This is a genomic window from Sporosarcina saromensis (assembly GCF_054901285.1).
Map to the genome: position 1 here is coordinate 288,357 of NZ_CM142738.1, position 57,671 is coordinate 346,027.

General features: G+C 43.2%; 51 protein-coding genes, 1 tRNA gene and 2 pseudogenes (2 of these 54 cut by a window edge). 13 read left to right on the forward strand and 41 right to left on the reverse strand.

Annotated elements, in window-relative coordinates; genetic code table 11:
* From ACVHUV_RS01255 to ACVHUV_RS01290, 8 genes and pseudogenes are all read right to left on the reverse strand, one after another.
* A protein-coding gene (locus ACVHUV_RS01255; RefSeq protein WP_462085852.1) for a M23 family metallopeptidase crosses the window boundary here: on the reverse strand, positions 1–176 show its 5' portion. Its footprint begins 400 nt before the window's first position; only the first 176 of its 576 coding nucleotides appear in the window; its start codon is at positions 174–176; its stop codon lies off the left edge, out of view.
* A 256-nt stretch (positions 177–432) separates the two neighbouring features.
* Positions 433–609 (reverse strand): annotated as a pseudogene (locus ACVHUV_RS01260) (class I SAM-dependent methyltransferase); the annotation flags it as partial.
* Positions 610–746: 137 nt separating this feature from the next.
* On the reverse strand, positions 747–1,223 hold the full coding sequence (locus ACVHUV_RS01265; RefSeq protein WP_462085853.1) for a DUF2691 family protein: 477 nt from the start codon (positions 1,221–1,223) through the stop codon (positions 747–749).
* 144 nt (positions 1,224–1,367) lie between these two features.
* Complete coding sequence (locus tag ACVHUV_RS01270; RefSeq protein WP_317944667.1) at positions 1,368–2,174, reverse strand: S-layer homology domain-containing protein; 807 nt, start codon at positions 2,172–2,174, stop codon at positions 1,368–1,370.
* A gap of 452 nt (positions 2,175–2,626) precedes the next feature.
* Entirely contained in the window at positions 2,627–3,352 is a 726-nt protein-coding gene (locus tag ACVHUV_RS01275; protein WP_462085854.1) for a hypothetical protein, read from the reverse strand.
* A gap of 3 nt (positions 3,353–3,355) precedes the next feature.
* Positions 3,356–3,814, reverse strand: coding sequence for a protein-export chaperone SecB (locus ACVHUV_RS01280; RefSeq protein WP_462085855.1), 459 nt, complete (start codon positions 3,812–3,814; stop codon positions 3,356–3,358).
* Entirely contained in the window at positions 3,783–4,394 is a 612-nt protein-coding gene (locus tag ACVHUV_RS01285; RefSeq protein WP_462085856.1) for a hypothetical protein, read from the reverse strand. Before ACVHUV_RS01285 ends, ACVHUV_RS01280 begins: the two co-directional genes overlap by 32 nt.
* Before the next feature lie 825 nt (positions 4,395–5,219).
* Positions 5,220–5,292 (reverse strand) — tRNA-Ala (locus ACVHUV_RS01290).
* A gap of 68 nt (positions 5,293–5,360) precedes the next feature.
* Here ACVHUV_RS01290 and ACVHUV_RS01295 point away from each other — a divergent pair.
* Together ACVHUV_RS01295 and ACVHUV_RS01300 are read left to right on the forward strand one after the other, a co-directional pair.
* Positions 5,361–6,380, forward strand: a complete 1,020-nt coding sequence (locus ACVHUV_RS01295) for a DUF2804 domain-containing protein (RefSeq protein WP_462085857.1) — start codon at positions 5,361–5,363, stop codon at positions 6,378–6,380.
* Between the two features lie 783 nt (positions 6,381–7,163).
* Positions 7,164–7,631: a YusW family protein gene (locus tag ACVHUV_RS01300; protein ID WP_317944675.1), complete on the forward strand. Its 468-nt coding sequence runs from the start codon at positions 7,164–7,166 to the stop codon at positions 7,629–7,631.
* 66 nt (positions 7,632–7,697) lie between these two features.
* Here ACVHUV_RS01300 and ACVHUV_RS01305 read toward each other — a convergent pair whose 3' ends face one another.
* The 3 genes from ACVHUV_RS01305 to ACVHUV_RS01315 form a co-directional block, all read right to left on the reverse strand.
* On the reverse strand, positions 7,698–9,527 hold the full coding sequence (locus tag ACVHUV_RS01305) for an ABC transporter ATP-binding protein (RefSeq protein ID WP_462085858.1): 1,830 nt from the start codon (positions 9,525–9,527) through the stop codon (positions 7,698–7,700).
* Positions 9,508–11,250, reverse strand: a complete 1,743-nt coding sequence (locus ACVHUV_RS01310; RefSeq protein WP_462085859.1) for an ABC transporter ATP-binding protein — start codon at positions 11,248–11,250, stop codon at positions 9,508–9,510. Before ACVHUV_RS01310 ends, ACVHUV_RS01305 begins: the two co-directional genes overlap by 20 nt.
* A 1,069-nt stretch (positions 11,251–12,319) precedes the next feature.
* Positions 12,320–13,222, reverse strand: a complete 903-nt coding sequence (locus ACVHUV_RS01315; RefSeq protein WP_371390892.1) for a DMT family transporter — start codon at positions 13,220–13,222, stop codon at positions 12,320–12,322.
* A 132-nt stretch (positions 13,223–13,354) separates the two neighbouring features.
* Between ACVHUV_RS01315 and ACVHUV_RS01320 the strand changes: the two genes are divergently transcribed.
* A complete protein-coding gene (locus ACVHUV_RS01320; RefSeq protein ID WP_462085860.1) occupies positions 13,355–15,001 on the forward strand; it encodes a sensor domain-containing protein in 1,647 nt (548 codons plus the stop codon).
* Positions 15,002–15,154: 153 nt separating this feature from the next.
* On the opposite strand, the gene ACVHUV_RS01325 is transcribed toward ACVHUV_RS01320, so the two are convergent.
* Both ACVHUV_RS01325 and ACVHUV_RS01330 read right to left on the reverse strand, forming a co-directional pair.
* A complete protein-coding gene (locus ACVHUV_RS01325) occupies positions 15,155–15,631 on the reverse strand; it encodes a threonine/serine exporter family protein (RefSeq protein WP_317944685.1) in 477 nt (158 codons plus the stop codon).
* A gap of 15 nt (positions 15,632–15,646) precedes the next feature.
* A complete protein-coding gene (locus tag ACVHUV_RS01330; protein WP_462085861.1) occupies positions 15,647–16,393 on the reverse strand; it encodes a threonine/serine exporter family protein in 747 nt (248 codons plus the stop codon).
* Positions 16,394–16,834: 441 nt separating this feature from the next.
* Here ACVHUV_RS01330 and ACVHUV_RS01335 point away from each other — a divergent pair, with 441 nt between their 5' ends.
* A complete protein-coding gene (locus ACVHUV_RS01335; RefSeq protein ID WP_462086838.1) occupies positions 16,835–17,194 on the forward strand; it encodes a RidA family protein in 360 nt (119 codons plus the stop codon).
* A 90-nt stretch (positions 17,195–17,284) separates the two neighbouring features.
* On the opposite strand, the gene ACVHUV_RS01340 is transcribed toward ACVHUV_RS01335, so the two are convergent.
* Positions 17,285–19,453: a beta-propeller domain-containing protein gene (locus ACVHUV_RS01340; protein ID WP_462085862.1), complete on the reverse strand. Its 2,169-nt coding sequence runs from the start codon at positions 19,451–19,453 to the stop codon at positions 17,285–17,287.
* Between the two features lie 145 nt (positions 19,454–19,598).
* Between ACVHUV_RS01340 and ACVHUV_RS01345 the strand changes: the two genes are divergently transcribed.
* Together ACVHUV_RS01345 and ACVHUV_RS01350 are read left to right on the forward strand one after the other, a co-directional pair.
* Positions 19,599–20,912 carry a short-chain fatty acid transporter gene (locus ACVHUV_RS01345; protein WP_462085863.1) on the forward strand — a complete coding sequence of 438 codons (1,314 nt, stop codon included), beginning with the start codon at positions 19,599–19,601 and terminating at the stop codon, positions 20,910–20,912.
* A gap of 134 nt (positions 20,913–21,046) precedes the next feature.
* Positions 21,047–21,472, forward strand: a complete 426-nt coding sequence (locus ACVHUV_RS01350) for a DUF3139 domain-containing protein (RefSeq protein ID WP_462085864.1) — start codon at positions 21,047–21,049, stop codon at positions 21,470–21,472.
* Positions 21,473–21,538: 66 nt separating this feature from the next.
* Here the strand turns inward: ACVHUV_RS01350 and ACVHUV_RS01355 are convergent, their stop codons facing one another.
* On the reverse strand, positions 21,539–22,144 hold the full coding sequence (locus ACVHUV_RS01355; RefSeq protein ID WP_317944695.1) for a pyroglutamyl-peptidase I: 606 nt from the start codon (positions 22,142–22,144) through the stop codon (positions 21,539–21,541).
* Between the two features lie 144 nt (positions 22,145–22,288).
* Between ACVHUV_RS01355 and ACVHUV_RS01360 the strand changes: the two genes are divergently transcribed.
* Positions 22,289–23,167: an SDR family oxidoreductase gene (locus ACVHUV_RS01360; RefSeq protein WP_317944697.1), complete on the forward strand. Its 879-nt coding sequence runs from the start codon at positions 22,289–22,291 to the stop codon at positions 23,165–23,167.
* Between the two features lie 208 nt (positions 23,168–23,375).
* Here the strand turns inward: ACVHUV_RS01360 and ACVHUV_RS01365 are convergent, their stop codons facing one another.
* The 5 genes from ACVHUV_RS01365 to ACVHUV_RS01385 all read right to left on the reverse strand — a co-directional run bounded on the left by ACVHUV_RS01365 (position 23,376) and on the right by ACVHUV_RS01385 (position 28,780).
* Entirely contained in the window at positions 23,376–25,577 is a 2,202-nt protein-coding gene (locus ACVHUV_RS01365; protein ID WP_462085865.1) for a YhgE/Pip family protein, read from the reverse strand.
* A 70-nt stretch (positions 25,578–25,647) separates the two neighbouring features.
* Positions 25,648–26,217, reverse strand: coding sequence for a TetR/AcrR family transcriptional regulator (locus tag ACVHUV_RS01370; RefSeq protein WP_462085866.1), 570 nt, complete (start codon positions 26,215–26,217; stop codon positions 25,648–25,650).
* A 135-nt stretch (positions 26,218–26,352) separates the two neighbouring features.
* The gene (locus tag ACVHUV_RS01375; protein WP_462085867.1) at positions 26,353–27,021 is read right to left on the reverse strand and encodes a PadR family transcriptional regulator; all 669 of its coding nucleotides are present in this window, start codon (positions 27,019–27,021) and stop codon (positions 26,353–26,355) included.
* Between the two features lie 16 nt (positions 27,022–27,037).
* Positions 27,038–28,249: an MFS transporter gene (locus ACVHUV_RS01380; RefSeq protein ID WP_462085868.1), complete on the reverse strand. Its 1,212-nt coding sequence runs from the start codon at positions 28,247–28,249 to the stop codon at positions 27,038–27,040.
* A 420-nt stretch (positions 28,250–28,669) separates the two neighbouring features.
* Positions 28,670–28,780, reverse strand: a complete 111-nt coding sequence (locus tag ACVHUV_RS01385; RefSeq protein WP_317944705.1) for a putative holin-like toxin — start codon at positions 28,778–28,780, stop codon at positions 28,670–28,672.
* Positions 28,781–28,987: 207 nt separating this feature from the next.
* Between ACVHUV_RS01385 and ACVHUV_RS01390 the strand changes: the two genes are divergently transcribed.
* Positions 28,988–29,509 carry a DUF5412 family protein gene (locus ACVHUV_RS01390; protein WP_317944707.1) on the forward strand — a complete coding sequence of 174 codons (522 nt, stop codon included), beginning with the start codon at positions 28,988–28,990 and terminating at the stop codon, positions 29,507–29,509.
* Positions 29,510–29,797: 288 nt separating this feature from the next.
* Here ACVHUV_RS01390 and ACVHUV_RS01395 read toward each other — a convergent pair whose 3' ends face one another.
* From ACVHUV_RS01395 to ACVHUV_RS01440, 10 genes are all read right to left on the reverse strand, one after another.
* Positions 29,798–30,082: a hypothetical protein gene (locus ACVHUV_RS01395; protein ID WP_462085869.1), complete on the reverse strand. Its 285-nt coding sequence runs from the start codon at positions 30,080–30,082 to the stop codon at positions 29,798–29,800.
* 1 nt (position 30,083) lies between these two features.
* Positions 30,084–30,470, reverse strand: a complete 387-nt coding sequence (locus ACVHUV_RS01400; protein WP_317944711.1) for an SHOCT-like domain-containing protein — start codon at positions 30,468–30,470, stop codon at positions 30,084–30,086.
* A 12-nt stretch (positions 30,471–30,482) separates the two neighbouring features.
* Entirely contained in the window at positions 30,483–30,848 is a 366-nt protein-coding gene (locus ACVHUV_RS01405; protein WP_317944729.1) for a DUF2089 domain-containing protein, read from the reverse strand.
* Positions 30,849–31,046: 198 nt separating this feature from the next.
* Positions 31,047–32,207 carry an aminotransferase class I/II-fold pyridoxal phosphate-dependent enzyme gene (locus ACVHUV_RS01410; protein WP_462085870.1) on the reverse strand — a complete coding sequence of 387 codons (1,161 nt, stop codon included), beginning with the start codon at positions 32,205–32,207 and terminating at the stop codon, positions 31,047–31,049.
* Positions 32,208–32,586: 379 nt separating this feature from the next.
* Positions 32,587–33,831 carry a serpin family protein gene (locus ACVHUV_RS01415; RefSeq protein ID WP_462085871.1) on the reverse strand — a complete coding sequence of 415 codons (1,245 nt, stop codon included), beginning with the start codon at positions 33,829–33,831 and terminating at the stop codon, positions 32,587–32,589.
* Positions 33,832–33,870: 39 nt separating this feature from the next.
* Positions 33,871–34,434 carry a lysophospholipid acyltransferase family protein gene (locus ACVHUV_RS01420; protein WP_317944714.1) on the reverse strand — a complete coding sequence of 188 codons (564 nt, stop codon included), beginning with the start codon at positions 34,432–34,434 and terminating at the stop codon, positions 33,871–33,873.
* 260 nt (positions 34,435–34,694) lie between these two features.
* The gene (locus ACVHUV_RS01425) at positions 34,695–35,885 is read right to left on the reverse strand and encodes an acyl-CoA dehydrogenase family protein (RefSeq protein WP_317944716.1); all 1,191 of its coding nucleotides are present in this window, start codon (positions 35,883–35,885) and stop codon (positions 34,695–34,697) included.
* A gap of 29 nt (positions 35,886–35,914) precedes the next feature.
* Positions 35,915–37,081, reverse strand: coding sequence for a saccharopine dehydrogenase family protein (locus ACVHUV_RS01430; protein ID WP_462085872.1), 1,167 nt, complete (start codon positions 37,079–37,081; stop codon positions 35,915–35,917).
* 136 nt (positions 37,082–37,217) lie between these two features.
* On the reverse strand, positions 37,218–38,696 hold the full coding sequence (locus ACVHUV_RS01435) for an aldehyde dehydrogenase family protein (RefSeq protein ID WP_462085873.1): 1,479 nt from the start codon (positions 38,694–38,696) through the stop codon (positions 37,218–37,220).
* A 150-nt stretch (positions 38,697–38,846) separates the two neighbouring features.
* On the reverse strand, positions 38,847–40,379 hold the full coding sequence (locus ACVHUV_RS01440) for a DHA2 family efflux MFS transporter permease subunit (protein WP_462085874.1): 1,533 nt from the start codon (positions 40,377–40,379) through the stop codon (positions 38,847–38,849).
* Between the two features lie 236 nt (positions 40,380–40,615).
* Here ACVHUV_RS01440 and ACVHUV_RS01445 point away from each other — a divergent pair, with 236 nt between their 5' ends.
* Positions 40,616–41,518, forward strand: a complete 903-nt coding sequence (locus tag ACVHUV_RS01445) for a TetR/AcrR family transcriptional regulator (protein WP_317944722.1) — start codon at positions 40,616–40,618, stop codon at positions 41,516–41,518.
* 169 nt (positions 41,519–41,687) lie between these two features.
* Complete coding sequence (locus ACVHUV_RS01450; protein WP_317944723.1) at positions 41,688–42,482, forward strand: TIGR00266 family protein; 795 nt, start codon at positions 41,688–41,690, stop codon at positions 42,480–42,482.
* 153 nt (positions 42,483–42,635) lie between these two features.
* Here the strand turns inward: ACVHUV_RS01450 and ACVHUV_RS01455 are convergent, their stop codons facing one another.
* The 3 genes and pseudogenes from ACVHUV_RS01455 to hutU all read right to left on the reverse strand — a co-directional run bounded on the left by ACVHUV_RS01455 (position 42,636) and on the right by hutU (position 46,965).
* Complete coding sequence (locus ACVHUV_RS01455; RefSeq protein WP_462085875.1) at positions 42,636–43,958, reverse strand: YjiH family protein; 1,323 nt, start codon at positions 43,956–43,958, stop codon at positions 42,636–42,638.
* Between the two features lie 84 nt (positions 43,959–44,042).
* A pseudogene (hutI, locus tag ACVHUV_RS01460) lies at positions 44,043–45,295 on the reverse strand (imidazolonepropionase).
* Positions 45,292–46,965: a urocanate hydratase gene (gene hutU, locus ACVHUV_RS01465; RefSeq protein ID WP_462085876.1), complete on the reverse strand. Its 1,674-nt coding sequence runs from the start codon at positions 46,963–46,965 to the stop codon at positions 45,292–45,294. Before hutU ends, hutI begins: the two are co-directional and overlap by 4 nt.
* Before the next feature lie 265 nt (positions 46,966–47,230).
* On the opposite strand from hutU, the gene ACVHUV_RS01470 reads away from it, so the two are divergent.
* Both ACVHUV_RS01470 and ACVHUV_RS01475 read left to right on the forward strand, forming a co-directional pair.
* Positions 47,231–47,536 (forward strand): hypothetical protein, encoded by a 306-nt coding sequence (locus tag ACVHUV_RS01470; RefSeq protein ID WP_462085877.1) that lies wholly within the window; start codon positions 47,231–47,233, stop codon positions 47,534–47,536.
* Between the two features lie 331 nt (positions 47,537–47,867).
* Positions 47,868–48,107, forward strand: coding sequence for a hypothetical protein (locus ACVHUV_RS01475; protein ID WP_462085878.1), 240 nt, complete (start codon positions 47,868–47,870; stop codon positions 48,105–48,107).
* Positions 48,108–48,283: 176 nt separating this feature from the next.
* Here ACVHUV_RS01475 and ACVHUV_RS01480 read toward each other — a convergent pair whose 3' ends face one another.
* Positions 48,284–49,705, reverse strand: a complete 1,422-nt coding sequence (locus tag ACVHUV_RS01480) for a helix-turn-helix transcriptional regulator (RefSeq protein ID WP_462085879.1) — start codon at positions 49,703–49,705, stop codon at positions 48,284–48,286.
* 88 nt (positions 49,706–49,793) lie between these two features.
* On the opposite strand from ACVHUV_RS01480, the gene hutG reads away from it, so the two are divergent.
* Positions 49,794–50,732 (forward strand): formimidoylglutamase, encoded by a 939-nt coding sequence (gene hutG / locus ACVHUV_RS01485; RefSeq protein WP_462086839.1) that lies wholly within the window; start codon positions 49,794–49,796, stop codon positions 50,730–50,732.
* An 80-nt stretch (positions 50,733–50,812) separates the two neighbouring features.
* On the opposite strand, the gene ACVHUV_RS01490 is transcribed toward hutG, so the two are convergent.
* The 7 genes from ACVHUV_RS01490 to ACVHUV_RS01520 form a co-directional block, all read right to left on the reverse strand.
* Positions 50,813–51,739 carry an ArsA family ATPase gene (locus ACVHUV_RS01490; protein WP_462085880.1) on the reverse strand — a complete coding sequence of 309 codons (927 nt, stop codon included), beginning with the start codon at positions 51,737–51,739 and terminating at the stop codon, positions 50,813–50,815.
* Between the two features lie 14 nt (positions 51,740–51,753).
* On the reverse strand, positions 51,754–52,011 hold the full coding sequence (locus ACVHUV_RS01495; protein ID WP_462085881.1) for a cory-CC-star protein: 258 nt from the start codon (positions 52,009–52,011) through the stop codon (positions 51,754–51,756).
* A gap of 13 nt (positions 52,012–52,024) precedes the next feature.
* Positions 52,025–53,758, reverse strand: coding sequence for a carbon starvation CstA family protein (locus tag ACVHUV_RS01500; protein WP_462085882.1), 1,734 nt, complete (start codon positions 53,756–53,758; stop codon positions 52,025–52,027).
* 228 nt (positions 53,759–53,986) lie between these two features.
* Positions 53,987–54,652 carry a DUF4085 family protein gene (locus ACVHUV_RS01505; RefSeq protein ID WP_462085883.1) on the reverse strand — a complete coding sequence of 222 codons (666 nt, stop codon included), beginning with the start codon at positions 54,650–54,652 and terminating at the stop codon, positions 53,987–53,989.
* A 317-nt stretch (positions 54,653–54,969) separates the two neighbouring features.
* On the reverse strand, positions 54,970–55,932 hold the full coding sequence (locus ACVHUV_RS01510) for a 2-hydroxyacid dehydrogenase (protein WP_462085884.1): 963 nt from the start codon (positions 55,930–55,932) through the stop codon (positions 54,970–54,972).
* 503 nt (positions 55,933–56,435) lie between these two features.
* The gene (gene moaA, locus ACVHUV_RS01515; RefSeq protein WP_462085885.1) at positions 56,436–57,446 is read right to left on the reverse strand and encodes a GTP 3',8-cyclase MoaA; all 1,011 of its coding nucleotides are present in this window, start codon (positions 57,444–57,446) and stop codon (positions 56,436–56,438) included.
* Positions 57,427–57,671, reverse strand: the 3' end of a protein-coding gene (locus tag ACVHUV_RS01520; protein ID WP_462085886.1) for a molybdenum cofactor guanylyltransferase. It continues 346 nt past the right edge of the window; only the last 245 of its 591 coding nucleotides appear in the window; the start codon falls outside the window, past its right edge; it ends in the stop codon at positions 57,427–57,429. The genes moaA and ACVHUV_RS01520 overlap by 20 nt, the downstream gene beginning before the upstream one ends.

The window sequence follows — 57,671 nt, forward strand, 5'->3', positions numbered from 1 at the left end:
TGTCCCCACCCAATATAGCGAACATAGCCACTAGCCGCTGCCCAGATTTTATTATTCGTCGCCGATCCGTAGTCAATTCCCCAATGCGGTCTCACACCTTTGTTCGTTACCGGATTCAAACGCGCACTACTATAAAGACTCGTAATATAGCCTTCACATGGCTTCACAAACTGCATTGCTTCAACTCCTTCCATCCTTTCGATTTACTAAATGAAAGACTGTAACCTTTCACTATACTGCTATAGTATTTATTCACTACTGAATCGTGCCGGCTTTGTGGAATCGGTGACACATTTGGCTGAAGTTTTTAGTAAATGAGCAAGTTTACCCTTGATGCAATGAATTACACGAAGAAGTTTTGCACAAAAAAGATCGCCAAAAGACGACCTTCTCTTGCTAAAAAATTGGGCACTATTCAAAGACAGCGCGCTCTTACTCCATATGCGAATAAGTAAGAATACTCACAATATCTCCAAAAGTAATCTTCATGTTTGGCGCACAAACCAACGCGGAATCTATGTTAAATACTTGAGAAAAAAGAAGCTCGGCTTCATATTGCTTCTGTGCTTCTTCTGATGTGACCCCTCGATTTATCAAGCCTCGAATAAAATTAAATTGAGTTGGAATTAATTTTATCACTCATAGCAAAAAGCAATTAGATAGTTCTCCGGTTAGCGGAGCATCCCATCCAGTAGATAACTAGCTAAATAAACGATCCATATGCTATTCACCATAATTTTTCTCGCTCAATCTTTCGGCAGCCATCCCCATACAGCGGCAATTAGATTTTCTCTCTCCATAAACTTAATGCCTTCATAGCCCACAGATTTTGCTCGGTCAACAATATTCAAAAGGAGTTGTTTATCCCGAGAGTAGACAATTACTTGTGCTGAATCACTGACGATTAACCCCAGTTTGCAGGTACTCTCCATGAACTCTTTTTCATCCGTAATTTCTACCACGCTTTCTAATGAAGGAAATGCTTTTATGTCGGCGAAAATTAACAGGTAGTCTTCACTAGAAATATGATTCATAAATGTCGATCCATCCATGATCGCATCTGTTTCTCCAAAAAAAGGAGCACCGAGTCCACTTACTGGATCAGAAAAATACGCTTCTTCCGGAGCAACTGACCAATACCAAGATGGGTCTACAATGCCCTCGAAAATCTCATACAATTGTTTACCGAATTCATTCCTTATATAAAACAATATCCCTTCCAATTTTCCATCCCCCCCTTTGGCTAAGTAAAGAGACTAAAAAGAACCTTACCAAACTTAACTTGAGAAGGTTCCTTCTAATGAAGCGTGCGGTTTGAACTGTTGGCTTTCACGTAGTTAGTGAATTTGTTTTTCTTCTACGATTTTTCACTTCTCACAAGCCCATCCGTCATTGTCCCGATCATGTTTCTCTGCATAAGCCGGGTGACCTAGACGAACACCATATGGATAATACACACGCATTGCTGTACAGTTAGCAAATGTTGTTGGGGCATCCGGGATGACATACGTACCCGAACTTAAATCCGGCTGTGGCTCTGGCTTAGGTATAGCAGGCGTTGTAGGTTGAGTTGGCTGTCCTCCTTGCATTGCACGCGCAAGAAAAGCTGATATTTGCCCTTTTGTTAGTTTTTCAGCAGGTCTGAATGTATGATCTGCGAAGCCTGTCGTGATTCTAGCTTGGATGATTTTTTTAACAGATGAATACGACGCAACGGAAGGTGACATATCTTTGAAACCGGTAGGAGATTCAACGCTTAGATTAAATGCTCGCGCTAAAAAAATTGCCATTTGACCACGGTCTACCAATTCGTCCGGTCGAAAAGTTCCATCTGAATAACCTGAAATGATTCCAGCTTTTACAGCCGAATTAATATAACCAGAAGCATTATGATCTGTTGGTACGTCTTTGAATTTTGTCGCTCGCTTAGTTCCATCCAACCCCACAGATTTGGAAACCATAACGGCTACTTCTGCCCGCGTTACCCGTTCGTTCACGCCATATATCTTACTTGCACTGACAACACCCTTGTCTAGCAAATATGAAATCTCTTGATAAAAACCATGTGATGTCGGCACATCAGAGAAGACTACGCTTGCCGCTTCTCCTTTAGAAAAATTCAGACCAGATAAAACCAAAATCAATAGTAAACTGGATAGTAAAAACTTTTTCACGCTGTTCCCCCTCCATTTATTTTGTTTATAGAAATTCTTGCTGTGTTCTTCCCTATTCTCCTCTATTCGCCATTTATATATATATAGTCCTTCTTACAAATTCAAATATTTTCCACGATGTGTGGATAACCATAAACAAACGAGTGGTTACAGTATGAAGCTATCTCACGAGCTGTCCAGTTACATTTTCATCATTCAGTCTGCTCTCGGCACACGACGAGTGTATACACAGGAAATAGTAAGTAAACGAAGAAAAGAACCGTGTCAAACATTCATTTGACGTGGTTCTTTGCAATGGAGCAAACCAAGTTCGAACCGGTGATCTCCACACTCTCAGTAAGGTGTCCGAATTAACACAGCATACAATAAATTTTATTATATCAACGATTATTATTATATCCGTCGAATCATTTACTATGATTTTATTCTTTTTATGTGATTTTACATCAGCGTTAACCAGCATTCATCATGTTAGTGAGTTCATGTATACCAATTGGTTTAAATAGAGGACCTAAGTCAAAACTATCTAGCTTTATTTTTATCTCATCACTATGTTCTGGACACACGAAAAAAACCTCATGACTAATACCTCGAGTATTTAATTTAGATTTCAAATACTCCATGTATTTTATTTCCTTACATCCAATACTAGCTGGTTGAACTTTACATTCGTAAAATTCACCGTGATAACCATTCCAATATCCAAAGTCTACCGTTGACCTATTAGCACAATTTTCATTCGTTGCATTAGTACATCTATAGATAACCTCTTCCACCTTAGCGCTAGGCAAATTGATATCAACCCTGGCGCCCCAGCCATAATTTTTCTTACCTATATTTGATGAGCCACCGAAACAACCAATTACCAATGCTTCAACCATTGCACCACGGAGATCGCTTATTTCTTCGTTGCTTTCGCAGCCTTCAAATGCTTTTTTAACAATAGCAACCAGTTTTGTAGTACCACTAATCCTCTCTATTCTATTAACCCATCTATCTAATTGGTCATTTATATTTTGCATATCCCATCTCTTCGAAGTTTTGATTAACGAACAATACTGTGTAACATAAGGTTTTCTGTTTTTAAAGAGATCCGCAAATTCCTTTGCAGATTCCACAACATGGCTAGAAATTGTGTAGTCCATTCTTTCAAATGTAATTAAATCTATGTTAGACAATTTTTATTCCTCTACTATTTCTTTAGTCTTCAAATTAGCTTCCATTGTATTAAGTACATCAATAGTAGGTAAAGTGAAGATAGGTAATCCCATTCTAGCCATTGTACTGCTTACACATTCTCTAACATAAGGAAGAAGTAAAGGAACAACTTGATTATATGCATACTCTTCAAAGGAAGATTCATCTATTTTCTCTCTAGTTAAACACAATCCTCTGTATGTAATTTCAAAATTAAAAGGACCATCTGTTATACCGACTTCAGAGTGTAAATAAATATATGCTTCTGAATCAGAAATAAGTTTAACTTCTCTATTTAGAGTAATCTTTACTTCAAGCTTTTCCCCTTCATTATGACCTTTCTTACCTAAACTTTCATTTTTACTGCAGTTCAATTTAATCAATTCAGCATCAAACAATTGGACACTATTCTTAATAGTTTTGTAATACTCCAAAATTCCCATAATTTACCCCCTGTAAAATAAAAAATGAAGAGTCTGCACTAAAAGTGGACTCTTCATACTTCGACATATACTCATAATTATCCTTTTTATTCGGATAACTATTTGAAATTACTCTTTTAGATGGTTCGTATATATAAAAATCCCACTTCCCATCTTGTGTTTCGCAATTTACAGTTACAGCTATTTCTGTAGCTGCTTTAATATATTCAGGCATGTCATTAACAATATTTATTAAAGTTGATCGCACATCATCAGGATATTGAAAATCCATCTCTTCTTCGAGAATATACATGTCGTACTCAATTTTAGAGATCAATTCTACGTTATCAGGGAGATGTAGTTCAGCTAAGCTTTTAAGAAAGGGTAATCCTTTAACTATAAACCACTCTAGAAACAACTGTTTATCTTTACTCAATTTGGTCTTATCTAAGGATTCTATCGATGAGTAATCAGAAGAATTGGTGACTGAGAAATATTTAGTGATAGCATCTGCATACATACTCAATAATTCACTAATTACTTCATATTGTTTAGTTGTATTGGATGTTTGACACTTTACACCATACCACTCTCTACTCATTTCGATTACCTCCAATTTTTAATTACTTATGTATACTACTTGATTTTTTTTTTGTACGCAAGCAATAATAGTTGTCTTGATACTTTATTTCCTCACAAAATATTTATGTACTTACATTTTACAGCTTAGCAAGATGTATTATGCACACTATACAAATAATTATTAAATCAGTGACCTTGTATAACAATAATATAATTTTCAAGCAATTATTTCAACCATTAATCTAATTTTTGTTATTATAATTTTCAAACATTTTAAACAAAAGGGAGTTTAATATATAAAAACACCTAAAAACATTTATTAATAAAACATAAATTCACAAAAAATATTATTTTAACACTTTTATATTAGTAATCGATTTTATAATTATAATGGTTAAGTACCTAGATGCTGAAAACATTAAATTTCAAAAAACATAAACAAATTGCTAGTTAAAAATTACTTATAGATGACCCTTAAGCAATTGAAAAATATCTGAATCATGAGTTATAAAATATAAATAAGAAGCATTACCCGGTGCGTACATCGTTCCAGGCAAGCAGACAATCTCTGCGCATACAGAAGAACGGAAAGGGAAATACGCCTACAAGGAAAAATGTGGAAGTAAATATACATTCAAGAGATTTTTCAAAAAATAAGGAAAACTAAATAATTTGTTAATTAGTATAATTCATTTTACTTTGCTTCCCATTTACAATTTTAAGTGTTTTTATTTTCTCCAGTTATACAATTTTACATCAACAGTCACTTTTACATCATGAATAAAGTTTTCTTCAAAAGAAAAGAACCCTTATTCATCAAGGGTTCTTTTCGTATTATTCATTATGGAGCATACCGGGTTCGAACCGGTGACCTTCACACTGCCAGCGTGACACTCTCCCAGCTGAGCTAATGCCCCGACTATCTGCTATACTATAAATTATAACAATGACAGTTGTAAAAGACAATAGATTGGGGGCTTTCTCCTTGCAACATGCTGAAAGGGAAATTACGGGTCCTGTTACACTCTGCGATAAGAAAGGAATGTTGAATCCTGAAGCAATCGGCTTCGCTCGACGTCCTTTTGTAGAGAGTAATTTGAAGGGACATTTCATGCGCAAAAAGAAGTGGAATTATTGGTGTGTGTTCGGTGAGGACCTTCTATTTTCTGCGTCCATCAGCCATTTTGATTATGCAGCAATCTGTTTAGTTTCTATTTTCGATTACGAGACACAACGTTCCTATGAAAAGCAGGTTGTGTTGCCCGTTGGCCGGAAAGTGAGAATGCCGGATGATGTGCTTGGCAGCGTGAAGTTCATCAACGAACGGATTTCTGTTCAACTTGTGCATATTCAAGGAGAAACGCACTTATCTGTAACCATTCAGGATTTTGATAATGAAGTGCTGCATGCCGATTTGCATATCGAACATCCCGAACAAGATGATTCCTTGAATGTTGTCATTCCTCGGAAGCGAGATCTGTTCCAATTCACAGCGAAAATGCATAGCATGCCGACTACCGGTTTTGTAAAAATCGGGTCCCGACGCTATGATTTTAATCCAGATTATAGTTTTGCCGTTTTGGATTACGGGCGCGGTATATGGCCACGGAAATCAGAACGATACTGGGCTTTGGCTTCTCAACGGTTAGGCGGACGTCGAATCGGATTGAATTTGGGTGCAAAGTGGACAGAAGGTACTGGCATGACGGAAAATGCAGTCTTTGTCGATGGAAGGATGACAAAAATTCATGAAGATGTGATTTTTACGACCGACCCTCTACATTTCATGACACCCTGGATCATTCGCACAAAATTTACTTCGCAAGTGGATCTTTCCTTTACACCATTCTTTGAGCAAACGTCCAACTTGAATGCCCAATACGTCAAAAGGATCGCGAATCAATTCGTGGGTTATTTTAACGGCACCGTACAGCTGCAAGATGGCTCTACGCTCCGCATCCGCCAAATGCTCGGATGTGTGGAAGACCATCGGGTAAAATGGTAAATGAACCAACTGGCTTCATGCTAGTTGGTTTTGTTTTGCCTTTTTTCTCCATGAATCAAGCACACTATTTTCTCAACTTCCAATGTGAGATTTGCTTTGAGAAGGCTAAGAGCATTTAGTTAGATTTGCATGGTTAGGGTGTTACTCATTACTACACTTACTCGTCGTAACACAACGGAAAACGCTCATAACAGAATGCTCGCCCCGTATCACAAGGTAAACCGCTCGTAACACAACGTTAGCGCGTCGCATCGCAACGTAAAGCCGGCGTATCACAATGCTCGCTTCGTATCACAACGTAAACCCCACGTATCACAACGTTAGCGAGTTGCATCGCAACGTAAAGCTGGCGTATCACAATGTTCGCTTCGTATCACAATGTAAACCGCTCATATCACAACGTTTACGTGTCGCATCGCAACGTAAAGCCGGCGTATCACAACGTTAGCGGGTCGCATCCCAACGTATAGCCGGCGTATCACAATGCTCGCTCCGTATCACAACGTAAACCGCTCGTATCACAACGTTAGTGAGTCACATCGCAACGTATAGCCGGCGTATCACAATGCTCGCTTCGTATCACAATACTAAACCGATTCCCTCATTAACAAAATTCATGAAGATGCATGCATTCTACTTCCATTGAACCCATACATGCGGATTCATATTAACTTTCCCGCCTTCTTTCATTCGCGATTCCCCAAAAAGGTCTTGAGGTGTTGGGTTTAATTTTCAAACGGGAAGGAAAATACTGAGGAGAGATTACTTTGGGAGGTTGCTTACATGAAGAACATAGTGAAGTATGGCGCAGTGTTGGTTTTTGCGTTGCTCGTGTTAGGGGCTTGTGGGTTTGGGAAGGATCCGGATGATCGGAACCGGGAGGATGCGACCGTTTTGCATGAGAATGAGAAGGAAGGCGGTTCGTTGGAGACGGGGAATGGGTATGGCTTTGATCAGTTTGAGCTCGAGATTGAGGTGGATGGGCATGATATGATTGAGGCGAAGTATAAGATGGATCGCAATATGGAGACCATTTATAAAAATCAATTGGCCGGTATTGACTTGAAAGATGATGAGGCGATGGTGAAGTTGGATGAGATGTTCATTGACATCCTCTTCACGAAAGATACTTCCAAGCAGGAAGCGATCGATAAGTTGTTGGAGTGGTTCGGCGTGGATACGTATACGGAGTTTGACTTAGAAGTGTATTTTGATGATGGAACGATTTTAGATGTAGAAGAGAAGCACTGACACGAAACCCGCTTGCCGATGCTGTTCGGTTTAAGCGGGTTTGGTATGTAGTCGATGCTTTACCTGTCAGGATGTTGCGTCCATGAGCATTGTGTAATATACACCTTTTCGCGCAATCAACTCTTCTTGTGACCCAGCTTCTATGAGCTTCCCTTGCCCCATGACGTAAACAGTGTCTGCTTTTCGGACGGTGTTCAATCGATGGGCGATGACAAAGCTTGTGCGACCTTCCATCAGACGATCGAGTGCTTCTTGAATTTGGAGTTCTGTCACGGTATCGATGCTACTTGTTGCTTCATCCAACAGCAGTAAGACCGGATCGGCAACGAGGGCCCTTGCGATGGAGAGCAATTGCTTTTGACCTTGTGAGATTTCCCCGCCATCCGCTGTGAGCACGGTATTGTAACCTGCCTCCAAGCGTGAAATGAAGCTATGGGCATTCGCTTTTTTCGCAGCTTCGATTACTTCCTCGTCTGTTGCGTCAAGTTTTCCGTAGCGAATATTTTCCATGACGGTCGCTTCAAAGAGGAAAGGATCTTGAAGGACGAAAGCGGTTTGGCTCCTCAATGTTTCACGCGGCAATTCATTGATAGGAATGCCATCAATGAGGATTTGCCCTTCATTCGCCTCGTAAAAACGTGCAAGCAATTGCATAATTGTCGTTTTCCCCGCACCTGTCGCCCCGACAAACGCTGCGGTCTCGCCCGGTTTGACGTGGAATGAAATGCCGTCGACCGTATAGCCATCCGTATCCACTGCATAGCCGAAAGACACATTTCTGAATTCGACATCACCTTTTAGAACTGTTTCTGCATGACCTGTCGCATCATCTTTCTCGACTGGTTCATCCATAATTTTGAATACCCGCTCGGCACCAGCAATTGCCGAAAGCACCGTGTTGAACTGGTTCGATAGGTCGTTAAGTGGACGCGTAAATTGACGGGCGTACTCGGAAAAAATGACGATAGTTCCGATCGTGACGAGCCCATCCCCTTTCAATGCCAATAAACCTCCAACCCCCGCTACAATTGCGAAACTCGCGTTGTTCAGCATGTTCATCACTTTTGGAATAAAACCTGAATAAGTGAGTGCCCAAAAACCGGTGCGGCGCAGTCGTTCACTTTTTTGTGCAAATTCCTCCATGACGCGTTCTTCTTGGGAAAATGCCTTGACGATTCGTTGTCCTGAAATCGTCTCTTCAATCATGCCATTTAGTTCACCAACCGCTCGCTGTTGCTCTTTAAACAGCAAGCCAGTCCGACGTGTTATCCACCGGATGGCGATGAACATGACGGGAACGATTGTCATCGTCAGCAAGGTCAAAATCGGGCTCAGATACAGCATGACGGCAAATGTTCCTGTCAGCGTCAATATACTTGAGAACACTTGGATGAAAGACGAATTTAACGTTTGACTGACGTTTTCAATATCATTTGTCACGCGACTCATAAGCTCACCGTGTTGCCGTTTGTCAAAGAACGTGACAGGCAGTTTTTGCAGGTGTGCGAACAAACTTGTGCGTAGACGGAAGACGGTTTGCTGTGCAATCCCGACCATCCAGAAACTTTGAAAATACAAGGCGAATGACAAAACGGCATAGATGGCAATGAGGAGAATGATTTTCCCTGCGAGTCCGTCGAATTGCATCGCGATAATATGGTTGTCGATGATTTTTCCAATCAAAAACGGTCCGAGTAATGATAGGACGGAGCTGACAAGAACAAGCGCAAGCACTGCGATGAGAAGTCCCCGTTGTTCATCGACAAGCTTCCAAATCCTCAACAATACAGACTTCCAATCATTGGCCCGTTCAGCTTTCTTTTTTCCTGGTCCCTTAATGTCTTCTTTCTTGATGATCGGGTCATATCCGAACGGTTTACGAATGCTCCTCACCATCGACGATCACCTCCTCTTCCGCTTGTGATTGTGCAATTTTTTGGTAGAGCTGTGACTGACGCATTAAGTCAGCGTGCGTTCCATAGCCGACAACTTTCCCTTCATCCAATAGAAGAATTCGATCGGCACCTTTAGCCGTTTGCACTTTTTGCGTAACAACTAGCATCGTAGCTGCCTCTTTCTCAAGCGCTTCCCAAAGAGCCATTTCCGTCTTCACGTCGAGCGCACTCGTACTATCATCAAGAATCAGGATGGAAGGTTTACGTACAAGCGCCCGCGCAATGGAAAGCCGCTGTTTTTGCCCACCTGACAAATTGACACCTTTTTGCCCGACACGTGTGCCATACTTTTGTGGGAATAAATCTATGGATTCATGGATTTGCGCCTTTTTCGCCGCTTCCTCCAATTCATCCGGCGCTGCCTCCGTATCTCCCCATGATAGATTGTCTAGTATGGAGCCCGTGAACAAAATGGATTGTTGAGGAACGAGCCCGATTGTATCGCGCAAATCCTTTAGCGACCACTCATTCACTTCAGTTCCACCGACAAAGATTTTCCCTTCCGTCGCTTCGAATATACGAGGAATCAAATTTAATAACGTGGACTTTCCGGAGCCGGTCGCTCCCATGATGGCGAGTTTTTCACCAGGTGCGACATGGAAAGAGATATCGTCTAAAATCGGTTCCGGTTTTCCTGGATACGTAAAGGAAACATGTTCAAAACGCAACTCGCCTTCAAGCTGGCTCAAGCCCGAGCTTTCAGACCGATTCACTTCCAAATCATCATTCGCCACAAGCACCTCTTCCATCCGCTCAGCAGAAGCTTTCGCACGTGAGAATGCAACGATGATGAACGCGAACATTGAAAAAGCACCTGTCATGCGCATCGCATAGTTGACGATGGCTACAAGTTCACCGACTTGTGCTTCATTATTTTGAATCTCAACAGCACCAAACCATAAAACCGCCATCAGACTGACATTCATGACGAATAAAAGCACAGGGAGAATAAGTTCCATCATCCGCATCGCTTTCACTGTGTCATGACGTAACTTATCCGCGACTCTTGAAAAGCGACTCGCTTCGTACATGCCTCTCAAATACGCTTTGATTAAACGAACGGCTTGCAAATTTTCTTGAATGACTCGGTTCACCCGGTCCAATCTGCGTTGGACATTCGAGAAATAACCGACCCCTTTACGCGCCATAATGAATAGAAAAATAAGTAATATAGGTGCACCAATTACTAAATAAAATGCTAATTTCACATTCACGACGAAAGCCATGACCAAACTGCCGAGGACAAGTAACGGCGCGCGCATCATGATCCGAAGTCCCATGAACAATACGTTTTGCACCATCGTTACGTCACTCGTCAACCGTGTAATCAATCCCGCTGTTGGAAAACGCAGAAACGTCGCCATCGAAAAAGCCTGAACTTGACGAAATAAGGCTTGACGAAGATCAAATGCAAAACTTTGTGCAGCATGTGCAGCAAAATAGGAGTTGATTACCCCTGAGAAAAACGCGACGAATGCAAGCCCCATCATGACACTGCCCCACGTCCAAATGACCGTAACGTCTTCCGCTAAAATCCCTTCATCAATGATTTTTGCGATTAATAAAGGTTGAATAAGCTCCACGGAAAGTTCTGTTAGCATAAGGAATAGCGCAATGAAGATTGGCCATTTATATGGCTTCGCATAGGAAAAGACTGTTTTCAAAATTCCAGACCCCCAACAACTACTTCGTATTACGAATTATTTTTCTTTTGTCACTATTATGCCACACATCAAAAATTATGTATAGGGAGTAGGTCTTCTTGAATGTTCGAGAAGTTTCCAAGAAGTAGAATGGGGTTTGCGGGGGATTTCCGGGAACTGCGGGAGATATTTTAACTCGGAGAGGAACTTTTAAGGTTCATTTGGGATTAAAAATGCATTTTACTTACCGTGGAGCGTGATTTCGAGGTTTGTCAGGCAATTAGACGGGGTCTATTTGACAGCGGGGATCGCTTTTCTCATCTGACGGGCATTTAGAGCATTTCTATTTGACCGTGGGAGCCGGTTTCGCGGGTGACGGGCAATTAGACCGATTCTATTTGACCGCAGGAGCTGATTTTCTCCTCTGACGGGCATTTAGAGCATTTCTATTTGACCGTCATGCGCCGGTTTCGCGGGTGACGGGCAATTAGACGGGGTCTATTTGACCGCGGGAGCCGGTTTTCTCCTCTGACGGGCATATAGAGCATTTCTATTTGACCGCTAGGCGCAGATTGCGCGGGTGACGGGCAATTAGACGGGGTCTATTTGACCGCAGGAGCCGTTTTTCTCCTCTGACGGGCATATAGAGCATTTCTATTTGACCGCTAGGCGCAGATTGCGCGGGTGACGGGCAATTAGACGGGGTCTAGTTGACCGCAGGAGCCGTTTTTCTCCTCTGACGGGCATATAGAGCATTTCTATTTGACCGCTAGGCGCAGATTGCGCGGGTGACGGGCAATTAGACGGGTTCTATTTGACCGAGGGCGCCGATTTTCTCCTCTGGCAGGCATATAGAGCATTTCTATTTGACCGTCAGGCGCCGGTTGCACGGGTGACGAGCAATTAATGTGCTAAAACTATGTTTAATGACGCGCGATAACCACAAATCCCCTCCCTATCAAGTCAATAAAACATTCTACTTGAAACCATGCCTCACTAAACCCCGCACAAACAAAAAAGAAAAAGTGAAATCAGGACCCCCCGATCTCACTTTTCCCGCTCTGCAAATCACTATTCTCGTAACCAACCGTTATTCTTTTTTCACTTTACTACCCGCGACCGACAGACCCGTCACACCTAGTAGCATGATTAGCCCGCCGACAATTTGCCAAAAGCCTAATACGCTTCCGAACCAGATGACCGAGATAATCATCGCTGTCAGCGGTTCAAAACTGGATAAAATACTTGTTTCAACAGGTGAAATGTATTTCATGCTCCCTAAGAAGAGTAGGAATGCGACCGTTCCGATTACGATGACGAGGAATAAAACAAAAGTTGTATTCCATTCTGTCAATGAACCGATTTCCTTACCGACTCTTCCGATGTTTACAATAAGAAGCGTGACGCCACCAATGAGCATCCCCCATCCGACTGCCAGGAGGACGCCCCATTCATTCATCAGGCGCACGGGGTATAGTGTGTAAAAGGCAAATGCAAAACCAACGGCCACTCCCCAGAAAACTGCTTCCTTACTAAGCGCAAAGCCTGATAATGTGCCGTTCGTTAATAGAAGGAAGAGGCCGCCCATTGTAACAATCATGCCAATGATTTGCGCTGCTGGAGGCGTCGCTTTCTGTCTCATGGATACGAATAAGATAATATAAATTGGCGCTAAAAATTGAAAAAGTGTAGCGATGACGGCATTACTTGAATCAATCGATCCTGCAAAAGTAAATTGGACGCCAAGCATTCCAAAGACGCCAAAGAGGACCATTTGACGCAACCACACTTTATAACGAAGGGGCTTTAATACTTTTACACCTTTTAGTTTCAAAATGAGTAAAACGACCGCTCCTGCCAATACTAAACGGACGATCAGCATGAAAGATACGGACATTGTGCTTGTGTTCAATATCCATTCCATCATAGGTCCTGTGGCACCCCACATCATCGCACCAATGATAATCATGAAAATCCCTTTAGCTCTTTCCATGACGCTCCACCACCTTTATATGATTTTGGTCTTAGTCTAAGATGTGCTAATATCTTCATAAAAGATGTACTGTTTATTTATCAATCTTCCTATATAATAAAGTACATATAACATCCGAAAGGAGACAGATAGATGGATTCGGCTACTTTAATCGAAAAAACCGAATTACCGTATATCATGGACAGTCTCGTGCAATTCTTTATGGTAACACGTACGGATGGTGAAGGACTAATTACTTATACAAATCAAAACTTCTTGGTTACAAGTAACTGGACACCTAAACGTATAATCGGAAAATCCTTTTGGCAAATGTTTTCCGAAGATGAAGAAAAACAAGCGCAGGCGCATGCAATATGGAACTTTATCACCAACGGCAAGCCGTGGTTTGGTACTGCAGAAAAAACAAGTCGAAACGGTGAGCCTTATTTCGTAAAGATGATGGCAATCCCAACAATGAACGAGGAAGGTTCCCTCGAATCAGCTATGTTTTTAGAGCTCGATATTACAGCGGACGTTGAGTTGCAAGAAAAACTCGAACAAATCGCATTCATCGACTTTGAAACTGGACTGATGAGCCGTCACAAGTTAGAAACGATGGTAAACGAAAACATTGCTGAAAACAAGCATTTTTCATTCGTTTACATTGCAATCGATCACTATTATACACTGAAAGATTTGCAATCCTATGATTCAGAATCTATTTTCATTCAGGAATTTACGAATCGTCTCAAACGATTTTTCCAAGGAGATCCGATTGCTCGCATTGGCGTCGGGCAATTTGTTGTGCTTACATCATTCGGTGAATGGTTTATACAAGGCTTCTTGCCATTTTTGAAAGAGCAACCCATCTACATCAATCATCAGTCATTGCCGTTATCAATCAGCGGTGGAATTGTTCGTTATCCAGAAGACCAACAATCCTATACACACCTTATTAAAGCAGCATTGGCAACGACAAAAACGATCCGCGAGCAAGGAGGCGGACGCATTTCTTCATTATCTGTCGAATCACACAAAGATTTAAATCGTCGTTCGATTATTGATAAAAAAATGCTAACCGCACTAGATCATCGCAATTTGCAAGTCGTGTATCAACCACAATTGGATATCGCCACCGGAAAAGTACATGTGTATGAAGCACTCGTCAGATGGGAAGACGAGGAACTTGGTCAAATTTCTCCGGATGAGTTAATTCCAATCGCGGAAGAAAACGGTTTGATCCATGCGATTGGTGCGTACGTCATCGAAGAAGCTGCAAATCTGGCAGTGAAATTGACGACGGAGAAACCGGATATTAGCATCTCTGTCAACACATCTGTGCGTGAATTCAGCAACTCTTCGCAAATGCGAGAGAAGCTTTCTACAATTCTTGAACAAACGATGTGTCCACCAGAGAAAATTCAGCTGGAGATCACGGAAAAATTTGCATTTCAGGCTGAACAAGAAAAAGCGATTGTCAATGAGATGAAAGCGCTTCAAGATACTGGAATCCAATTCATCCTTGATGACTTTGGAACAGGATACGCTTCGTTCCGCTACATGCAAAACTTGCCGATTTCCAAAGTGAAAATTGATAAGATTTTTATTCAATCGTTAACGACGATGCCAAAAACGCGACAACTCGTTGAAGGCATGATTTTATTCGGTAAATCGATGGGCTTATATGTCATTGCAGAAGGTGTTGAAACCGAAGAACAGTTTGAAACGTTGAAAGAAATGGGCGTCGATGCAGTACAAGGCTATTACATCGGTGTCCCAATGAAGGAAACTGACATCTAATCGTAAAACGGAGCATCTCAATTCGTTGAGGCGCTCCGTTTTTAATGTACACTAAACAGCTTGTAAATTTTTAAAGATCACGAGCATGAGTAAGAAAATCAATACACCAACGAGCATATAGCCATACTTTTTGTTCAACTTATTCTCCCCCTTCTACACCGGTCGATTGTCATTGAACAGTTGCTGTGCTTGTTTTTTCTTGAATCGCGACCGGAAGAGTAGTTGTATAAATACTTCCGCAAAAACAAGTCCCATCGCAATGGCCCCCGATACCATGAAGGCTTTCACCGCAAAGGAAATAGCCGTCAAATTATCATTTTCCACAAAATGACGCATTGCATTATACGCGGTTCCTCCTGGCACAAGGGGAATAATGCCGGCGACACTAAATATGATCATTGGCGTTTTAAAGCGCTTCGCAAACATGTGAGCGAATAACGCGACTGCAAAAGCACCGAGGAAAGAAGCTTGCACGGCATCCCCCGAATAAAATTCAAACAAACTGTAAATCATCCAGCCTGCCATGCCGACAAATCCACAATAAAACAGCATTTTACGTGGCGCATTAAAAATAACACCGAACCCTACCGCGGCGAGAAAACTGAGTACGGCTTGCACAATCCAATCCATTTCGTGTCACTCCTTTCAAAACGACAAGACGAGTGCAACACCCGCTCCAATGGCAAATGCGGTCAGAAATGCTTCCGCTCCTTTTGATAAACCAGACATAAAGTGTCCTGCCATTAAGTCCCGCACCGCATTTGTAATTAGCAAACCCGGTACAAGTGGCATGACGCCTCCAATGATAATTTTGTCCAGTTCGGTTCCTAAGTCCATGCGCACTGCAAGGAAAGCAACAAGCGCTACGCTTAACGCGGCGAGAAATTCAGCGAAAAACTTCACTTTCGTCAATTCATGAAGTACTGTAAGGACAAGAAAACCAGCCCCTCCTGCCGCCACTGCAGCGACAACATCAGACCAATAACCTCCGTACAACAGTAGAAAGCAACCACTCGCTACACTTGCTGCTACGAGCTGCAGCCCTATCGGAAACATAACATTTGCGCGTTGAATGTCCTGCAAACGCGCATAAGCTTCTGCTACTGTATAATCACCAGCAGATAATTTTCGAGACACGTCATTGACGAGTGCAATTTTTTCAAGATCCGTTGATCGGTTTTTGATGCGCACCAATTTTGTATGATGAGGACTACCTGGCGATAGGAGAATGCCCGTTGGCGTCACAAAACTTTCAACCGCAGACAGCTCCTGTGTCCGAGCCATCCGCTCCATTGTGTCTTCCACTCGATACGTCTCCGCTCCTGCTTCCATCATAAGGCGTCCCGCAAGCAAACAACAGTCAATCGCCAACTCTTTGTCAGTCACCTTCATGTCCCCACCTCCATCCGCTTTTCCTTCATTTTAGAGGACACAGTTTGAAAAAACAATTTGGAGGAAGATGATAAGGTGCTGCATTTACCTCACTGAATTTACACACATTTCGTATTTGTAGAATTATGGCAAGAAGTTTAGTAACATGTTACTAAAGAAAGTTTTATAGCTTTCAACATTTTTCTACTTATAAAACTTGAAATCATGACATAAATTCTACTGTCATTTCATTCAACAGGAAGGAGTGTCCAACAATGAAGAAAAAAATACTGATGTATTTATCATGTGGATACGGATACTCCACTGCTGTTTTTTTCTAGATTGACCTACAAAGGGTGAAGTGTGTCTAATTGTAGGCTGTCTTGAAGTACAGCAGAATAAAATTGAATGGAATGATTAATTTTGGAGAGCACTAAAATTACAAGAAAAAACCCGTCAAGCATGCCAGCACCCGTCGGGAATTATGCACATATTACTAAAATCCCTAGGAATGCAGAGTTGTATGTGACATCTGGTCAAGTGGGGATAGATGGAAATGGCCAATTCCCACAAAGTTTAAATGACCAAGTGCAAAACACATTCACCAATATTATGGCAGTGTTGGTATCCGAAGAATTACTTGCTGAAAACATTATAAAAGTCAACATATGGGCAACCGAAGAAATTGATTGGGATTTCTTTGATGAACAATGGGAGCAATTATTTCATAAGGACTATCCCTCTATGACCGTTGGGTATGTAGATAAATTAGGCTTACCTGAAATAAAAGTTGAAATAGAAATCTGGGCAGCCAAAGTATAAAACACACACACTTCATTCAAAAGACCATGGAATCTATTGCGATTCCATGGTCTTCTATCTACTTAAGCTAAGAATATTGAGAGTAGGGTTTTACCTCTGTTTCGTCTGCAGCTTACTAATCTCCTCAAAATCTTTCAGGTCATAACTAATGATTTCCTCTCTCGCGACTGTAAACAAATTGTCTCCACTATAGATAATGCGCTCGACTTGCTTTTCCCATTCTTCATATTGTTGGCCTTTCGCTAAACCTTTCACCAAATCCCCTTTTAACACAATGCCTTTCTCAGGTGTAATTTCGTAAATGAGCGCCCCTGAGCCTTTATAGTCCAATTCAAATTCTTTCGCTGTTTCTTCATAGACGCTTACCGGGAAGCCGTACAAGTTCCGATTTTTGTGTTGGAACAAAGCTTTATGGTCATATTGGATCGGAGAATACGTGCCTTGCCCTCCGATGATTTCTGTGAACTTCTCTTTTGGATTATGGAAATCAGACACATCGAACAAGGAAATTTTCATACCTTTTGTAATAATCAACGGTTCGCCACCAGACGGATTCTTTTTGGCAACGGTGTCGTATCCGAAGCCGATAAGATGGTTTTCATCGAGTGGATGCAAGTAGTTCGAGAAGCCTGGGATCTTTAATTCACCTAATACTTCTGGCTTGGATGGATCCGCGACATCGATAACGAAGAGTGGATCTGTTTCCCTGAACGTTACCATGTATGCTTTATCCCCCATGAAACGCGCGGAGTAGATGCGTTCTCCTTTCGCAAGACCTTCAACGGAACCGGTCAGTTCCATGCTTTCATTGAGAATATACAAATGGTTTTTTGATGGATTACTGTCATCCCACATATTTCCTTCCGTCATGACGACCCGGAAATGCCCTTCGTGTTCATCCATGGAAAATTGGTTCAAGATTCTACCTTTCAACGCAGCATGACTAAAATAGTCCACTTTTGTGCCGTTCAGCTTGAACTTAAAGAATTCTGTTTGGACGTTGGCGGGATTCCAAATTGTCGTCCTTGACGCCTTATTGGACTGCTCCACGTCATAAGTAGTAGCCGTTAAGTAAAGATGGTCTTTCGTCATATACAGTTGCTCGCTACTGCCGAGAAACCCTTTCGTCTCGAGCTGACTACTTTCCGGTGACGATACATCAATGGCTGTAATGACGGAGTAGCTTGGTTCCGTAGCCCCGGGCAAAATCGAAATATCGTCAAAGTTCATATAAGACGTATCCTCTTCGTTTGAGGAATCAAAAACTTTCGGACGCAAAGCATCTTCTTCGAGTTCGTCCATCGCCCAGAAATGCGGATGGACATTCGTTACAACATACAACATATTCTCTGTTTTTCGTGCGCTGTTCAAGTAGCCTTCCGCCCCTACTTCACGAATGAATTCAGGTTGTTGTGGATTGCTTACATTATAGAAACGGACTGTAGTAAAACTAGTGGACGGTGCAAAATGCTTTGCCTGCGCTGCATCTCCAGTAATTACTTCGCTCTTACTACCGATGACAATGAGTACATCATCATGAAGAAATAGCTGTGATGGATAATAGTTCGTATCCATTTTAATTCGTGAAGCTATCTTCATACTTTGAGGATCTTGAATATCAAGGACTTCGACTGCATTTTCTCCGAATACAGAGTACACGAATCGCCCGTCTGTCTTGACAATATCCGACTCGTCGATCCCTTCCACTTGTACATTCGTTGTAGAATAATCGCCGTCACTCGCAACTTTGGAGGATTCCTTGGAGGATTCAGCGGAAGTATCACTCTCCATCGCACTTTCCTCAAACTCCATATCCGCTCGTATAAGAGTCATTTGATCTTTTGCCCGTTTGAAATAGGTCAATAAATCTTCGTTCGAACGAATTGATTCAATCTCGTCGTACACAGTAAATTCGAGGTTCTCGGTCTTCATCACTTTGTAGAAATTTCCGCTCACGGCTTTCTTGTTCATGTGTAACGTGTACGTACCCGGTTTTAAACCGCCTACTTGCAGTTTTTTATTCCCTGCAAGCAGTTCAAATTCAGGCTGCATCTTCTTCCCATGCTGATCCGTTACATAGAGATGCCCCGCTTCAACTGAGTCGCTCGCTAACGGTTCCGAAAAATACACTTGCCAACCGCTCTCCGTCAGTGCGGTTTCTGTCGCCAAGACGGTCACCTTCTCAATAAAAAATGCAAATGTCAGCGCCATTACGCCGATAACAGCTGATACGCCAAGCCAAATGACTGGTTTCCGCATTTGAAACACCCTTCCTTTTCTGTCCCTTTACAAGAGTAGACTGTTGTATTTCAATTTCGTTTCATTTTTCTAAAAAAAAACATATCTACTAACTGAGTTAAATATGATAGTCTTAAATCGAGGGAAATAGGAGGGAGAATTGGAAATGAAAACACTCACACGGTTTTCGAATACGATTATGGAACGTTATTTACCAGATCCGTACATATTCGTAGCGATTTTAACGGTCATCGTATTCGGACTAGGCATTGTATTTACTGACTCAGGACCACTAGACATGGTCGTCCATTGGGGCGATGGATTTTGGAAACTGTTAGCATTTACGATGCAAATGGTTATTGTACTAGTTGCGGGACATGTATTGGCAAGTAGTCCTTTGTTCAAAAAATTATTAAGTTCGTTAGCTAGCTTGGCAAAGACACCAGGTACCGCAATTTTACTCGTCACGGTCGTTTCGTTAATTGCTTGCTGGATTAACTGGGGCTTCGGACTTGTCATCGGTGCTTTATTCGCGAAAGAGATTGCAAGAAAAGTAACAACGGTCGATTATCGTCTGTTAATTGCAAGCGCTTACTCCGGATTTATTATTTGGCATGGAGGGCTTGGCGGATCGATTCCGTTAGCGATTGCAACACCTAATCATGACTTTGAATCTACGATGGGTATCATCCCGACGTCAGAAACTATTTTCTCAACGTATAACCTAGTCATCATAGCGATTTTATTCATTACAATACCGCTATTGAATCGTTTCATGATGCCTAAGCCTGCAGACACCGTATCGATCGATCCGAAGCTATTGGAAGAGAAAGTGGAAGTGAAGCAGGAGGAAATCCTTACACCCGCTTCCCGCCTTGAAAACAGTTTCACCTTATCCATGCTCATCGGTATTTTAGGTCTTGTTTACTTATTCATGCACTTTTATTCTAAAGGGTTTGACTTAAATCTAAATATCGTCAATATGATATTCTTTATTCTCGGTATCATCTTCCACGGCACACCTAAGCGTTTTCTAGCTGCAGTTGCTAATGCAGTGAAAACGTCTGGAGGAATCATCATCCAGTTCCCATTCTACGCAGGGATTATGGGCATGATGGTCATGTCAGGTCTTGCCCTGGTAATGTCCGAATGGTTCGTTAGTATTTCTACAGCAGCGACGTTCCCTGTGCTCACCTTTTTTGCTGCCGGGCTCGTTAACTTCTTTGTCCCATCAGGCGGTGGCCAATGGGCGGTGCAAGCACCGATCATGCTGGATGCTGCACAAACGCTTGGCGTAAGTTATTCCAAGACGGCGATGGCAATCGCTTGGGGAGATGCATGGACGAATATGATCCAACCTTTCTGGGCTTTACCAGCTCTTGCCATTGCAGGTTTGCGTGCAAAAGATATTATGGGCTATTGTGTGTTCGTGTTAGTGTTAAGTGGGATTGTTGTCAGTCTAGGACTATTCTTCTTATAAGTTTTTTGATCCGTAAACTCGCAGTTGAGGTTACGGATTTTTATGGTTTGTGTAGGGGGATTCTTTGACGAGTAAGCGACTTGTGGTAAAATATAGAAAATACAAGCATTTGTGTTTTCATTTGCTACGTGGAGGTGTTTGTCATTACGAATCGGTCAAAGAAAAAGCGGCTACCGATCATTATTGGGATTCTCGGATTGGTCGCATTTGTAGCAGCACCATTTATTACGATTTATTTTTTGAACAACGGTAATCCCTATCATAAATACCTCGTCAATAAATATATCCCTCAGCACTTGGAAGAGGCAGGGTATACGGATAGCGACATACAATGGCAAAGCTATGCTCAACCCAAACACACGATTTCAAAAGAGGTCTATCACGGCCATTATGCAGTCACTTTTCACGACGAACCTGACCTGCAATATTATTATGGCGTAACGAAAAAAGGTAAGAACGTCGTACAGTTTTGCAGTAAACATCATGCAAGTGGCGAGTCCATTACGACGGAGACAAAACATAGCGAAAAGGATTGTATTGATCAGTTTAGCAATAGATAGCTTACGCGAATAAATCCGTGTAAAAAAAACGCCAATCGTGCAGTGATTGCACTTTGGCGTTTTGTTTTATTCACCTAAAACTTCAATACATGCAATGATGCCACGCTTTAAATCCGCATGTGACCAACTCGGTACGCGGCCATGTTCGACGGCGAGTTCGTGCGAGGCTGGAATATGGATGAAACCTGCAAGCATTCCTCGTTGTTGAACGTGCGCATAGTGAAGCGCTCGGTACATGACGTTGTTGCACAAGTAAGCCCCAGCTGTATTGGAAATAGCTGCTGGTAACTCTTCTTGCTTCAAACGATCCACCATTTTTCGAATTGGCATATTCGTAAAATACCCATCCGCACCATCTTCCATAATCGGCTCGTCAACTGGTACATGTCCACTGTTGTCTGCCGGCCCATCATTCACATTAATTGCAATCCGTTCTGGCGTTATTTTGAATCTACCTCCAGATAATCCTAATGATAGAACAGCATCTGGCTTTACTTCTTCGATATGCTCCACAAGTCGGTCGCCCGACACACTGAACTCCACTGGCAAAATCTCGCTATGAATGCGGTATCCACCAATCTCCATTCCATGTAGTTCCTGTGCAATCTTCATTGTCGGATTCACAGGATACTTCAAAAACGGTTCAAATCCTGTCAGTAATAATGTCTTCACAATCATCAACCCCCTCCGATTCATTATAACGGATTTTCAGCATGCACTTGTCACTTCACATTCTATTCCCTAAATTCGTGAACGTTTACGAACAATTTCAGAGGGAATACTTGAAGCAGACATTATTCAAGGAGGAGACTTTCGATGAATAATAAATACGAAAAAACAGATGAACAAGTTACACCACAGACGCAGCAACACCAACCAGGCATTGAAGCAGAAATGGATCCTGCTCCGATTTATGACGATGAAAATTACAAAGGCTCAGGTAAATTGAAAGGGAAGAACGCATTAATTACTGGTGGAGATAGCGGGATTGGACGAGCAGTAGCGGTCGCTTTCGCAAAAGAAGGTGCAAACGTCGCCATTGCGTACTTGGATGAGGAAGAAGATGTCGATGCGAATAAAACCGTGGAGCTCATTGAAAAGTACGGCGGGAAAGCTAAAAAGTTTCGGATTGATATTAGTGAAGAAGAAAATTGTGAGTCGTTAATCGACGACGTGGTACGCGAATTTGGAAGTTTAAACATATTAGTTAATAACGCTGGGAAGCAATTCCCTCAAGACGACATTGCGAACATCTCCAGCGACCAACTGCGCGAAACATTTGATACAAACTTCTTCGGGTTGTTTTATTTGTCAAAAGCGGCATTGGCACATATGCAAAAAGGCGATACGATTATCAATACGTCATCCGTCACCGCGTACAACGGCTCGCCAGGCTTAATCGATTACTCGGCAACTAAAGGGGCCATTACCACTTTCACACGCTCACTTGCATTAAACTTAGCAGACAAAGGCATCCGCGTAAATGCCGTGGCACCGGGACCTATTTGGACACCACTCATTCCTGCTACATTTGACGCAAAACAAGTGGAACAGCACGGCGCAGACACACCGGTCAAACGTCGAGGACAGCCAGCAGAAAACGCACCGGCTTATGTATTTCTTGCATCAACTGACTCCAGTTATATGACAGGTCAAACGATTCATGTAGACGGCGGCGATTTTGTCGGATCTTAAAGCGGTTGAACATTAGAGTTGAGCGGTTCGGGTAAGCGAGCCGCTCTTTTTTTCGCGTGGATTTCGCTTGGTTGAGCGCGGAGCACTTCACTTTAAACGTGGAGCAACACCTACTCCCAATACGCGGACCGTTCAATCTCTCTCCACGCACCATCATAACGCGATTCAAAAAAGCGATCCTCCGAACGTATCCGGGGATCGCTTTTGCTTATGCTTCTACCGTTTCTCTGGAATACCGTTTTTTGAACAACAGCGCGAAATAGCCAAATGTTAACGCAAGGCATGCGACCATGAAGCCAATCATAATGCCGTTGCTGTTCCATAAATGTGTGAAATCGCCTGTTGAAATCGCTGCTTTGAACGCTTGAACCGAATACGTCATCGGCAAGATCGTATTAAACACTTGCAGCGGTTCAGGAATTAATTCCAACGGGAACGTTCCTGCACTAGTCGTTAATTGCAAGATCAAAATGATGATTGCCATGAAGCGACCCGGGTCACCAAAGATCGATACGAACATTTGGACGATCGCGATGAACGTATAGCTCGTAATGATTGCCGTCAAGATGAACAACGGCGTGCTGACAGTTTCCATCCCGAGTCCGTATTTAATGATGACAACCGCAACAAGCGCTTGTATCAAACCGACGACTGCTAAGACGGATACTTTACTTGCCAACCATCTGAATGCGCCAGTCGGATGAATGGCCGGTTCGACGAGCGGGAAGACGATCGATAATAACAACGCACCTACGAATAAACCGAGTGACAAGAAGTACGGTGCAAAGCCAGTACCGTAGTTTGGTACTTCGTTTATCCCCTCTTTGTCGACATCGACCGGAGCGGCTGCCATGTCGTACGTTTTCTCATTCGGATTTACTTCACTCGCAGTTTCATTCGCTTCTTTTAATTTCTCCTGTAATGTGAGTGTCCCTTCGTCCAACTCTTTCATGCCATCTGTCAACGTTGTTGATCCATCCGCAAGCTCCTTCGATTTCGTTGCCAGTGTACCTGTTCCCTCTTTCAACGAACCTGTTCCTGCATTTAATTCATTTAATCCAGCAACAAGACTGGATGATCCAGCTTGCGCCTTATCTGCACCATCCGCAAGCTGTGCAAGACCTTGCGCCAAAGCGGTGTTTCCTGTTGCAAGTTTTTCCGAACCATTTACCAATTGGCTAGATGATTCATCCAGTTGATTGATTCCTGCAAGTGCTTGCCCATGTGCGCCACTCAACTGTCCAGCTGCGTCACGCAATTGTGTCGTTCCTTCATGAAGCGCCGCCGTTCCTGCTGATAGCTCTTGCATGCCGCCTGTCAATTCCGCACTGCCTTGTTGCAATTGAGCAAGTGCATTTTTGAGCGCCGCCTGCTGTTCCTCAGGAAGTGAAGCGAGCACGGGGCTTAATTGATCGGACAAGTTCGTAATGCCCGTTTGCACATTTTTAGAGCCGGCTGTTAGTTTTTGTGCCGCCCCGTTTAACGTACCTGTCTTCTCGTCAACCGTCGCAACCGCTTGACCAAACTCTTGCTCTTTTTTACCGATTTGTGCATAACTATCCTTCAATTTTGCGACTGCAGCTGTATAATTTGTAATGCCGTTCTGCAAATCAGTTGCTCCGCCAGAAGCTTGTTGAGCCCCTGTCTGTAGCTCTTTCGCACCAGCAGCTAAAGTGCCAATCCCTTGATCCAATTCAGTTGCGCCTTTAGCAGCGTCTGCAGTTCCTTTTGCCAAACGATCAGAACCGTCCTTCAACGTCACTGTACTCGACGCCAATGTTTCCAAGTATCCTTTCAAGTCTTTGGCACCATCCGCAAGCTTACTCGCCCCATCATGCAACGCACCTGCACCGTCCGCGGCTTCGCCAAAACCGTCACCCATTGTTGCGATTGAGTCAAACAACTGCTCAGCGTACGTCGAAGCAACTTTCTCGTTCACCTCAGCCCGAATGCGATCCATCGCCGTTTCACCGATTTGAGCGGAAAGGAAATTATACCCCTCATTCGGCTTGTAAATGATCGTTAGCTTCTCAGGATTTTCATCCAACAACGTTGTTGCATGCTCCGAGAAGTTCTCCGGTATTTCAATCGCGATATAGTATTCTTGCCCTTTCAAGCCTTCTTCCGCATCCATTTTGGATACAACTTGGAAGTTGAAATTCTTACTCTCCATCAGTTTATCCACCAGCTCGTCACCGATTGCAAGCTGTTTGCCTTCCAACTCAGCACCTTCATCCGAATTGACGACCGCCACAGGCAATGCATCCATATTCGCATACGGATCCCAAAACGCCCACAAGAACATACCTGCATATAAAACAGGGATAAATAGAATCGCAATTAGTGGTACGAGCATTTTTCTCGTCCGAAACAACTGCTTCCATTCAGCACCTATCATTGATTTTTTCATCTACTATTCCTCCATTTAATACGAATTGACCAAAATGTTCAATTGGTCATTTTAGAATAAAAAAAGCGTCTCAAGCTAAGAGACATTTAAAAATTGTACCACTTAATAAGCCCGCAATCCGTTCTTCCGTCAATTCCTCGTCATGCGTTTTTCCCCAGTCGACGACTAACGCCATATACGATTTAAAGAGGAGATAAGCAACGAGTTCGCTATCACAAGGTTTTAATTCGCCTTTATGGATGGCCCGTTCGATTTTCGCTTGAATGGTGGAGACGATTTCACTTTCTATGTTCGCTAATACTTCAATGACAGCAGGCGTACGAAGCTCTTTTTCTTCTTCGATCAGCTTTGCATACAATTGATGCGTCTTCCGAAATGTTAAGATTTGCATGAGACGTGCATGTGCATTTTGTGCAAACGGCGCGCCTTCAACTGTTACAGCATCTGTAGAAGCTTGCATTTCAGCAATCATTTTCAACACAATCGCATTGAACAATTCTTCTTTATTTGAAAAGAACGTGTAAATGGTTCCCTTGCCGACATTCGCGATTTTCGCCACCTGGTCCATCGTCGTCGCCTTATACCCAAACAAGGAAAATGATTTAGCGGCTGCTTCCATAATTTCCTGTCTACGATCCACTTCCTCACCTCTTCTACCGTTATGACTAAAAAACGTTTTTGGTCATCTAGTCATCATCATACGCCCTTGCGTTAATCTTTGCAAGTGTTTTTCTTAACTAACGACACTTTGACGGCTAGTATGACTTGTGGATCATTACTCCGTATCCAAGTTCATCTTCTTAGAGTATCCTAGCTCGCTAAAGTAGTCTTCTACCAACCCTCTAGCAGCGTCAATCGGAATCATAGAATCAGTTGAGGCATCCACATCCCATAGTGACTTACAAGCTTCGACTAATTGGATGGTTTCCTCACACCATTTTATGTACTGCATTTCCTGCTCCAACCCTCTGCGTAACACAGCAGAAGACACGAGAATCCTAGGTGTCATGATGTTTCGCTCTTTAATTGATTTCCATGCTTCTTTTACCGTACGCTGCATCTCGTCGAATCGTTTTTGCCGGACTCCTTGATAATACTTTAGTTGAAAGATGACCTCATCTGCAGAAATATTGTCCATGAAAAACACTTGCATTAAAAAAGAATCTTTCATTTTTGGGAGTTCAGGTGGAGACGCCACCCAGTTGGTGATTTCATTTATACCTTCATTGGATATGGAGTATACTTTTTTTTGCGGTTTTCCATCTTGCGAAACAAGCTTACTTGTAACAAGCCCTTCAACTTCCAGCTTATTTAGTTCAGGGTAAATTTGCGAAAGATGTGAGTGCCAAAAAATGCTCATGAAATCATCAAATTCCTTCTTTATATCATAGCCTGTCGCATCCCATTTACTTAACAAGCCTAAAATTGCATGTTTTAATGTCATTCGAATTTCATCCTTTCTATGATGTTGCACTTTTGGCAGCTCCCTTTCCTAATTGCGGAAAGACAAAGCACCCGATGATACCTAGCACGAACAATATGCCAGTCATCACTTGTATCGTATGAATTGTTTCAATTTCCCTTAGTAAAAGTCCTGTAATAACAATGCCAGGTAACGCTACAGAGGTAGTAATCATTTGATACAGACTGAAAGTACGTGTGTAATAGTCATTATGGACTTCATCTTGTAAATAGGTGACAAGCGTCACATTAAATCCACCTAATGCGATACCTTGCAAAAAGAAAAACGGGAGGATCCATTGCCAATTTGTTATAAATAGCAGGCCACCAACACTGCTACCTAAAGCAAATAACGGTGGAATCAGCAGCCATTTTCTATCCAACTTCGGATAAAACTTGGGAGCCATGTATGCCCCAAGCATAATACCCACGAGAGAAGCCGCTCCTATGAAACTCAAGTTCTCCACCCCGACATGCAAAACATCTGTCAAAAAAGAGAGTAGCACTAGATCTACAGACGTCGCAACGAACATTGCTAGGGTCAAAAAAGTAAAAAGCGTTTTGAATGTAGAGTGGCTCCATACATAGAGTAACCCATCTTTTATCATTTGTAACTTTCCACGTCGAATGACTTGATTATTTTTACTATACGGTCGAACTGCACGGATAAAAAGAAGAGACAGTACGAGCAACCCTGCTGCAATGAAAAGCAAAACTGGGATAGGAAACAGCAATTTGATAAGCAAGGTCGTACTGATTTGACCAATAATCTTAGTTACTGTAAACCCCATTTGAAACAAACTGTTTGCCTTTGCCCGCTCCTCAGTACTCACAATACTGGGAAGTAAGGCTTGATTGGCAGGGATAAAGAACAGTTGTAAAGCGCTTAATAAAAATAATAGCAAATAAGCCCAATGGTATGGCGCAACGTACAGAATTATAGGAAAGATACAGAGTATAACGACCCGCAAGGCATCCGAAACAATCATTACCTTCTGAAGTGTTCGCCCTTCAATCCAACTTCCCACAGGAATTCCTAAAATAGCAAAAGGGATGTAGTAAGCAATGAAGAACAGTGTTAAAGAGTCAGAACTACCAGATTGCAACTCTATCCATTTTAACAAGGCATAGAAAATCATCGCATCTGCAAAGACACTTAAAAGTCTGCCGAAAAATAGGTTACGAAATGAGCTATTTGTTTTAATGAGCATCTTTTGGGCTCCTCTATCTAATTATTTCAAATAACCATATCAAACAAAATTTGATATGTAAATACTTATATACAAATATTTATATATTAAAAAGTTTGTTTGCTCATTTGTACAAGGGAGGAATTTCAGTAAAAAAGAGTGTAGACACAGTCATCTTTGACTCTGTCTACACTCTGAAAGACTAATAAATTGTGGATGAAGGTTACCGAACAATCCTTAGGGTACACTACTTTTATCCACGGCATTTTATATGTGTATTCTGAACATAATTGTGCTAAACTAGGCATATACTAAAAAAGACCAGGTGCGCAAACACCTAGTCAATTCAGCTGACATCCGCATGAAGTGCGGTTGGCCAGGAAAAAGATTAAGGTGTTACAAGGAGTAACCACTCAGCTTCCTAGCAGTAGCGGAGGGTGGTTACTTTTTTCTGTTAATGAACAACGCAATAATCGCTACAACGGCTGTTACCGCTGCTGCGAGGAACAATCCAAATTGAAATAACATGTTCATTGCGTCATATGTCACCATGTAAACACCCCCTTTCTCAAGGGAGTGCCAAACCGCCCATCCGCTAATGTAGCTGCTTCTTCTATTCTACCATTACTATCAAGTGTTAACAGCAATGTCTTATAGATTTACTCTCTCTTTTCAAGAGCGTACTATTTTCCTATTCAACCATGAATGAATTAGCGCTTATACCTATTAAGAGATAACCTTAAGAGGGGGAAATTCGATTTGGGGAATAAATACAATTTATGGTCATTCATATTATGTTTTCTATTATTAGGGCTTTCCTTTCAAGCACTTTATGCATCTTACAATCGAACATGGCAATTGGCACCAGATGCATTGACTCTTTGGTTACTTTCCGTTTTTAATTTTATTATCGCCATTATAGGGTTTAAAGATAAAAGTAGTAAACGAGCAAAGTGGAGAAGTTGGTTAACGGTGATAATTACAGTTCCCCTTTCGATAGCTTTTTTATTAGGGGTGGCAGTAAATACAATGGCGAGAGAGCATATTGAAACAACACAATCTCCTGATAATGAAATTGTTATCGACTTTTATACCCTGAATGGTGGAGCAGCTACCTCGATTAGTGTAACAGGCGTTCTAAATGGACCTCTTTGGTTTAAAAAAAGAATTTATTACGAAGACCCTATGCACGAGGCTAATGTAGAATGGAAAAATAACTATATCGTCACCATTAATAACCACACTTTAAACTTAAAAAAGGGAGAAGTCTTCTTTGATTAATTTATTTATCACTTTATAAAACGCAAACGTTCCGAATGCAAGTTTTAAAAAACATTAAACGGTAATTTAAAAAGGATTTCAAGTTTTTTCTTTACGAATATTCGCTCTAAACATTCTATAAAAATGCTAAAAGTCGATCCATTAAATCTATACAAAAAGAAAAAAGATGCCTTAAGCATCTTCTCAACAATTACTATGTCTTTTCATGAAATATGGTTAAGCGCAAATTCATCGAAACACACGATTGTATTGACAGCTCCAATCCCCACATTTGAAAAATAAAACCAGTCATAATTTCAAAACAACTTCCGTGCCGTCGTTGGCCTTTACATCTACGAGAGTAAAACCTCTATGTTTTTTTAGTTCGTTCACAATCGCTCGAAGCTCGTTTTTGTCTAACGGCGGAAGCACAAAAACGTTTGCATCTTCTTTTTTCTGTTCCTTAACGATTAACTCATTAATTTTCTGCTGTATTCTCGCAGACGAAAGGATCGTAATGCCAATCCGTAGAAATATATACGGTATTGGAATGAATAAACGTATTTTATCTGTCTTCAACTTAACTTTCATCATGTCATTCAATCACAATGGAAACAGTGTCTCCATCCGCTGCTTTCACATCGACAATAGGTCCATCCAATTCATTTTCAATTGCCTCAATGATAATATCTATGTCTAGATCCTTCACGTACTTCTCGGACTGCGGAATGTTCCCTGCAATATTATAGCCAGCTTTCAACAGGACTTTAATGAGTTTAATAGGCAAGTTGACGGAAACATTATCATTTTCAGCTGTAACAACACGGATTTTCAATACTTTGTCAGCGTATGCAACTGGTGTAGTCGAAGTCCCATTCCCCGAATCCCTCTTTTGCAAAACTTCAATTAGTTCCGATCCCTTCGCTGCATCGACTTTTCCTTCTTGCACCATCGTCAATACTTTTTCAATTTCTGTGTTCATCATGAATTCCCCCTATTCATTTTTCAACAGTGAAATGGCTTCTTCCGGCGTAATCTCTCCACTTGCCAACATGGCAATTACCTTCTTCTCATCGACATCGTTTTTCTTCTTCAGTTCATAGCCAAGTGAACTAACTACTTCATTGAGCTTCCCACGAACCGTCGGATAAGAAATACCTAACTCTTTTTCCACCTCTTTAATGTTTCCCCTACAAGCTAGGAATACTTCAACGAAGTGCAACTGATCACCCGATAATGCCGCTAGTTTTGATAACTCAAATTCATTTTCAATGCTTGTATGACACTTCGAACAATGGAGCTTTGTAATTTTTAACGTTTCACTACAGACAGGACAGTGGCTAATAACGGGAAATCCCATAATTTTCATCGTCCTCCTTTCTCTTGCATCCATCATATCCCAGATATTTTCTAAACACAAGCAATAATTTAAAATAATTAATATCAATGTTAATTATTTTAAACTACAGATAAACATATTCAATAATTTCATCTTACGAAATAAAAAATGTTAGCAAGGGAGATATCTATCTCATCCTTGCTAACATTTCAATTACTATCATTTCAACAACCTTAATTGGTCAACCGCTTGGCTCAACGCTTGTTCGTTCTGCACGAGTGCCATTCGGACATACCCTTTCCCTTCAGAACCAAAAATACTTCCAGGTACCATGACGACACCGGCTTCATGAATTGCTTTAAATACAAATTCCACATCATCCATGTCGTAAGGATACTTTGCCCAAACGAACATCCCACCCGCTGATGGCGTTGCTGTCCAGCCGATTTTCGCTAATCCCTCCATGAGTACTTTATGGCGAAGGGAAAACTCTTTCCGCAACCGGTCCGTTATCTCTTCTCCATTATCAAGTGCCACAGCTGCCGCCTCTTGAATTGGACCGAATGTACCGTAATCCAAATTCGACTTGAGCTGTTTGATGAGTTGGATCATTTCCTCGTTCCCTGCAATATAAGCAATCCGCGCACCTGCGAGACTGAAGCTTTTGGATAGGGAATTGATCTCCATTCCAACTTCCATTGCGCCAGGTGTCGACAAGAAACTCATCGGTTGATCTCCAGTGAAATAGTATTCTGAATACGCAGCGTCATGCAAAATGATGACATTGTGTTTTTTTGCAAACTCAACAACTTCTTCAAAGAATTCTGGACTCGGCATGGCCGGCACCGGATTCCCCGGAAGGTTTAGGATCATGAGTTTCGCTTTCTCGGCAACCTCAGTTGGGACTGCTTTGAGATCTGGCAGAAAATCGTTCTCTGTTTTTAACGGCATGTAGTAAGGTTCTGCACCTGCTAATTTAATACCTGCATCATACGCAACATAGGCAGGGTTTGTCGTTAAAACGATATCCCCTTCATCACAAAATGCGAAAGGAAGGTGGACCAATCCTTCTTGTGAGCCCATCGTTTGAAGTATCTCCGTTTCCGGATTTAATTGTACTCCTGAACGGCGTTTATAATAGTTTGCTACCGCTTCGTTAAACCGTTTTGTACCACCTAATGTGTATCCGTAAGAGGTTGCTAATGCACTTTGCTCAGATAGCACTTGTCTGATTTTTTCATCTGGTGGCAAATCCGGACTGCCTAGACTTAAATCGACAACGTTTGCACCCGTATTCTTCTTGGCAGTTGCTGCAGCTTTCAAGTCTCCAAAAATTGCTGGAGAAAAAATTGACATTTTCTTTGAGGGGATGATCTTCATACTGCAACACTCCTATTCATGGGCTTTTGACTTTATTTTAGCATAGGAGTGAAAAAGGATTTCATGAAAATCTAACCAATTTACAACAATTTTTGTGAATCAACTTAATCTTTAACACACGTTTTCGCTTACTTAAACCCCTAGCTTGTGAAGAGCTTCCTGCGCGACCACGCACCCTTCTACTCCAACCACCCGCGTCCAATCGTCGTATATCTCCAAAAATCGCGGCATATTTCTCCCATTCGCCGCATATCGCTCCAAAACGCCGCATACTTCTCCCGTTTGCCGCATATTACTCCGAAACACCGCATACTTCTCCCGTTCGCCGCATATCACTCCGAAACACCGCATACTTCTCTAGAACGCCACTTAAAACAAGTCACTTCGGATTCGTCACATACCCCACAAACAGCGCAGCTCCCGTTTCCTCATCCTTGATCATCAAGAAGAACGGTCGATTTACTTCCATATAGAATGGATCTCCTGGTGGAGCAGATGTCACACCCATTTCTGTTCCAGTAACAGCCGCAACTTCCGTTCCTTCTTCATTCACATCAAGATAGGTTTTCTGCTTCACCGAAGTGATCAACACATTTCCGTCTTCTACCATTTTGCTGAAATCAGCATCTTTCGTGAATGCTTGCTGCATACCGAGCGCATTTAACGCTTCATTCAGTCCTGCTTCATACTCTAACTTGAACTTCGGTAACAGCAGCGTGCCTTCCATTTCAGTGAAAGTAGTTTGCAGTAGCATTTCCCAGTTCTCAGTAGACAATTTCTCCTTGAATCCTTCTAAATTCGTATGCGCATTCGGAAGGACAACTGTCATACTCATTTCACCTTTTGCGTACGGGAGTCGAACCGCTTGGAATTCATTGTTCGCCATATAGGCTAATTTTCTTTCCAGCTTCATGAATGGAGCGACTTTTTGATACCTCGAGTTCACATGAAACACACGCTCTTCCGTATCTTTTTTATCAAACGGATGCTTCCAATCGCCTTTAAAATAGATGGCGTTCAAAAGCATCGCGACGAGATTTTCATCAAGCGGACTTTCCACCATTTTATCGATTTTGTCATTCGTCGCTTTTTTGACCCAGTCATTAATTTTCTTTACAGAATCACTGCTGGCCACTTCAATCCGTTGCGTTTCTGCATTAAAATAATCCTTCGTCCGTTGCGCGAAGTCCTTTGTAAACGCATAGTCTTTATTCAACCAAATTGAATTGGCAATCCGTAACTGAATATCTTCGCTGTCTTTGTTTAACATGGTCATGAGAGCGGCATTTGCTTTATTCAATTCCATTGCATCTATGCCTTCAGCTTGCATCGCTTTCGCCATTTCAACTTTCGTATCTCCATCCGCCCCGTTATAGACCATTGCTAATGCCATGAATAGACTTGTCGGAGAGAAAAAAACATTTCCATCATCATCGGTTTGAATTTCGTCTAATAGCTTATACGCTAAGTCATTATTCGGTGCGACAATTTTTTCGTAATCTGTCACCTCGTATTCCACCCCTTCCGAAATCACCAGATTGCCATTACTTGAACTTGTACCACAACCCGATATTGCGACCAACAAACCCGCTCCGACTAGCGTTGCTTTTAGTTTCTTCTTCATATCCATCACCATCCTCATGCTTCAGTAGACGATCATTCGTTATGCAGAATGAATTGCGCGCTCCAACTTTTCAGAATAGGCCTGAAGTGAATTCTTATCACTCATCGTAACGGCGAACGGATCGCCGATTGTTATGATCGCTTTTCTGTATTTCCAAGCTTCCTTAAAGCTAGCAGGCCCATTGTAAGTGACAGGTACGATTGGAACTTTAGCTAAATTGGCAATTGTCACCGCTCCCCTTTTTACAGAGGTATCTTCTGTTGACCTTGTACCACTCGGAAAGATGCCAACCACTTCACCTGATTTCAGTAACTTCACAGGAATTTTTATACTGCTTGGCGAAGGATTTTCTCGGTCGATAGGAAATGCATGAATACTTGTCAAAAAACTACCGATTTGTTTTCTCGAGAACAATTCTTTCTTTGCCATAAAATGAATGGGCTTTGGTAATGAAATACCAAGTGCAATAATTTCAAGCCAGCCACGATGTGAGCATGTAATGATATATCCGCCACTCACAGGTAATTTATGCAGATCTTTCAACTCGATTTTAGCAATAAAAAAGAAAATCATTTTAGCGATAAACGCAACAAATTTATACATTGTATCCTCCGATTCGTAAGAGCAGTTTGTATGTCAATCCAATTATATACAAACTGTAACTATTTACAAATTGAAAGGAACAGTTACAGCTTTACCACAAATTACGCTAGATGGTCTCTTTAATCACTGAAACAAGTTTATGAGTGTAAATACGGATTTATTCGTTACCCTGGACCTGTTAGGGATGGCATTTCAGTTTGCTAGGATCATATGCAAAACGCCAAGAGCGATACGTCTCTTGGCGTTTACACATTTAGCAGTTATTCAAACGGCCATCCTGGCAGCATATGGCTCAGCTTTTTGTCTTCCCGGTAACCGAGTACATATTCAGCTTGCATAATCGTATGAATCTCACGTGTTCCTTCGTATATGACAGGTGCTTTGGAATTGCGCAAGAAGCGTGCAACCGGGTACTCATCAGAGTAGCCATACGCACCATGGATTTGGAAAGCATCGTCTGCCGCTTTATTCGCAAAATCACATGCTTGCCATTTTGCAAGTGACGTCTCACGCGTATTGCGGACACCTTTGTTCTTTAACTCACCAGCTCGATAGACGAGTAAGCGGCTCATTTGATAGCCTGCTTCCATATTCGCAATCATTTGTTGGACGAGTTGATGTTTGCCGATCGGCTTGCCAAACGTTTCGCGGTCATGACAATAGTTCACGCTTTCTTCTAGACATGCCATAATGAGTCCGACAGCCCCCGCTGCAACGGTAAATCGACCGTTATCAAGTGATGCCATCGCGATTTTAAATCCTTCGCCTTCTTCACCAAGAAGATTAGCAGCCGGCACCCGCATATCTTCAAAAAATAGTTCACCCGTATTTCCCGCACGAATGCCGTATTTCCCTTTGATTGCTTTGGATGAAAAGCCTGGCGTGGAACGTTCGACGATAAATGCACTAATGCCATGGTGCTTTTTAGATTTATCCGTATACGCGAAAACGAGGAAGTGGTCGGCAATGTCGCATAATGAAATCCACGTCTTCTGGCCATTAATAATGTAGTCATCGCCATCGCGCACTGCAGTTGTTGCCATCGCAGCTACGTCCGAGCCTGCCCCTGGTTCAGTAAGGCCAAATGCTCCCACTTTTTCACCTTTCGCTTGCGGGACTAGGTACTTCTGCTTCTGTTCTTCCGTTCCCCATTGCAAGATCGACATCGAGTTCAGCCCGATGTGGACAGAAACGGCCGTACGGAACGCCGTGTCCCCACGTTCCAACTCTTCGCAAAGGATGGCCAATGAATTGTAGTCCATGCCGCTACCACCGTATTGTTCTGGAATACAAACACCCATAAAACCTAGATCGGCAAGCTTCTTCCAAATCGCTTGGTCGAAACCACCTTCCGCATCCCAACGTTGGATGTGCGGCATAATTTCTTCATCCACAAATTGTCTTGCCGTCTTACGCAACATTTGCTGCTCATCTGTAAAGTCAAAATTCAACTTCTCCGACCCCTTTCCACTCTTCGCTATCAAACATGTGCTTCTTGGGTTTTTACCGTCTCTTCAATGATGACGCCGCGTTTTTTCATCTCTTCAATGTACGGTTCTCCGGGAACGATACATTCAGGAGGATGGACGCCACGCTTTGTAATCGTTCCATTGCCAATCATTTGGGCAACAACGGAAATCGTGTTTGCAGTCGCTCTTGCCATCGCGGTTTCATTCACCGTCAAATCCTTTTCCGTCACAAGATTATACTCGTACGTTGCAGGCATGCCATGCGCTTCGCCACTTACGATGACGCGAAGTAGAACCGCGTCAGATTTATCTCCTAAACGCAACTGGGGTGATAATTGCTCGCGCATGACGTCGCGAACTTTTACGGACTGCCCATTGACTGTCACTTCGTTGTCACGGGACAACAACCCTAAGTCGACGAGCAGCTGGAATTTCTCTGCATGGCCTTTGTAACGGATTGTTTTGTATTCCAACGTTTGAACGTCCTTGAATGTCTTTGTCAATGTCGACGTGCCGCCTGACGTATGGAACGCTTCCAGTTCCCCGTATTTATCAAAATGAATCGTTTCGACTTCAGACAATGAGGGAATTTCCTTTAGTTCGCCATTTCGAATCACATGGGAAGGGTCTGTATAGTGGTCGAATACCCCTTCTAGCGAGAAAACGACATTATAGTTCAGTGGCAGTTCCGGCTCAACTGGAATCCCCCCCACATAGAGCTTAATAGCTTCGACTTTCTCCAGTTTTCCTGCGCCATACCCCGTTAGAATATTAATCATCCCAGGTGCAACACCTAAATCGGGAATAATCGTTACCCCTTTTTCTTTCGCTTCTTCTGCCAATTCCAGCACCGCGTCCGTCGCACCACCGATATGTCCCCCTAAATCGATCGAATGGACACCGATTTCGACGGCCATTTTTGCAACTTTTTCATTAAATGTATAAAACAACGCATTGATGACAACTTCCCCTAGTCCCATCACTTGCTTTAATTGCTCATCATCCGTCGCATCCAATTTAATAACTTCAAGCTTATCGGACTGCAGTTTTTCCGCAAAATCCTCCGCTTGCTGTGTATGCAAGTCTGCTAGATAAACGTTTGTGACTCCAGCACTTTGCACAAGGTCACGTACGGCCTCTTTTCCCATCAATCCTGCACCGAGTACGACTACTTTCATATTAACATCTCCCATTCCACTAGATTTCACCGAGACAACTACCTGTTTGCCTGTATCGAATCCCTTTCGGTAGCTTATGAGTCAATTACACTGTGCTCAATATACAATAGCATCAAGCACCTATATCTCTACTGCTTTACTCCGTATCAATTTGCGCGCGTTGCAATTTTCCACTGAAATCAACATAAATGCTCTTCCACTCCGTGAACACGTCAAGTGCCGCCACGCCTGAATCGCGGTGACCGTTCCCTGTCCCTTTCGTCCCCCCGAACGGCAGATGGATTTCAGCACCCGTCGTTCCCGCGTTCACATAGACAATCCCTGTATCCAAATCACGTTGTGCGCGGAACACTTTGTTTACGTCTCTCGAGAAGATGGAACTGGAAAGGCCGAAAATGACACTATTGTTCACTTCGATCGCTTCATCCAAACTACTGACTTCAATCAAAGACACGACCGGACCAAAAATCTCTTCTTGTGCCAAGCGACTATCCCACTTCACATCCGTAAATAATGTCGGTTCGAAATAATGGCCGTTTGCTAAGTCCCCTTCTGTTAGCACATTGCCTCCCGCTAACAACTTTGCGCCTTCCTCTTTTCCGATTTCAACATACTTTTGGATTTTCTCGATCGCTTTTGCATTGATAACCGGGCCAATTTTGACGGACTCGTCCAACCCGTTCCCAATTGTTAACTGTTGCATAGAAGCTAACAGTTTCTCTTCCAGTTCCTCTTTAACATCTTTATGCACAATGACGCGACTACATGCCGTACAACGTTGACCCGCTGTTCCGAATGCACTCCATAAAATCCCTTCGACTGCCAAGTCAATATCTGCATCATCCATAACGATGACCGCGTTTTTACCGCCCATTTCAAGTGATACTTTCTTCAAATTACGTCCGCCTGTTTCTGCCACGTGGCGACCCGTATCTGTTGAACCTGTAAACGAAATGACACGCACATCAGGGTGCTCAATCATAGCCGTTCCCACTTCCGTTCCAGATCCGAACACGATGTTGGCAACTCCAGCAGGCAACCCTACCTCTTCGAAAATCTTCGCCATTTCATAGGCCATCATCGGTGTTTCCGTAGCGGGTTTCCACACAAACGTATTGCCTGCAACGATTGCCGGAAACGATTTCCACGTCGCAATCGCCACTGGGAAATTCCACGGTGTAATCAAACCAACAACCCCAATTGGCGCACGGACGCTCATTGCAAATTTGTCTTGCAACTCAGAAGGAACTGTTTCCCCAAACAACCTTCGTCCTTCCCCCGCCATATAGAACGCCATGTCAATTCCTTCTTGCACTTCGCCACGGCCCTCTTCAATGACCTTCCCCATTTCTTTCGTCAACACTTGTGCAAGGTGCTCTTTCCTTTCTTTCATGACATTCCCGATTGCATATAAGTAATCCGCCCGTTTAGGTGCAGGTACGAGCGCCCAATCTTTCTGCGCTTTTTTTGCAGCCGCCACAGCCTGGTCCACGTCTTGTTTAGTTGATAAACGAACTTGCGCCAATTCTTCCCCGGTTGCCGGATTCGTTACCGCTGCAAATTCAGCACCTCCGTCTTCTTGCCAAGCTCCACCGATAAAGTTTGTCAAACGCATTTAGAAATTCCCCTTTCTAGTACACATAATTTATTGCAAACGCTTCCACTTTCTTCAATTCGACATAATCCTATTAGAATCCTTCATTTTCTCAGAATAAAATAAAAAATCTCAAGAAGTTTAAAACTCCTTGAGATTTTTTTCTGCGAATTATTCTTTTACCGGCTCTAGTGGAGATGAAGTGACTTTCTCACTTCCCTCACCTATTACAAAATCCGGCTGATTCGGTTTAACACGTTTAACGAAGAACGCTAAAAATAACGCAACGACCGCGATAAATGCAGAGACGAGGAATGAGTAATTAATTCCTTCCAGCATTGATTTCAACATAATCTCTTGTTGTACCGCAGCTGCATCGCCACTTGTAGTACCGGAAGTAGCTGCTTCTTGTGCCAACTCCGCACCCGCACTCTCCATCCGTTTCGTCATAATGGTCAACAAGATGGCAGAGCCGATTGCGCCAGACACTTGTTGAAGGGTATTGTTCATCGCCGTCCCATGAGGATTTGAACGCATCGGCAATTGGTTCATCCCGTTCGTCATAATCGGCATCATGACCATTGACATACCAAACATTCGTACAGTATACAAAGCCATTAAATAATAGTAGCCTGTATGCAATTCGAGTTTACTCAAATAGAACGTAGATATGACGGTAATGACAAGCCCTACGAGTGAAATGACCCGTGGACCATATTTATCGAAAATCTTTCCTGTAATCGGCGACATGAGGCCCATTACAATCGCACCTGGCAACATGAGGATCCCTGCTTCAAACGGGGAAATCCCTCGGACATTTTGTACATACAACGGTGTCAAAATCATACCAGAGAACATTGCGACAGACATGACAATTGAAATGATGGACGCGAGTGCAAACATCGGATGCTTATAAATCCGGAAATCGAGCATCGGGTCTTTCATTTTCAACTGACGGATGACAAAGAGCACGACAGATATTGTACCAATCGCTATTGTTCCGTACACAATTGGTGAGCTCCATCCTTTATCACCCGCGGAGCTGAATCCGTAAAGCAATCCACCGAATCCGATACTGGATAAAATGAGCGAGAAGACATCCAGTGTCACATCACGGTTCGGTGTAATGTTTTTCAGTTTAAACAACGCTAACAAGATCGATAAAACCCCGAACGGCAAGACGATCTCAAACAGCGTTCGCCAAGAATAATGCTCAACAACCCAACCGGACAAAGTCGGTCCGATTGCAGGCGCCGTAAACATGACAAGACTGAACATCCCCATTGCTGTACCCCGTTTTTCAATCGGGAACGCGACTAGCATAACATTCATCAAAAGAGGCATCATCATCGCTGAACCGGAAGCTTGAATCATTCTGGCAACGATGAGCAAGCCAAAATTAGGCGCATAGATTGCGAGCGCCGTACCAATCGTAAACAACGTCATCGCCGTTAAAAACAATCTTCGGTTTGAAAACTTTTGGATAAAAAACGCACTTGCCGGAATCATGATCCCATTTACTAACATAAATCCTGTCGTCAGCCATTGGACTTCTGATGGCTTCACCGAAAACTCTGTCATAATTGACGGTAAAGCAATATTTAATAATGTATTGTTCAAAATCGCAACGAATGCTCCAAAAAACAAAATGGCAATCATGCCGTAAGGAGGCTTCTCGTGCATTTTCTTTAAATCAATTTCCATTTCCCATCCTCCATCTATTTTCTATTGAACGATTTTATAGTGGTTCGACTACCGCGAAGGTTATTTGTACTGAGTGTTCAACAATAGTATTATTTTATACTGACAGTCCAAATTACGCAAATACGTAAACGTTTTCATTCCAAAATATTTGTTTATCATTGCTACAAAGCCTTATTTTCGTTACGATAGGAATTGAACTGGTAGTATAAAATGAATTTTACAAAAAGGTGATCTATATGAATGATCGAAAGTTGCATGTCCTCTTAACTGCCCAAAGACTATTTATTGATAAAGGGTACGTCACCACATCGATTCAGGACATCATTGAGGCTGCTCAAATCTCCAAAGGGACGTTTTACAATTACTTCTCTTCAAAAAACGAGTGTCTGATGGCCATTTTTGAATTTGCCCATGAAGAAGCGATTGTCCGTAGACGTGAATTAATGCACGGCAAGGACAAGCGCGATAAAAATATATTAGCGGAACAAATTTTGGTACGCATGCACGTCAACCGCGAGCATAATTTATTATCGATTTATGAAGCAGTCTTTTATTCTGGTGATAATGAATTGCGGAGCTTTGTACGCAAGCGGCATTTAATGGAGTTGAAATGGCTAACAACCCGACTTACCGATGTTTACGGCGAAGAAGCAGAACCGTATGTACTCGATTGTGCGGTCATGATTTTAGGCGTAATCCAACACCTCATACACTTCTTGTCTTCTGCAACAGAAGCGATTGCGATCGACGACTTGGTCCACTTCACGATTCGACGGGTTGACGCCATAATGGAGGATATGATTCGGAATGAAGATACGTTGCTTGGCAATAATTATTTGGCTGCATTAACGATTGCTGCTGAAACGCCGATATCTAGGACAGACTTGTTAGTGGAAAAGCTTCAAAAGTTTCTCGTGCGCGTTGAAAAAGAGGAGTTATTTGATGCGATTCAAATGACGCAATTTCTCTTGGACGAAATGAATAAAACAAATTCGAATTTAGTCGTCATCGAAGCACTCATTCCGACTTTCCAGAAGTTGTTCAAAGGGACACGGCTCTACTATCGTTCGACAGAAATCGCCACTCTTCTTTTGCAATATATTGATATTGAGAAAGGGACAGTTCCGCCAACGAAGTAATTTGTTAGGCCTCCAGCTGTTGGTGATGGCGATGAATGTCCCATTTGCGAGCCGCTACATGGAGGTAACGCGGTAAGGTTCATGGTCTTCTATTTTATTAAAGATAAAATGAAACTTCCGGTATTGTTTTTACGTAAAATCAGATACAAATACGAGGAGGTTTCGAGTGATGAACAATCATGAAATTGATTACAAGTTATATGGCGATGATATGCAGTTTGTGGAAGTGGAACTTGATCCACAGGAGACGGTTGTAGCAGAGGCCGGGTCGTTAATGATGATGGATGATAGCATCGTCATGGAAACGATCTTCGGAGATGGTTCAAGCAATTCGGGTGGAGGCTTCATGGGGAAACTGATGGGCGCAGGTAAACGTCTGTTGACCGGTGAAAGTTTGTTCATGACTACATTTACGAACAACGGAACAGGTAAAAAGCATGTTTCATTTGCAGCGCCTTACCCTGGTAAGATCATTCCACTCGATCTCAGTGAGTACAATGGTAAAATTATATGTCAAAAAGATGCGTTCTTAGCTGCTGCTAAAGGGGTTTCTGTAGGCATTGAACTTCAACGCAAACTCGGAACCGGCTTCTTTGGCGGCGAAGGATTCATCATGCAAAAGCTTGAAGGAGACGGCATGGCTTTCGTTCACGCAGGTGGAACGATTATCGAGAAAACACTATCCGCCGGCGAAACGTTACGTGTCGATACAGGTTGTCTCGTCGCAATGACGCAAGACGTAGATTACAACATTGAAATGGTAAAAGGTGTGAAAACCGCATTATTCGGTGGAGAAGGCCTCTTTTTCGCTACCCTCCGCGGACCGGGTAAAGTGTGGATCCAATCCTTACCGTTCTCTAGACTCGCAAGCCGCGTCTTCGCAGCAGCACCACAAACACCAGGCGGCTCTCAAGATGAAGGCAGCATCGCAGGTGGATTGTTCAACATGCTCGGCGGGAAATAACTGTAAACTCAAAGCGCCCAAACTACCGGGCGCTTTCTTTTTATTCGAAATTGTTTTGGTGCCTGTCCCCGAAACGATTCAGAATCGTTCCGGGGACAGGCACCTTAAAATACTAAAAACACTCGGAAATCGCAACTTCCGAGTGTTTTTTCTTTATAGCAGTAAATACGCGATAGGGGTAACGATGAGTAAGGTTAAGATCACACGTTGGATCCAAATAACAATCAATTGCGGAATCGTGAGCGGAATTTCCGTTGACACGATACACGGAACGAGTGCCGAGAAGAAGATAATCGATGATACCGACACAACCGCGATCACAAACTTAACGACTAACGCAGATTCGACGACCAACAACGCTGGCAGGAACATTTCAGCAATACCTAACGCGGATGCTTTTGCGACTAGCATCGGCTCCGGCAACTGCAACAGCCACGTGAATGGGTAGAAAATGTATCCGATCCAATCGAATACGGGTGTGAATTCGGCCAACACAAGCCCCAACAAACCGATTGATAAGATTGACGGCAAAATTGCCATTGCCATCATCAAGCCATCACGTACGTTCGTCACAATGTTTTGCGCAAACGTAGGTGCTTTGGAAACCGTGTCCATCGCTTCATTCCATGCAGTCGCAATCCGTCTCCCTTCCGGCTTCACTTCCGGTTGAGGAGTCGCCCCTTCGTAGTATTCATCTTTGAATGAACGCAACGGCCAAATGTGGACCGTGATTGCTGTAACAAGGAACGTCACGAGTAACGTCACCCAGAAGTACAAATTCCACATACTCATCAAATCCAAAGTCTTCGCTACGACGACCATGAATGTCGCCGAAACTGTCGAAAATCCTGTTGCAATAATTGCAGCTTCTTTCGCCGTGTACTTCCCTTCTTTGTACACTCGGTTTGTAATTAACAACCCAAGTGAGTAAGAACCCACAAACGAAGCAACCGCGTCAATCGCTGAACGTCCGGGCGTTCGCCATACCGGTCGCATGATGGGTTGCAAGAGCACACCGATGAATTCTAACAAGCCATAACTAACGAGCAACGCTAAAAATATCGCTCCAATTGGCACTAATAATCCCACTGGAATAACCAATTTATTTAGCAAAAATGGTCCCATACTCGGTTCAAAAAGCCACGCTGGCCCTACATTGAAGACGAGCAAAATGCCTACTATGAGCCCAACCACTTTAAATACCGAAAATACCCTATTCACCGTCGATTTTTTCCAAGCACCTGAGACGAATGGATAAACCGCCCCCGCCAAGATGACAAGCAACGCATAATACGGCAACGCGCCCCCTGCGTGCGTCTGAATGAACGTGACGATATGATCGAGCATAATTGAACGCTTTTCACCAATCGTGACAGGTACAAAAAACATGAATGCACCGATTGCACTAAATACAAAAAACTTCCACATGCCTGGATTTGAACGCACTACTTTCACCTTTTCTCCCACTTGCTCCATACATTTCACCCCTTCTGAATGTTCCGTTAATTATCCTTTCAAAAATACCGTGAATGAAACACAAGCTTCATTCACGGCCATTCATCACCCTACAACTCGAACGCCTTTTTTCCATACTTTATCGACATGGTTGACGCCAAACAAGTATTGCAGTTCTTGATAATTGCCGATGTCCCACATGACGACATCCCCTTGCTTTCCTACTTCAAGAGATCCGACCTTCGCTTCCATTCCAATTGCGCATGCAGCATTCATTGTCGCTGCAACGAGTGCTTCCGCCGGTGTCAGACGCATGGAAATGCACGCCAAATTCATAACGAGTGGCATCGAGGTTGTTGGCGAAGATCCCGGATTACAATCTGTTGAAATTGCAACTGCGACCCCTTCATCGACCATTTTGCGTCCTTGCGCCGCTTGCTCACGTAGGAACAGTGCTGTTGCTGGTAATAAACAAGCGATGACACCTGCTTCTGCCATCTGTTGAATTCCCTCGTCAGATGCTTTTAATAAATGCTCCGCTGAAATGGCACCGACTTTTGCGGCCAACTCTGCCCCTCCATATGATTCGATTTCATCCGCATGAATTTTCGGATCAACCCAAGCTTTTTCCCTGCTTCCAAAATCCGTTCAGATTGTTCAGGAGTGAAGACACCTACTTCGCAGAACACATCATTGAACACCGCAAGCTTCTCTTCCGCAACAATCGGCAGCATGTCATTGATGATGCTATCAATATATTCATCTTCCTTACCCTTATATTCTAACGGAACGGCATGCGCCGCCATGAATGTCGAGACGAGGTCGATTGGATGCGTTTCATTCAATCGCTTCGCCGCCCGCAACTGTTTCAACTCCGTCTCCCAATTAAGACCGTACCCACTTTTCCCTTCAACAGTCGTCACACCATGTATGAGGAAGGAATCTAGTCTCCGCGTCGACTGCTCGACCAACTCGTCTTCTGTCGCTTCTCGTGTCATCCGGCTCGTCGCATGGATGCCGCCACCCGCATTCATAATCTCCATATACGTAGCGCCTTCTAGCCGCATTTCAAATTCTCTTTCACGGCTCCCCCCATACACGACATGCGTATGCGGATCGACAAGTCCTGGCGTAACTAACCTTCCTGAAGCGTCAATCACTTCCGCGTCAGCGGCACGGTCGCCATATTGCTTCTGCAATTCCTCCGTCGTTCCGATCGCTTGAATGACTCCATCTTCTATCCATATACTGCCGTCTTCAATAATGCCTAGTTCAGACATCTTCTCACGTTTGCGCGGTCCATTTTCACCTGCAATCGTCGCTAATTGTGCTGCATGTTGAATCCAAACTGGTTTCAAGACCGTTCACCTTCCATCATCGGGATATTGACCCCTTTTTCTTTTGCTGTCTGAATCGCCAAGTCATAACCTGCATCGACATGTCGTGCAATGCCCATGCCCGGATCTGTCGTCAATACACGTTCCAAACGAGCTTCCGCTTCTTTCGTTCCGTCCGCCACGATAACCATTCCCGCGTGTTGCGAATAGCCCATACCAACACCGCCACCATGATGGACAGACACCCACGTTGCCCCACCGACTGCATTGATCATCGCGTTTAAAATCGGCCAATCCGACACAACATCCGACCCATCTTTCATCGCTTCCGTCTCACGGTTTGGTGACGCTACCGATCCTGAATCGAGGTGATCCCGTCCGATGACGATCGGCGCGCTTAATTCCCCACTTGCGACCATGTCGTTAATGATTTTCCCAAAACGTGCACGTTCGCCATACCCGAGCCAGCAAATCCGTGACGGCAATCCTTGGAACTGAATTTTTTCCTGTGCCATCCTGATCCAATTGCATAGATGCGTATTGTAACTAAATTCACGTAAAATCACTTCGTCCGTCTTTCGGATATCTTCCGGATCACCCGAAAGCGCCACCCAGCGGAACGGCCCTTTCCCTTCACAGAACTGTGGTCGAATATACGCAGGCACAAATCCAGGGAAATCAAATGCCCGATCCACCCCTTCATCTTTCGCGACTTGACGAATGTTGTTCCCATAGTCGAATGTGACTGCACCTTTATCCATCATGTCGATCATCACCGAAACATGTGTCGCCATCGAAGCTTTCGACCGCTTTACGTACTCTTCCGGATTGGAATCGCGAAGCTCGGCTGCCTGTTCAAGCGTCATCCCTGAAGGTATATAGCCGTTCAACGGGTCGTGCGCTGATGTCTGATCCGTCAAGACATCTGGATTGAAGCCGCGTGCAATCATGGCAGGCAAAATATCCGCCGCATTTCCAAGTAACCCGATCGACAAAGCCTTCCCTTCAGCTTTCGCTTCTTCTGCTAAACGGATCGCTTCATCCAATGAATCCGTTTTAACATCTGTATACCGCGTCTCAATCCGGCGATCAATACGCGATTCATCGACTTCGATGCCAATACAAACACCACCTGCCATCGTTACGGCCAATGGCTGCGCACCACCCATACCACCTAAACCAGCCGTTAACGTAATCGTTCCTTTTAAGGAGCCGCCGAAATGTTGCTTACCGAGTTCCGCAAACGTCTCGTATGTCCCTTGAACAATCCCTTGCGAACCGATGTATATCCAGCTACCTGCCGTCATCTGCCCGTACATCATCAAGCCCTTCTTATCGAGCTCATGGAAAGTCTCCCAGTTTGCATACGCAGGGACAATGTTCGAGTTCGCAATTAATACACGCGGTGCATCCGTATGCGATTTGAAGATTGCAACCGGTTTTCCTGATTGGATCAATAGCGTTTCATCATTTTCCAACGCTTTCAATGACCGAACAATCGCATCGAAACTTTCCCAGTTACGAGCCGCCTTGCCGATTCCCCCATACACAACCAATTTGTCCGGGTGCTCCGCCACATCCGGATGTAAATTGTTCATCAACATCCGAAGTGCCGCCTCTTGCTGCCACCCTTTCGTATGTAACTCCGTACCTCGATACTGAACAACCTTCTCCAATGTATCCGCTTTCATTTTCAACCAACCTCCCTTTCGTTACTATCATTCTATAAGGAAAGTTCAGTTAATAGTTTATAGATTGTTTGCTTTTTTATACTTTTTTAGCTGATTGCATAAGCTGATATAATCAAAGTTGTATTCTATAATAATATGTTTGCGTAAACAATAAGATGGTTGGGGAAAAAAGATAGTGCATATAGTCTTCGGAAAAATCAGTATTTTTAACTCATAGTTTTTTTTAAAAAGTAAGTATATTATTTTAGAAAAGGAGGTAATTTTAATGAAAAAAATATTTTCATTTGCATTAACTATCATTCTATTGTTTGGGTTCAGTATTCAATCAGATGCTGAATCATTAAGAAGCCTTCCTGAATGTAAACCGTTCAATGACACATTATCTATTACTTCACCATTGAATGAACCAGACGATATGAATGCTTTGTGTGGAGGCAAGAAAATACTTGGACCAGTCCAAATTAGAAGCACAGGAAGAACAGCCCACCAAATAAAAGCTGAATATGGTTTCTCGTCGAAACATGATTTATATCAAATAACAAAAACAAAGCAAGTTGTGATTGTCGAATAATCATCACTGCGAATTTCAGAGTACACCCACTATTACATTACAACGAACTAATGGAGGAGGATGTTTTTGGATTCATTTTTATTAGGTATTTCGGTAACTTCTGAAGCAAAATCTTTCCATAGTAATTGGGGACAAGAATTCAAATTGTTTTCCAGTACAGATATTGATACGATTTTAGGAATAACTAACTCATTTCATTTTAAATAGAGGAGATTTTAATTTTTTTAGCCAACATGGGAAGGCAGCTTATGCCTATTGGAGCCGGTTTGTTCGATTATCAGACAATCAAACATCGGCTTGTGCATATGATCACGATGAAGCAGTATTACAATTGTTTAAGAACCTAGAAGTTCTGCTCGGAAACCCAAAAGACTTTAGAAATCGTCTCGATGTAATTATGAAGGAATACGATTGTACTTGTCTGATCGAGCTTATTTTTCCAGAAGGGTTAAGTGGGGCGTTATATAAAATTCCTCATAGTCATATAGAATGGCTTGCAAAACTGGAAGTACCTTTTCAATTCCGAATGATTCGTGTAGATATGATGAAGGAGCTATTAGATAGATGTTGACAAAGAAAGGATCTAGTTTCTTTAACAAGTATTCAATTCGTTAATATGCATAATCTCATAATGACCAGGATAGTATTTTAAGATTGGATGTTGTTTTCAAGCCAACTACTAAATCCTGGTCAGTACCCTCTACAAAGTCAATAAGTGTAAATCCATCTTTTTTTCATCCTCGCAACTCAGCCCACTCTAAACTGATAAGGCGTCCGACCCGTCTCCTCTTTAAACCGCTTACTGAAATAGGTCGCGTGTGTGAATCCGGTCGATTGCGAAACATCTGCAATCGCCAAGTCAGTCTCTTTCAACAATCGTTTTGCCTCAGCGATGCGAATCTCCAATAACGAATTGCTGAAGGACTTCCCTGCTTCACTCGCATACTTTCGGCTTAATGTGCTTTTATGGATGTTCAATTCCTCTGCACATGCCGCCAAGCTCCACGTCGCATCCCAGTAATTCGCTTGCATGCGCTCTTGTACTTTATCGACCAAGCTCCCCTCCCGTCGCATCACTCCTTCAGACGTTTGCAGTAAATCGGCAATGAACGCAAGGAACGATTGGATAATTTGGTACATGACTGGCTCTCGAATGACGGTTTCAAATACTGCGCGATAGGCTTGCTCGACAGTTTGTGATTTCACGGAATGCGCGGTCATATACCTCCGCACTTGTGCGAGAATACTCGTCAGTCGGACGCGGACCATTTCGGGATCAGGAAATGGAGCTTCCACCGTTAAAAAGTCCTGTTCCATCCATTCCCGTATGGCTACCATTTGTCGTTTTTCAAGCATCTCCACCCATTTCCGTTGCTCGAGCGGTGACAGAAACGGATCCATCTCCCGCCAATGAAGCTCTTCTTGTTCCAAAGACAATACATCATAACCGTCATAGAAAATACGTTCATGGAGACGACGCATTCTTTTATACAGTGAACGATACGTTGTACGGCTTTCATCTGTATGTAAATAGATGGTCAGTAATGCATCCGATTGCAGCTTCCATTGCGAATAAAAGATCGTATACGCTTCTTGAAGGGTGTTGAGATCTATTAACCGATGGATGACGAGCACAAAATCAGAAAACGGGAAGATGTCATATGTAGTCGGGAAATCATGCATCTCGAGTTCGCGGACGAGATGGTCGACCTCTTCAATATGTGATGGCGCGATTAAACTCAACAGCACTGGGGTTTGCACCTCGGTTTCGCCGATGAGCAGGTGTTCATACGTTATGACATCGGTGCGTTGTTGGACGGGTCGGTTACGTTGCGCTAATTCGTTCCGCCAACGGAAGCGAATTTGTTGGATCTGTCGAATAAGCCTGTCCGGTTGAAATGGGCGGAATAGGACATCTTCCGCCTTTAAGGATAGGGCTTTGTAGACAGTCTGGAATGTCCGTTCAGATGAAATGCCGAGCCAGACGGCATGTGGCGGGACTTCGAAATCTGCGTCGAGCAATGTCAAGTCGATAATATAAAGGTAAGCGTCTGTGGACGGGTTGCGAACGTCGGCAATTTCCACCTGCACGTCGGTCCATTGTGAGGTGAGGAGCCATTTTAATCCTTGTGCTTCGAGCGGGTCTTTCATGAGCAACACGATATTCATACGATCACCTTTCTATAAATCGATTGTTGGAATAATCATAATCTAGCGATATACTGTTGGCAAGGAGTCTCCTTCAGAAAGGGATGGTATTGTGAGTGAAATAATTTGGACTGGGAGAATAGATGATAAAGAGGATCGAACAGCTTTCCGCTACCATCAAGTTGTGGAAGTGCTTGACGTTCAAGAAGCAGTGAATGTCTGTGCGGTTATAGGGTTTGAATGTGAGGAAGGGGTTCGGCGCAATAAGGGGCGGCTCGGTGCAGCGCAGGCTCCTAATGCCATACGGAGCGAACTTGCGAAGTTGCCATGGCGTTTCCAAGAGCATAAACGGTTTGTCGATGTCGGCAATATTACGTGTCGCGGTGAGGAAATGGAAGCCGCACAGCAACAATTAGGTGACATTGTGAAGACTATGCTAGCGAATGGATCAACGCCGATCATTTTAGGTGGCGGGCACGAAACGTTATTCGGCCATTATGTAGGGGTTCGTGAATTTCTCGGAAAGGACGCTTCTCTTGGCATTGTCAATATCGACGCCCATTTCGATTTGCGTCCGTACGATGAACAGACTTCTTCCGGCACGATGTTCAGACAAATTTTAGAACATGATGCCCATGCAGCGTATTTCGTGGCGGGCATCCAAAGATACGGTAATACTGAGGAGCTATTTAACCGAGCTGATGCTCTCGGTGTCACATACGTCCACGAAGATGAAATGACGCCAGGACAACTGGGGCAGTTAATGGATTCACTGGATGCGTTCATGGACAAGCATGATGCCGTTCTCCTTACGCTATGCACGGATGTCTTGAATGCAGCATATACCCCCGGCGTCAGTGCCCCGTCCCCATTCGGATTGGAACCGACGACCGTCCGTGAGATTATCCGGAAAGTCGTGGGGCACGAGAAGACGTGCTCATTTGATATTTGTGAAGTGAATCCTTCATTGGATGAAAACAACCGGACGGTTAAGCTCGGTGCGCATTTTGTGAATGAAGCGGTTGCGGGGTTTATGAGAAAGCAGTAGCGAGAAATACAATACGCCCACCGAAAAATTGATTCAAAAAAGGCCACTTAGATTTAGCGTTCTAAGAAGGCCTTCTTTTATCACGTCAATTGTTCACTGAACAGCGCCAAGTCTTCAAAACTCGTAATGTCGCTTTGCAATAACGGCACAAAGAGAATTTCTTGCTCGTTAAACGACTGCTCAATCATCTCCAAATATTTTTGTTCATGTGCTTTTCGTTCATTCCAAAATGTACCTTCCACGTTTTCAGGAAGGACTTTATTGACGACGATCGACTTCACTTCGAGCGAATGCCGTTTTAACAAGTCGATCGCTTTTTCTGTTTCCAAAATCGGTAGACGCTCGGGGTTCAAAACGAACAGGAACCCTGTTGTCTGGCGATCCATTAATAGTTCCCGTACTTGGGTAAACCGTCGTTGCCTCTCCGCTAATACATCGTAAATAGGATCTTCCATAGGCTCCCCATCATTTAACAGGCGCGAATAGTTTTCATTTGTCTTCTTCCGCTTTTCCAATAAACCGTGAATCCACACACCCATTAGTTCAGGCAGAGACAGCAAGCGGATTGTATGACCCGTTGGCGCTGTGTCGAACACGATTTTGTCGAACGACTTCCGTTCTTCCAAAATAATTGTAATTAATTTATCAAACAGAGCCGCTTCGTCCGCTCCTGGTGAAGCTTTTGCCGTATCCAATTGACGATGCACTTCCTCCATCAAACTGGAATGGACGACACCTTTAATATTATCTTTCACACCTGCGATGTATCGTTCCGTTTCAAGCTGTGGATCGATTTCAAGCGCAACGAGTCGATCCGCTACTTCCACTGGCTTTCCACCAATCGGTCGACCAAATAGATCTCCGACATTGTGAGCCGGATCGGTTGAAACTAATAGTGTCCGGTACCCCGCTGTGGATAGGCGGTGTGCGATGGCCGCAGCGGTTGTGGATTTGCCCACTCCGCCTTTTCCACCGACAAAAATGATTTGTTTCGTTAATACATCCATCATTTCCCCTCATTTCAGCAACAGCGGATGCCATGCATCGGAGATTTCTCCATTCCCATGCGCAAGTGCCATTCATGAAATTTTTCGATCATATACGGATACAGTTCCAATGTGTAATAATACGCCGGATTCGGGATGCCAATCATTTCGGAATACAGGAGGAGGAAAAACAGATCTTCCTCATCCCGTAACTCTGCTGCAATCTCCCGGCGATGCGGCAAACTAATGATTTCTTCATAGTACGAAATCAATCTTTTCAGGGAATCAATCATGGAAACACCTCGATTACTCTTCGTCCACTGAAATCTTTTGATTGCTCGACAAAGCGGAAACCGCCGTCAAAATGATCCAAATTGCAAAGACGAAGATGATGGCACCGAATATGAATAGAAGCCAATTGGAATTAGACCCGAACCAAGACCACTCAAAGAGGACTTGCTTGAACATTGCGAGTAACGTCATAAATAATAGGAAAATCATCGGAATAATCGCCACTAAATAATTTCTGCCCAATCGTTTCAGCCAAACCGCTATGAGCAGTAAACTGATTCCCGCTAAGAGCTGATTTGCCGTACCGAACAATGGCCAGAGCAAATAGCCTCCAGAACCAAATCCATTTGGACCTTGTGGAAGAAGGACAAGCGCAGCACTGGATAGGACCGCAACTGATGTCGCAACATGCTTCTTCGCAAGCTTCGGCATTTTGTATTCCATGCCTAGTTCTGCAATGATATAACGCATGAGACGAACGGACGTATCCAATGTCGTTGCTGCAAAGCTGATGACGATGATCGACACGATCGTTGTTGCGATGTCTGCAGGAATGTGTAAGCTCGTCGCCAATTTACTCGCACCTTGTACGAATACTGTCAAACCAGACCCATTCGCTGCCCCGAAGCTGCTGTACGTTGCAAGGAATGCATCTTTGTTCGGGAAGAATGTGATGACTGCGACGATGGAAACGAGTGCTAAAATCCCTTCTCCGACTGCACCAAGATAGCCAACGAATCGTGCGTCCGTTTCTTTATTCAACTGCTTGGATGAAGTACCGGAAGACACAAGGCCATGGAAGCCTGAAATGGCACCGCACGCGATGGTAATGAATAATAACGGGAACCACGAAACATCTGAAGTAGCGTTCGTCATCGGAGCAGTAATCGTTGGATTCGCGAACAACAAGCCTAAGTAGAGAATACCCAATCCGACGACGAGCTGATGGGAGTTGATAAAATCACGTGGTTGTAGCAAGCGCCAAACTGGCAATGTAGAAGCAAAGTAGACATATACCATCAAAATGATAATCCAGATAAAGAACGCTGAAGAAACGGCACCGAGGCCGAACAGGCCAGCCCCTTCCGCCCCACCCATGTACTTCACAAGGTCAATTTGCAAGAAGCTCACCTTGCTCGAAACAACAGCCGCAATATACATGACTGCCAAAGCAACTAACGAAGGAACAAGCATCTTCTTCTGGCGTTTGTATACAGCCGTCCCGATCCAAATGGCTAGTGGAATTTGAATGAAAACCGGAAAAACGCTTGCCGGGAATTTAATGAACAAGTTTGAAATAACCCAAGCAAACACCGCATTCACCATTAACACTAAAATAAGGATAATGAACAAGAACAAAATCTTTGCCCGCTGGCCGATTAATTTATTCGCAAGCGTGCCTACCGATTGACCTTTATTTCTCACTGATAATACGAGCGTTCCAAAGTCGTGGACACCTGCAGCAAACACTGTGCCGAGTACAACCCACAGTAAAGCCGGCAGCCAGCCCCAATAGACCGCAATCGCCGGCCCTAAAATCGGTGCCGCCCCCGCAACAGACGTGAAATGATGCCCCCACAGGACAAACTTGTTCGTCGGCACAAAGTCAACGCCATCTTTGTACCGATGCGCCGGCGTCACATAATTTGGGTCAAGCCTAAAAATCTTCTCAGCGACAAATTTGGAATAAAAACGGTACCCTAATGCAAAAACAACCATTCCCGCCAATGCAACAATAATTGCACTCACTTTCCCTTTCCTCCATTCCCTCTCAATTTGCACTTCATTCGGAAAAGCCCAAACGAAGGTTTTTCCCGTTTCTGTACTATTACAATCTATTAAGCGGGACAACTACTTATGCCTTGAGTTGGAGATTGTGGCGGGAATTAATTGCTAGTTGGAGAGATGGGTCTATGGGCGAGGTGGGGAAAGGTTTAGTAGGAAAATGGTTTACTACACAATGGCGAAATTTTTCAATCAGACATCTGGATCTATTATTTCAACTTCTAATGTAGCAGCCTTCATGTGAAATTCTGTTAGCGGATAATTAAATAAGATGTTAACTTCGAAAAAGGATACGTCTCCCGATACTTCATCATACAACCACTTTGCTCCTTTTATATTTTCATCTACTGAGAGCTCTTTTACATTTGTAAAAGTCAACTTTACTTTAATAGATTTTCCATTCTTATAGTGCTCCAAAAGCATATAACACTTCTGTTCTTCAGGTTTACACTCAAAACTAATCACTTCTGCGTCATGTAAAGCTTCTTCATGTAATTGAACAACGCTTGTAGGGAGTTCATTTTTTATTGACTCATACCTCTCAATCGAGGCATGTTTTACACACTCTGCCTTTGTATTAAAAGATTTACGCCACTGATTAATTATTCTTAGATTTTCACTTGAAGGATAATCAGTAACTATAGTCTTATCATGGATTAATTTATGTAAGGACGTAGGAAGGTACTTCAACAAATCTTCTTTCATAAGCTCTAAATGCAGTATCCTGTTATCTATATAGTCCTTTTTGTCCTCTTTTAAGGAATCCATAAACTCATTCCACTCTTCCCTTGAAGACGGAAATGTTATAAATGCAGCTACTTGCATTTCCTCATAAAATTCTTTGGTATAAAATTTCATTTTTTCATCTCCCTTCGACCTAATCATTATTACTTCATTAATAGTTAATTCATATAAGACCACTCGAATATAGTACTACAATACTGCAAAACAATTAGGCTGCGCATAAGACATTTGCTGCACAGCCTGTGTGAGAGAAAAAGATTTAAAGTTGGTACTGATTACGTTAAGCGAGATTACTATAAACAACACACTGAATAGTTAGCATGTTCATTGCTAATAGACTGAATAAATTACTTAGCTTCTTGCTACTTTCGATTACAAAATTAGCAGTTGACCTCTACAATCAAACCCAGTTCTTTTAATCGTCCCTTCCATTAAACAACGCGGTGCTTCGGATTTTTCCCTTCCAACACATCCGTAATCGCTTGCATACTGACACGCATCATTTCCATTCTCGTTCTTACAGATGCACTGCCAATATGCGGAACCGCTGTAACGTTCGGCAACGTCAATAATGGATGATTTTTTGACACCGGCTCTGTTGCATAAACATCCAGCCCCGCTGCCCAAATGGTCCCCTTTTTCAGCGCTTCGTACAAAGCATCTTCATCCACAATGCCGCCCCGTGAAGCACAAATAAAAGTGGCAGTATGCTTCATCAATGTCAGTTCTCGTGCTCCAATCATGCCAGCCGTCTCGTCCGTGTACGGCGCTAACATGACGACGTGGTCTGATTCAGCAAGTAATTCGTCCAATTCATTGCGTGTCGCTCCAAGCGTATCTTCCGCATCGGCATTTCGGCTACGATTGCAATACAGCACGTCCATGCCGAATCCTTTCGCACGCCGCGCGACCGCTTCCCCGATCCTTCCCATTCCAATAATGCCAATCGTCGTTCCCCACACGTCCTGTCCCGTAAAACCAAGCGGCGACCATGACGTCCATTCTCCGTTCCGCAACACTCGTTCAGCAGACGTCATCCGGCGAGCTGCCGCCATTACTAATGCGAACGTCAAATCCGCCGTCGTCTCCGTTAGCACGTCCGGCGTGTTCGTCACGACGATACCCCTTTGCTTTGCCGCTTCCGTGTCAATGTTATTAAAACCCACCGCCAAGTTGGAAATGACTTTCAAGTTTTTCGCTGCGCCCATCAATTCTGCATCAATCGAATCAGAAATCATTGTCAACAAAGCATCCGCTCGTTCGCTTTCTTGTAATAAAACATCTCGTGGTACGGCGACTTCTTCTGATTCCCACATACGTACCGTAAATTTCTCTAGTAACGGTTGTACCACTTCGTCTGGCAACTTTCTCGTAATATACACACTCGGCTTCATTAGTGCTCCCCCCAACGGATTTTCCCTCAGTTTATCATGCGGTGAGTGGAAGATGAAGACTTATCAGGTAAATCAGAAGAATATTGGTAGAGGTTATCAGTCGAGTTCACAACTTATTCGATTGAATACAGGAAGTTATCAATTGAATAGCGGAAGTTATCGATCGAATAATAAAAGTTATCACCATTTCGTTACCTTCGAACTATGATGTACAAGCTGCACAGACCACTTATTTGTAAAAGGCTTTCTGCGCGAGATGCTTATTACCTGGCCTTCCAATACTCCGCGGAACTCGTCATCGAATAACAACTTTTCATCCATCGCGCCACATGCACTTGACCAACTAGTGTTTTCTTCTCCGCGCAATTCCCCTATCAATCACTTGCGCAGTTCTATCAATCACTTTCACAATTCTAATGAACATTTCATGACTTACTACCTACCGCCACACCAACAAAAAAAGCGCTTCGCCGACTTTTCCGCACAGCCGCAAAGCACTTCCTTCATCCACCAATATAACTCATATTAATCTTCTTCCGATTTTTCACGGTTTGTTCCGTCCGCTCGTCAGAATACCGATCCGCCCGACGTTCCCAAACGCCAATCAGCTGATCCATCACTTCTTCATCTGACAGACCACTTCGAATTAATGCCCGCACATCAAACCCATCCGTAGCGAATAAACATGTGTACAACTTTCCTTCAGACGATAGTCTCGCGCGCGTACACGTTGAACAAAACGACTCCGACACCGACGTAATGAATCCGACTTCCGCCCCATTGTCGACATAGCGATATCGCTTCGCCACTTCACCAAAATACGCTTCTTCTGCAGGCTCCATCTCATATTTCGCAGCAAGCCGCTCATAGATCTCCTTCTTCGTGACAACACTGTCAAAACTCCAGCCATTGTCATTACCGACATCCATGAACTCAATATAGCGGAGCGTAATACCACGCTCTTTAAAGTACGCAGCCATCGGAAGGATTTCACATTCATTGACACCTTTTTTCACAACCATATTCACTTTCATTGTGAAACCGATGTCCTTCGCACGATCAATATTACGTAAAATGAGATCGGGCTTAATGCCACGGCCGTTCATTTCACCAAAAATATCCGGATCCAACGCATCGAGGCTCATATTCAAGCGCCGCAACCCTGCGTCGTACAACGCTTGCGCCTGTTGCCCCAACAACACGCCATTCGTAGTCAACCCAATATCTTCAATCCCGTCAATTTTCGTCAGCTTCGCAATTAACGTCGCAATATCCCGCCGCATAAGCGGTTCCCCACCCGTCAAACGAAGCTTCTTCACGCCAAGCAAAGCAAAAATACGTGCCAACCGCTCCATTTCTTCAAAAGAAAGCAGCTCACTTTTCGGCAAAAACACATAATCATCACCAAACACTTCTTTCGGCATGCAGTAAGAGCAACGGAAATTGCAACGGTCCGTCACCGAAATGCGCAAGTCACGGATCGGTCGACCTAATTTATCGACAATCGTTTGCATAACCGTCCACTCCCTTCAAACTATGTGGCGTATTTACATTCATGAATTCCGAAGCATTTTCCGTCAAACTTGCTCCTTGAACCCAACGCACGCCAACTTTTTCTTGCACGTTCATCACCCGTCGCTGCCCTTCCAGCAACGCACTTCTTAACACTGATTGCGCATCCCGATCCCACACCGATACGAGTGGATGATGCTTCCCATCTGAAATGACTGCTGTGACAC

Bases quoted from the DNA above. Each gene is read 5' to 3' on its own strand.
- ACVHUV_RS01400 (WP_317944711.1), bottom strand. From the start codon at position 30,470: ATGAACACAGAAATTGAAAAAGTATTGACGATGGTGCAAGAAGGAAAA.
- ACVHUV_RS01305 (WP_462085858.1), bottom strand. From the start codon at position 9,527: ATGGTGAGGAGCATTCGTAAACCGTTCGGATATGACCCGATCATCAAG.
- ACVHUV_RS01490 (WP_462085880.1), bottom strand. From the start codon at position 51,739: ATGGATGTATTAACGAAACAAATCATTTTTGTCGGTGGAAAAGGCGGA.
- ACVHUV_RS01505 (WP_462085883.1), bottom strand. From the start codon at position 54,652: ATGAAATTTTATACCAAAGAATTTTATGAGGAAATGCAAGTAGCTGCA.
- ACVHUV_RS01365 (WP_462085865.1), bottom strand. From the start codon at position 25,577: ATGAAAAAATCAATGATAGGTGCTGAATGGAAGCAGTTGTTTCGGACG.
- ACVHUV_RS01315 (WP_371390892.1), bottom strand. From the start codon at position 13,222: ATGGAAAGAGCTAAAGGGATTTTCATGATTATCATTGGTGCGATGATG.
- ACVHUV_RS01450 (WP_317944723.1), top strand. From the start codon at position 41,688: ATGAACAATCATGAAATTGATTACAAGTTATATGGCGATGATATGCAG.
- ACVHUV_RS01380 (WP_462085868.1), bottom strand. From the start codon at position 28,249: ATGCTCATTAAAACAAATAGCTCATTTCGTAACCTATTTTTCGGCAGA.
- ACVHUV_RS01320 (WP_462085860.1), top strand. From the start codon at position 13,355: ATGGATTCGGCTACTTTAATCGAAAAAACCGAATTACCGTATATCATG.
- ACVHUV_RS01415 (WP_462085871.1), bottom strand. From the start codon at position 33,831: ATGAAGAAGAAACTAAAAGCAACGCTAGTCGGAGCGGGTTTGTTGGTC.
- ACVHUV_RS01285 (WP_462085856.1), bottom strand. From the start codon at position 4,394: ATGAGTAGAGAGTGGTATGGTGTAAAGTGTCAAACATCCAATACAACT.
- ACVHUV_RS01470 (WP_462085877.1), top strand. From the start codon at position 47,231: ATGAAAAAAATATTTTCATTTGCATTAACTATCATTCTATTGTTTGGG.
- ACVHUV_RS01340 (WP_462085862.1), bottom strand. From the start codon at position 19,453: ATGCGGAAACCAGTCATTTGGCTTGGCGTATCAGCTGTTATCGGCGTA.
- ACVHUV_RS01495 (WP_462085881.1), bottom strand. From the start codon at position 52,011: ATGATTGATTCCCTGAAAAGATTGATTTCGTACTATGAAGAAATCATT.
- ACVHUV_RS01480 (WP_462085879.1), bottom strand. From the start codon at position 49,705: ATGAATATCGTGTTGCTCATGAAAGACCCGCTCGAAGCACAAGGATTA.
- ACVHUV_RS01280 (WP_462085855.1), bottom strand. From the start codon at position 3,814: ATGGGAATTTTGGAGTATTACAAAACTATTAAGAATAGTGTCCAATTG.
- moaA (WP_462085885.1), bottom strand. From the start codon at position 57,446: ATGCAAACGATTGTCGATAAATTAGGTCGACCGATCCGTGACTTGCGC.
- ACVHUV_RS01325 (WP_317944685.1), bottom strand. From the start codon at position 15,631: ATGGATTGGATTGTGCAAGCCGTACTCAGTTTTCTCGCCGCGGTAGGG.
- ACVHUV_RS01330 (WP_462085861.1), bottom strand. From the start codon at position 16,393: ATGAAGGTGACTGACAAAGAGTTGGCGATTGACTGTTGTTTGCTTGCG.
- ACVHUV_RS01410 (WP_462085870.1), bottom strand. From the start codon at position 32,207: ATGAAGATCATCCCCTCAAAGAAAATGTCAATTTTTTCTCCAGCAATT.
- ACVHUV_RS01385 (WP_317944705.1), bottom strand. From the start codon at position 28,780: ATGGTGACATATGACGCAATGAACATGTTATTTCAATTTGGATTGTTC.
- ACVHUV_RS01430 (WP_462085872.1), bottom strand. From the start codon at position 37,081: ATGAAAGTAGTCGTACTCGGTGCAGGATTGATGGGAAAAGAGGCCGTA.
- ACVHUV_RS01435 (WP_462085873.1), bottom strand. From the start codon at position 38,696: ATGCGTTTGACAAACTTTATCGGTGGAGCTTGGCAAGAAGACGGAGGT.
- ACVHUV_RS01345 (WP_462085863.1), top strand. From the start codon at position 19,599: ATGAAAACACTCACACGGTTTTCGAATACGATTATGGAACGTTATTTA.
- ACVHUV_RS01445 (WP_317944722.1), top strand. From the start codon at position 40,616: ATGAATGATCGAAAGTTGCATGTCCTCTTAACTGCCCAAAGACTATTT.
- ACVHUV_RS01375 (WP_462085867.1), bottom strand. From the start codon at position 27,021: ATGACATTAAAACATGCAATTTTAGGCTTGTTAAGTAAATGGGATGCG.
- ACVHUV_RS01420 (WP_317944714.1), bottom strand. From the start codon at position 34,434: ATGTATAAATTTGTTGCGTTTATCGCTAAAATGATTTTCTTTTTTATT.
- ACVHUV_RS01510 (WP_462085884.1), bottom strand. From the start codon at position 55,932: ATGAAGCCGAGTGTGTATATTACGAGAAAGTTGCCAGACGAAGTGGTA.
- ACVHUV_RS01335 (WP_462086838.1), top strand. From the start codon at position 16,835: ATGCCAGCACCCGTCGGGAATTATGCACATATTACTAAAATCCCTAGG.
- ACVHUV_RS01395 (WP_462085869.1), bottom strand. From the start codon at position 30,082: ATGATGAAAGTTAAGTTGAAGACAGATAAAATACGTTTATTCATTCCA.
- ACVHUV_RS01360 (WP_317944697.1), top strand. From the start codon at position 22,289: ATGAATAATAAATACGAAAAAACAGATGAACAAGTTACACCACAGACG.
- ACVHUV_RS01300 (WP_317944675.1), top strand. From the start codon at position 7,164: ATGAAGAACATAGTGAAGTATGGCGCAGTGTTGGTTTTTGCGTTGCTC.
- ACVHUV_RS01455 (WP_462085875.1), bottom strand. From the start codon at position 43,958: ATGGAGCAAGTGGGAGAAAAGGTGAAAGTAGTGCGTTCAAATCCAGGC.
- hutU (WP_462085876.1), bottom strand. From the start codon at position 46,965: ATGAAAGCGGATACATTGGAGAAGGTTGTTCAGTATCGAGGTACGGAG.
- ACVHUV_RS01440 (WP_462085874.1), bottom strand. From the start codon at position 40,379: ATGGAAATTGATTTAAAGAAAATGCACGAGAAGCCTCCTTACGGCATG.
- ACVHUV_RS01405 (WP_317944729.1), bottom strand. From the start codon at position 30,848: ATGGGATTTCCCGTTATTAGCCACTGTCCTGTCTGTAGTGAAACGTTA.